Genomic DNA, 56,362 nt, shown 5'->3' on the forward strand with positions numbered 1-56,362 from the left:
CACCGGCGACGCGCTGCTCGGCGCCGCACGCTGGGCCTTCGTCAACGCCCTGCACACGACCGTTGTCGTCAGCGTCGTCCTGCTCAGCCTCACCGCCGTCGCGGTGGCCATGCTGCTCAGCCGTGATTGAGGTGTGCCGTGTCCCGCACCGGGCAGACAAATACCGTGAAACAGGCCCTGCGTGATGTCGCCGCCTTAGTCGCCCGCGTCGGCGTGGGCGGCATCTTCTTCGCCAACGGCTGGACCAAGCTGGAGGACGGCCTCACCGCCACCGGCGCGAAGTTCCTCCAGCAGGGCGCGCCCGCGCCCGGCGCGTGGGCCACGGTCACCATGCTCACCGAGCTGATCGGCGGGGCGCTGCTGATCGCCGGGCTGGGCGTCGCCGTCACCGGGCTGATCCTGTTCGCTGAGGCGCTCGGCGTCTTCCTGGTGGCCCCGCCCCTCAACCCCATCAGCATGAACGAGCTGATCCTGCTCGGAGCGGCCGCCATCCTGCTCGCCGTCGTGGGCGCCGGGCGGCTGTCGGTCGACCACATGGTGGTGATCCGCAGGCGGGAGACGGAGGCGGCCAACGAGTTCGCCGCCGACGCCGAGGCCGACCGGGTCATCGCCTCGCTGCGCGACGCCGACGCGCCCGCCCGCCAGTCGAGGCCGGCCGAGGACGCCGTCCCGCCCGCCCGCCGGTCGAAGCCCGCCGAGGACGCCGTCCCGGAGGAGACCGGTCAGCAGTCCGAGGACGCGCCCTCGCCCATGACGGACACCATGCCGCACCCCCGGCCCCGAACCCGGCCCGCAGCCCCGCCGGCGACCGAGGAGCCCGCGCCGGCCCCCGTGCCCGGCGACACGCTGGTGGCGGGCCGCAAGAAGCCCGCGCCTCGCGGACGCCGTCCCTCAGCGGAGGGCTGAGCGTGCGGGCACCCGCAGCGCGCCCTGGGTGAGCGCGATGGCCAGCAGGATGACCAGCGCGCCCACCGGCTGGTTCCAGGTGATCGTCTCGTCGAGCAGCAGCACGCCGGAGGCCACCGCGAACACCGGCAGCAGGTACGTCACCGTCGAGGTCGTCGTCACGCCCGCCAGGGCCTGGACCCGGTACAGCAGCAGGTAGGCCACGCCCGTGCCCAGGCCGCCGAGGCCCAGCAGGCTCCACCAGACCTCGGCCGGCGCCGCGGTGTGCACCAGCGGCACGCCCGCCACCAGCGTGATCACCGCGAGCTGGACCGCCCCGGTCAGGAGCTGCCCGGCGGCCAGCACCACCGGCGGCTCGGACCGCCGCCCGGTGATGAAGCGCCCCATGTACGCGCCGCCGACCCCGTAGCAGAGCGCCGCCCCGAAGCAGGCCAGGCTGCCGCCGAGCTGCCCGCCGGCCATGGGCTGCCACACCCCGAGCACCACCATGACGCCGGCGAACCCGAGCCCGAGCCCGGCCGCCCGCGCGGCGGTCGCCCGCTCGGCCCGCAGCACCAGCGTGAAGGCCAGGGTGCACAGCGGCGTGGTGGCGTTCCAGATGGCGGCGACGACGGAGGAGACGTACTGCTCGCCGTAGGCGAACAGGGTGAAGGGCAGCGTGGTGAGCACGACGGAGGCGATCTGGAAGTGCCCCCACAGCCGCGGGTCGCGGGGGAGCGGCCGCCTGGTCACCGCGAGCGCGACCAGCAGGGTGAGCGCGCCGACCGCCATGCGGCCGAACGACACCTGCAGCGGGTGCAGCGCCCCCACGGCGATCTTGATGAAGAAGAAACTGTTGCCCCAGATGGCGGCCAGCAGCAGGAACGCGGGCAGCCACCTCCCCGCGGCCTCGCTGCGCACGTACGCCTCCCGTAGATGAACCATCGAGGAGCGTAGCGGTCAGAACCGACAATTGGGAGAAGTCACATGTCGGCGGTGAGCCGGGCCACCACCCGCATCTTGTTCATCGCGTCCAGCGCCGCCACCTTGTACGACTCCGCCAGCGTCGGATAGTTGAACACCGCGTTGACCAGGTAGTCGACGGTCCCGCCGCAGCCCATCACGGTCTGGCCGATGTGCACCAGCTCGGTGGCCCCCGTGCCGAACACGTGCACGCCCAGCAGCCGCCGGTCCTCCGAGGAGACCAGCAGCTTGAGCATCCCGTACGAGTCGCCGATGATCTGCCCCCTGGCCAGCTCCCGGTAGCGCGAGATGCCCACCTCGAACGGGATCCGGTCGCGGGTCAGCTCGTCCTCCGACTTCCCGACGAAGCTGATCTCGGGGATCGTGTAGATGCCGATGGGCGGCAGCTCCCGCAGCTCCGCCACGGGTTCGCCGCACGCGTGCTGGGCGGCCACCCGGCCCTGCTCCATCGAGGTGGCGGCCAGCGCCGGGAAGCCGATCACGTCGCCGACCGCGTAGATGTGCGGCACGGCCGTGGCGTAGTGCTCGTCCACCCGGATCCGGCCGCGGTCGTCGGCGGCCAGCCCGGCGGCCTCCAGGTTCAGCTCGGCCGTCTTGCCCTGGCGTCCTGCCGAGTACATGACGCAGTCGGCGGGGATGCGCTTGCCGCTCTCCAGCAGGGTCAGCGCGCCGCGCGGGCGGCGTTCGACGGCGGCGACGTGCTCGCCGAAGCGGAAGGTCACCGCCAGGTCGCGCAGGTGGTACTTGAGCGCCTCGACGATCTCCAGGTCGCAGAACTCCAGCATGCGCTCGCGCCGTTCGACCACGGTCACCTTGGTGCCGAGGGCGGCGAACATGGAGGCGTACTCGATGCCGATGACCCCGGCGCCGACCACGACCATGGTCTCGGGCACCCGGTCCAGGTGCAGGATCGCGTCGGAGTCGATGACCGTGCGCTCGTCGAACTGCACGCTGTCCGGGCGGGCGGGGGAGGTGCCGGTGGCGATCACGATCCGGTCGGCGGTGACCTTGCGCTCCTCCTCGCCGCTGATCCCGATGGTGTGCGGGTCGAGGAAACGTCCGGTGCCGGGCAGGACCGTGACGTGGTTGCGGCCGAGCTGGCTGCGGATCACCTGGATCTCGCGGCCGATCACGTGCTGGGTGCGCATCCCGAGGTCGGCGACCGTGATCTCGTCCTTGACGCGGTAGCTGGCGCCGTACAGCTCGCGCTGGTTGAGGCCGGTGAGGTAGAGGACCGCCTCGCGCAGCGTCTTGGACGGGATCGTGCCGGTGTTGATGCAGACGCCGCCGATCATGTTCCGTTTCTCGACGACGGCGACGCGCCGGCCCAGCTTCGCCGCCGCGATGGCGGCCTTCTGCCCGCCGGGACCGGAGCCGAGCACCAGCACGTCGTAGTCCGCCACATCGCCCAGTGTGAGCGCGCGGGGTTACCGGCGGAAGACCCGTCGGCCAGACTGCGCGTATGCAACGTGCATTCCGTCAGGTCGACGTGTTCACCTCCGTCCCTTATCGCGGCAACCCGCTCGCGGTCGTGCTCGACGGCCGAGGGCTGGACACCGAGGAGATGCGGCGCTTCGCCGCCTGGACGAACCTGTCCGAGACGACGTTCGTGCTGCCCCCGACCGTGCCCGGCGCCGACTACCGGGTGCGGATCTTCACCGGGGGCGGCGAGCTGCCCTTCGCCGGGCATCCCACGCTCGGCACCTGCCACGCCTGGCTGGAGGGCGGCGGCCGGCCGCGCGACGCGGCGGAGATCGTCCAGGAGTGCGAGGCCGGGCTGATCCGGGTGCGCAGGACCGCGGACGGGCTCGCCTTCGCCGCCCCCGAGCTGCTGCGGTCGGGGCCGGTCGAGGAGGAGCTGGCCGAGCGGCTGGCCGAGACCCTGCGCATCGGCCGCGAGCGCATGCTGGCCGTCGAGTGGGCCGACAACGGGCCCGGCTGGGTGGTCGTCCTGCTCGCGGCCGCCGACGAGGTGCTGGAGCTGCGGCCGGGCGCGATCGAGCACATGGTCGGCGTGGCGGGGCCCTGCCCGGAGGGCTCGCCGTACGAGTACGAGGTGCGCGTGTTCGCCCCCGACGTCGAGGATCCGGTGACCGGCAGCCTGCACGCGTCCCTGGCGCAGTTCCTGCTGCGCACGGGGCGGGTGAAGGCGCCGTACACGGCGGGGCAGGGGACCGTGCTGGGCCGGGCCGGGCGCGTGCGGATCACCGCCGACGAGCGGGACGTGTGGGTCGGCGGGTCGGTCGTCACCTGCGTCAGAGGCCAGGTCGCGTTGTGAAGCGCACCTGGTCGCCGGGCCGCAGCTGCGCCGCGACCGGCAGGTCGGCCTGCCGCACCACCGCGATCACCGGGTAGCCGCCCGTGGGCGGGTGGTCGGCGAGGAACACGATCGGCTGCCCGCTCGGCGGCACCTGCACCGCGCCGGTGACCATGCCCTCGCTCGGCAGCTCGCCCTTCCTGGCCCGCCTCAGCTCGGGCCCGCGCAGCCGCACCCCGACGCGGTTGCTGTCCTGGCTCACCTCGTACGGCCCCCCGCACAGCGCCTCCAGCGCCCCCGGGACGAACCAGTCGTCCCGCGGCCCGGCGAGCACCCGCAGCACGGCGGGCGCGGGCCCCGGCGGCGGCGCCAGGTCCACCGAGATCTCCCCGGCGGCGGACCCGCCCACCGGCAGCAGCGTCCCGGCCCGCAACGGCTCGGGGCCGAGCCCCGACAGCGAGTCGGTGGACCGGCTGCCCAGCACCGGCTCGACCGCGATGCCGCCGCGCACCGCCACGTACGTGCGCAGCCCCCACCCCGGCGTCCCCAGCCGCAGCTCGCCCCCCGGCGGCACCCAGAACGGCGCCCCCATCCGCGCCTGCGCCGGCGCGCCGGTCAGCGCCGCCCACGCGCCCTCGTGGAACCGCAGCCGCGCCAGCCCGAACGTCACCTCGATGGCCGCCGCGTCCTCGCGGTTGCCCACCAGCCGGTTGGCCAGCCGCAGGCTCGGCGCGTCGGCCGCCCCCGAGCGCGGGACGCCCAGATGGGCCAGACCGGGCCGCCCCAGATCCTGGACGGTCGCGTAGGGCCCGGGCGCGATCACCTCGATCATGCGCGCTCGAACCGCACGCGCATCCCCGGCCGGAACAACGACGGCGGCTCGGCCGTCACGTCCCACACCCGCGTCGCCGTGCGTCCCAGCAGCCGCCACCCGCCGGGCGAGGCGGTCGGGTAGACCGCCGCGTACGGCCCCGCGACCGCCACCGAGCCGGCCGGCACCGACGTGCGCGGCGTGTCCAGCCGGGGCACCTCCAGCACCGGGTCGAGCCCGGTCAGGTAGGCGAACCCCGGCGCGAACCCCAGCCACCCGACCACCAGCTCGCGCCCGGTGTGCCGGGCGACCACCTCCTCGGCCGAGATCCCGGCCAGCGCCGCGACGGAATCGAGATCGGCCCCGTCATAGACGACGGGAATCGTCACCGCCGGCCCGGCGTCGGGAACCGGCCCGACCGCCCCGGCCGCCGATCCGGCCAAGGCCGCCAGCCTGGCCCGCAACCGCCCCGGATCGGCGCCCGGCGCCACCACGAGCACGGTCTCCGGCCCCGGCACGACCTCCACGACCCCGTCGGGCCGCTCGGCCCGCAGGGCCGCGTCGAGCCGATGGGAGGCCGCCAGTGACCCGGTCTCGACGAGCAGCGCGTGCTCTCCCACCGGACGGATCACGCGAACGCCTGCAGGACCACTCCGGCCGCCAGCAGGTCGTTGCGCACGGCACGGGCGAGCCCGACGGCGTCAGGGGTGTCTCCGTGGACGCACAGCGACCGGGCGGAGACGGACACCGTACTGCCGTCGACGGCCGTCACAGAGCCCTCCAGGGCCATCCGGCGGGCCCGTTCGGTCACCGCCGCGGCGTCGTGGATCACCGCGCCCGCCTCGCGCCGCGGCACCAGCGCCCCCGCCGCCGTGTACGCCCGGTCGGCGAACGCCTCGCTCACCGTCGGGACGCCCGCCGCCGCGGCCACCCCGTGCACCGCCGAGACCGGCAGCGTCAGCACCGGCAGCGACGGGTCGTAGTCGGCCACGGCGTCGATGACCGCCGCCGCCTGCACCTCGTCGCGGCAGACCCGGTTGTACAGGGCGCCGTGCGGCTTGACGTAGGAGACCCGGCCGCCCATCGCCCTGGCGACGCCGTCGACGGCCGCGAGCTGGTAGAGCACCTCGGCGCACAGCTCCTCGGGCTCGACCTCCATCTCCCTGCGGCCGAAGTGGGCCAGGTCGCGGTAGGACACCTGGGCGCCGATCGACACGCCGCGGTCGACGGCCGCGGCGCACGTGCGCCTGATCGTCACGGGGTCGCCGGCGTGGAAGCCGCAGGCGACGTTGGCGCTGGTGACGATGTCGAGCAGCGCGAGGTCGTCGCCGAGCCGCCAGATGCCGAAACCCTCACCGAGGTCGGCGTTGAGGTCGATCACCATCCCACCATCATGACGCAGCGCTACCTCGGCGCGACGAACAATGTCTGAGTCGCCGTGCCGACTTCGCCGCGCTCGTCGTACAGGGTGGTGCGGGTCAGGCCGCGGCCGGAGGGGCCGATCGCGGTGGCCGCGTCCATGCAGGTCCACTCGCCCACCGGCGTGCGGAACAGCGAGATCGTCAGGTCGACGTTGACGAACACGTGGGTGGCGAAGTCGAGGGCCGGGCTGACGCCGTTGCCGCTGTCGGCGAACGCGGCCAGCCGTTCGAGCGGGGTGATCTCCTCGCCCTCCACCAGCGGCACGGTCAGCCTGCCCCACACCGTGGCCGGGCCGGTCAGCATCGGGCCGCCGCGGGCGAACCGCCAGTCGAACGCCCTGCCGTAGCCGAAACCCGACACCAGGTAGGACGCCGCGTGCTCGGGCGAGGGCGGCGGCACGGGCGCGGGCGGCCCGGCGACGGGCGTGGCGGGCGTGTCGGTCTCGCGGATGCGCCACGCGGTGGCCCTGGCGTACTCGCGCCCGCCGGACAACACGGCCGCCGACAGGCACTGCACCCGCTTGCCGTCGCGCACGACGTCGGTGACGATCTCCAGCTCGGCCACGGGCACCGGGGCGAACACGTCGACCGCCAGCCTGGACAGCGCCAGGCCGGGCAGCGGCGCGGTGCGGTCGAGCTCGTGGACCATCAGGGCGGTCACCGGGCCCATGTGCTGGGAACTCGGGTCCCACGGCCCCTGGGTGTGCTCGGAGGCGAGGTAGCGGCCCATGGCCAGCCGGCGGTACATCGACATGGGACGGACTCTAGATCTCGTCGGGGATGTCGGCGATGTCGTCGAGCGCGGCGGCCAGCTCGTCGGGGTCGCCGCCGATGCGCTCGGCGATCTCGATCAGCACGTGGAGCACGTCGTGGCGGTCGTGGCCGAGGTCGAGCAGGCGCTGGGCGGCCTCCCACAGCTGGGGCGGGTCGCCGTCCCACAGCCGGGTCGCGATCTCCTCGTGCCAGGCCAGGTGCTCCTGGTCGATCACGCCGCCGTGGTCGATCTCCAGTAACGTGCGCCGGTCGGCCTCGTCGGCCGGGTTGAGCCGGTCGAGGTCGATGCCGTTGTGCACGCCCTGCAGGTAGGGGAACGCGAACACCCGCCGGGCCAGCGCCGACAGGTCGCCGTCGGGCAGCAGCCGCTCCAGCAGCGGCCGGTCCAGCCCGAACGACGTGGGGTCGCGGTAGGCCTCGGGGAACTTGCCCGTGGCCTCCCACACCGCGTCGAGCGTGGCCTTGAGCCCCTGCTCGGGCAGGCCGGTGCGGCGCGCGGCGAAGCGCACCCACGCCGACAGCACGTGCGGCATCGCCTCCTGCTCGGCCACGCTGAGCATCACCTTGCGCGGCAGCCAGTCGAGCAGGAACGTCTCGCACTTGGTCGGGCTGACCCGCAGCGGCCGGTTGAAGTCGCGCTCGCAGCCGTAGTCGATGATGTGGTCGGCGCAGCGCGAGGCCGCCGACGGGTCGGACAGGTGCTCGGCCGCGTCGGAGGCCAGGAACTCGGCGGCCAGCATGGCCCGCCGCTCGCGGCTGTAGGGGGCCTCGATGTGCAGCGGCGCCGGACGTTTGCGGCCCGGCGGCAGCGCCTTGAGCCGGGCGCGGGCGAAGGCGTGGTAGGCGCTGTAGCTCTCGCTCACCGGCGGCGGCGTCTTGGGCTCCCTGGTGGCCTTCATGGCCGACTCCAGCAGCGCCCTGGCCTGCTCGGGCTGGATCTCCTCGAACAGCAGCATCGGGTTGCCCGCCGCCTCGGCCCTGGCCTGCTCCAGCAGCTTGTCGACGTGCGAGGACACCCACGCGTCGCGGGCCATGCCGTTCATGTTGTGGTCGACGACCACGACCAGCGCGTGCCGGTCGCTCGGCGCCGATGCCTCGTTCCATCGGTAGGCGAACGTGCAGATCACCGTGTCCTGGTCGCCGTAGGCGTCGCGGGAGACGTAGCAGCCGGTGGGCTTGACCGCGCCGACCTTGTCGGCCCAGCCCGGCCTGGCCACGCCCGACTCCATCATCGCCAGCGCCGCGCCCTCGGCCTTGGCGCCCTGGCGGGCGGTGCCCAGGTAGGCCAGGCACACCAGCAGCGTCAGGGAGGCCGGGGTGCCGGCCTTGGCCGCGTAGTCGACCAGGCCCTCCCCGAGGACCTGCTCCACGTCACCGCCCCTGACCCGCCTGCCCCACCAGGCCCCGATCATGTCTGAGACCATCAGCTCCGCGTCGAGAGGGCTGCGCACCGCGAGCAGCTCGCGGGCCGCCTGCACCATCTCCTGGAACACGTCGTCGGGCGGGCTGCTCTCCCGGGGATCTCGTCGGTGTCGGCGCACGCCCTCACTCTCTCGTATTCCAGGCGCAAACGGTGAAGAGAACTCGGCCTGGTGACCCCGATGTTATCGGTGGAGCCGCGATCAGCGGGGACTTCGGGGCGGCGGGGCGGAGTTCACGATGGCGAGCAGGTGCTCGCGCGCGATGCGCTCCACGACCTCCGGTGTGGGCGGGACGCCGAGATGCTCGGCGCACGCGCACACGTCGGCCACGCACCGGTCGATCGTGTCCACGGGTACGGTCAGGAACTCTTCGGCCAGCCGGAGACTGACCGGCTCCCTGAGGAAGCGTGTGGCCAGAGCGAGCATAGATGTGAGATTCCTCTGGAGACCCGGGAGCAAACCCCCAGGAACGTATGCAGGGTGACTTGCGCTCCCATTTCATCTTTTCTCGGCCTTGTGTCAAGGCTCTGAGGCGCCTGTGTTCGCTTCTCGTGCAAAGCTGTTTCCATGCGCATCCAGCTCGCCCAGCGGGACGAGGCAGACGAGCTCCTCGGCCGCAGCCCGCTCGCCCTGCTCGTCGGCATGCTGCTCGACCAGCAGATTCCCATGGAATGGGCGTTCACGGGGCCGTACACCATCTCGGAGCGGCTGGGGCACGACCTGACCGCCGAGGAGATCGCCGCCTGCGACCCCGAGGCGTTCGCCGCGCTCCTGGCGCAGAAGCCGGCCGTGCACCGCTACCCCAAGTCGATGGCCGCCCGCGTCCAGCAGCTCGCCGCCTACCTCGTCGAACACTACGACGGGCGGCCCGAGCTCATCTGGAGCGACGCGGCCGACGGGAAAGACTTGTTGAAACGACTGCAGGCCCTTCCGGGATACGGCAAGCAGAAGGCCCAGATCTTTTTGGCATTGCTGGGCAAGCAGCTGGGGGTCCAGCCGTCAGGCTGGCGTGAGGCAGCCGGACTCTACGGCGAGGAGGGGTCATACCGTTCGGTCGCCGACGTGGTCGACACCGACAGCCTGGGCCGGGTGCGCGCCGCCAAGCAGGAGGCCAAGCGCGCGGCCAAGGGCGAGTAACCTGATCTTGCTGCGCAATGTGGAGCGACTTTGACAGGATGCGTTGACCCTTATGGCGACCGGGCGGCGGCGGGGGCTTCCGTCGGCGCATGCCCATCGCCGATGATGTACTGCAGAATCCGGTCGCCCGGAGCTGCGCTACGCCGATACACAGTTATGGAGATGTGCCGCGTGGGAGACCCTGGCACGCGACGGAGGTGCCGACCATGAGCGCCGAGACCTCCGTTCCCCGTCCCCGGGAGTCGGATGTGGACATCTCAGACTCCGCCCTGTTCAAGGGCATGCTGTCGGAGGCCGAGTTCGCCTTCGCGTTCTTCGACGGCGATGGCCGCGTCCAGCGGGTCAACGACGTGTTCAGCGACGTCGTCAGCGTGCCCGCCGAGCGCCTGGTGGGCCGCCTGCCGGTCGAGGTGCTGGCGGCCGACCTGAGCCAGATCATCACCCACGCGGTCCAGGCCGTCATCGAGAGCGACGCGCCGGTCACCGAGGGCCGCGTGCGCGTGCGGTCCGCCGAGGGCGACACCCGCCACTGGTCGCTGTCGTTCTCGCCGGTCCACGACGAGGCCGGCGAGCTGCGCGCCATCGCGCTGGTGGGCCTCGACGTGACCGAGAGCCGGCAGACCGAGGAGGCGCTGCGCCGCAGCGAGGAGCGTTACCGCTCGCTGGTCGAGGCGCAGTCCCAGCTCGTCTGGATCACCTCGCCCACGGGCGCCGTCGTCGAGGACGCTCCCCAGTGGCGCGCCATCACCGGCCAGGGGCTGGAGGAGTACCTCGCCAACGGCTGGCTGGAGGTCGTCCACCCCGAGGAGCGCCAGCAGACCGAGGAGGCCTGGCGCGAGGCGCTGCGCGGCCGCACGATGTTCGAGTGGAACTACCGGGTCCGCACCCGGGCCAGCGGCTACCGCCACTTCGAGGTGCGCGCGGTGCCGATCATCAGGCACGGCAGGGTCGTGGAGTGGGTCGGCGCCAACACCGACGTCACCCCGCAGCGCGAGGCCGAGGAGATGCGCGGCAGGCTGACCGACCAGCTCGGCGCCGCCGCCCTGCGCACCGCCCGGCTTCAGGGCGCGACGGCCCAGCTCGCCGAGGCCCTGACGGTCGAGCAGGTCGTCCAGGTCATCATCGACGTCGGCCGCACCGCCCTGGCCGCCGACCGCTCGGCCGTGGCGCTGCTCGACACCGACCGCGCCGCGCTCAAGCTGGTCAACGGCGAGGGCATCCCCGAGGTCCAGGGCTCGGGCGACGAGATCCCGCTGTCCCACTCCAACGTGATGACGATGGCCGTCAACAGCCGCCGTCCGGTCTTCGCCGAGTCGCCCGAGTCGCTGAAGGCCCAGCTGCTGGAGGCCGGCGACGACGAGGAGGCCCTCGCCGGGTTCATCAGCCAGGGCGACGAGCGCGCCTGGGTCGGCCTGCCGCTGCTGGCCGCCGGCCGGGCGCTCGGCGCGCTGCGCTTCTCGTTCACGCGCCCGCAGAAGATCTCCCAGGAGGACGGCGTCTTCCTGGAGGCGCTGGCCGGGCAGTGCGCCCTGGCCGTCGAGCGGGCCACGCTCTTCGAGCGCGAGCACCGCACGGCCGAGACGCTGCAGCGCAGCCTGCTGCCCGACCGCCTGCCCGTGGTCAAGGGCCTGGTGCTGGCCCAGCGCTTCCGTTCGGGCAGCCGCCACGTCCAGGTCGGCGGCGACTGGTACGACGCGTTCGTCCTGCAGGACGGGCGTGTCGCGGCGGTCGTCGGCGACGTCATGGGCAAGGGCGTCAAGGCCGCGGCGGGCATGGGCCGCATCCGCAACGCGATGCGGGCGCTCGCGCTCACCAACCCGCCGCCCGCGGCCGTGCTCACGGGCCTCGACCGGGTCTTCGAGGCCACGGAAGAGGAGGAGCAGGTCACCACGCTGGCCTACATGGTCGTCGAGCCGGTCACCGGCGAGGGCACGCTGGCCATGGCCGGCCACCCGCCGCCCGTCCTCGTCTCGCCCCAGGGCACGGCGATCCTGTGCGACGCCGAGCCCGGCACGCCGCTCGGCTGGCCGACCAGCCGCCGCCAGTTCCGGTTCGTGGTGCCGCCGGGACACACCGCGGTGCTCTACTCAGACGGTCTCGTGGAGAACAGGAAGCGAGGGCTTGACGCCGGTCTCGCAGAGATTTGCAGTGTTGTGACCGAAGCGCCGCCTGAGGTGGTCAGCAGTCCGCACATGTTGCTGGACTTCCTGGTTGACCGGATGTTGTCTGGATATGAACAGGATGATGACGTTACCGCGCTCGCAATTCACGTCCCACCGGCCACGAAGAGTGACTGAATGAAACAGTCATAACGGTTGCTTTCGGGTATCAGTGCCCCGCTTACGTACGCACTACTGTCTTGGTCGGCCTAGGGTGGAGGACAACCGCCGGGAGGTGGCCGTATGGAGTGCGGGGTCGTGCCACAATGCTGTGTCAGGTCCGTCGCGCTTCGCACGGCCTCACCGATCTCCGAGAGAGGCAACAGCCCCCAGCGGGCATCTGGGTCCATTGTCGCCACGCGTTCGTTCGAGAGGTGTTCGTGTCGCCTGCAAGTTCGACTCGCTCGAAGCCACAAGAGCTGAACGAGCCCGTCATTCAGCGACTGCTCGAGCGTGGGCGCTCGCAGGGTTTCCTCGAGTCTGAGGATGTCCGTCAGGCCTTCGAGGAGGCGGACATCCCCATGTCGCACGCCGCCGCGTTCTTGCGGAACCTCAGCAAAGAGGGCGTGACCGTGGTGGTGACCGCCGCGGATTCGGCTGCGCCGAAGAAGTCTCGTGGTCCAGCAAAGCGCCGCACCGCTGCCCCCGTCAAGACCAAGACGGCAGCGGCCGCCAAAGAGCAGCAGCCCGAGACCGTGACCGCGGTCGTGGGCGCCGCTGAGGCCGAGCCGGCCGCCAAGAAGCCGGCTCCGGCCAAGAAGGCCGCTCCCGCTCCGAAGAAGGCGGCTCCGGCCGCCGCCAAGAAGGCCAAGCCAGAAGTCAGCGCTGGGCCTGCCGAGACCAAGCCGAAGGCACCCGAGGGCCTCAAGGCGACCGACGCGGACGACGACGACGATCTCGAGCTCGACGGCGACGTGGAGCTGGAGGACCTCGAGGACATCGAGGTCGACGACATCGTGGCCGAGGACGACGCCGACTCCGAGGGTGACTCCGACTCCGACGACGACTCCGACGACGAGCCCAAGGCCGCCGACGTCGTCGCCGCCACCGCGGACAAGACCGAGGACGAGGTCCTCATCCTGTCCGACGACGACGACGACGCCCCGGTCGCCCAGGTGGCCGCCGCCGGCGCCACCGCCGACCCGGTGAAGGACTACCTCAAGCAGATCGGCAAGGTCCCCCTGCTCAACGCCGAGCAGGAGGTCGAGCTGGCCAAGCGCATCGAGGCGGGTCTGTTCGCCGAGGAGCAGCTCGGCGGCGGCGAGACCGAGAGCCTGCCGGTCGACGTCCGGGCCGAGCTCGAATGGATCGCCGAAGACGGCCGCCGGGCCAAGAACCACCTGCTGGAGGCCAACCTCCGGCTCGTGGTCTCGCTGGCCAAGCGCTACACCGGGCGCGGCATGCTGTTCCTCGACCTGATCCAGGAGGGCAACCTCGGCCTGATCAGGGCCGTGGAGAAGTTCGACTACACCAAGGGCTACAAGTTCTCCACCTACGCCACGTGGTGGATCCGGCAGGCGATCACGCGTGCCATGGCCGACCAGGCGCGGACCATCCGCATCCCGGTCCACATGGTCGAAGTGATCAACAAGCTGGCCCGCGTCCAGCGGCAGATGCTGCAGGACCTCGGCCGCGAGCCCACGCCGGAAGAGCTGGCCCGCGAGCTGGACATGACGCCCGAGAAGGTCGTCGAGGTCCAGAAGTACGGCCGCGAGCCCATCTCCCTCCACACCCCGCTGGGTGAGGAGGGCGACAGCGAGTTCGGTGACCTCATCGAGGACTCCGAGGCCATCGTGCCGGCCGACGCCGTCAGCTTCACGCTGCTGCAGGAGCAGCTGCACTCCGTTCTCGACACGTTGTCGGAGCGCGAGGCGGGCGTCGTGTCGATGCGGTTCGGCCTCACCGACGGGCAGCCGAAGACGCTCGACGAGATCGGCAAGGTTTACGGGGTCACCCGTGAGCGCATCCGCCAGATCGAGTCGAAGACCATGTCCAAGCTGCGTCACCCGTCCCGGTCCCAGGTTCTGCGCGACTACCTGGACTAGGAGCCACCTCGTCGATCGCCCCGTCCGGAACCCTCCGGGCGGGGCGATCGCCGTTTTCCGGGGACGTCAGGCCGGGTCGGTGACGTGCACGTCGAGGAGCCAGGGGCGGTTCGTCCGCGCGGGCTCGGCGAGGTCGACCGTCCAGCCCAGGTTGCCGAGGGTCTTGGCCAGCTCGCCCGGCGTGCCGGGGGCCTCCTCCTGCTGGAGCAGGACGCGGGCGATCTCGCCCCGGGTGGCCTTGGCCATGTGGCTGACGACCTTGCCGTCGCGGAAGACGCGTACCGACACCGACCGGTCGCCGGGCTGCCACGCCCCCGCGTACGTGGCCGAGCGCAGGTCCACCACCAGCCCCGGCATCCGGTCCAGCTCCTTGGCCAGGTGCGTGCGCCAGTAGGCGGCCAGGCCGCCCAGCGGCGGCAGGCTGACGCCCATCGACAGGCGGTACGGGGGCACCCGGTCGGAGACGCGCAACACGCCCCACAGGCCGGAGAAGATCAGCACGGACTCCTCCGCCCTGGCCCTGGCGGCCTCGTCCAGGGTGTTCAGGCCGAGGTTGTCGTACAGGACGCCGGTGTAGAGGTCGGCGGCGGGAAGGGTGGGGGCGGTCCTCACCACCGTGTTCTTGGCCGCCTCGCCCGCCAGACCGGGCGTCAGCCCGAGCACCTGCGCGGCGTCGCGGCGCTTGGAGGCCCGGATGAGCGCGGTCACGACCCGCTTGCGGGCACGGTCGAGCTTGGGGAAGGACAGCTCGCCGAGCGGCGGACCGCTCCCCTCGGCGGCCTTTCCTTCGGACGGCGGCAGCAGAATCAGCACAACCCCACACCCTAACGGGCCGGTCAGAGGGTGTTCGCGCTGGTCGGCTAGGCTGCGCGGATGAACGTCGACCTGCTGGTGCACCAGGCGTGGCCGGCCTACGAGCAGCGTGTCCACGACGGCTGGGTGCTGCGTTCCGCCGGCGGCGTGACCAAACGGGCGAATTCGGTGCTCGCCCTGAACGCCCCCGCCGACCTGGACGCCGCGATCGGCGCCGCCGAGGCGTTCTACGGCGAGCGGGGACACAGCTGCGCCTTCTCCGTCGGCCCCGGCACCTGGGCCGGTCTGGACGCCGAGCTGGCCCGCAGAGGGTACGAGCTGGTCGATCCGACGGTCATCATGGCCGGATCGCCGTCGGCCGAGCCGGGCGGCCCGGTGCGGATCGAGGACCATCCGTGGCCGGAATGGCTGGAGACCTGGTGGTCCGTGGACGGCCGGTACGGCGCCGGCCTGGAGGAGGCCGCCCGTATCTGCACCGGCGTGCCCGCCTGGTACGGGGCCGTCGAGGAGGACGGCGTGCCGGTCGCGGTCGGCCGGGTCGTGCCGCAGGGGGACACGGCGGGGATCTTCTGCATGGCGACGTTGCCGCAGGCCCGGCGGCGCGGGCTGGCCCGTACGGTGTTGCGTGCCCTGACCAGGCATACCGGGGCGAAGAGCGCGTATCTGGTCACCACCGAGCCCAATCACGGGGCTCAGGCTTTGTACCGCGGTGAGGGTTTCCAGACCGTCGGCCGCTACCACTACCGCGTGCGGACACTCTGACCCAGGGCGCACAAAGGCCCTGGACCAGGACGTTCGCGGCCAGAACCGGGGAGGGGCTCAGCCTGCATGCAGCCCTGACCACCATGCGGGGGGCCTGGTGTACGGCGGCCCCGGCCCGAACCACCACCTGCGCACGATCCGGGGCCTCTGCCTGCACAGGGCCGGGACCAATGCGTGCGGCCTGAACACCCCCTGAGTGTGCCTTGGACCACCGCACACGCGTCGCCTGAGCCACCCGCCTGTGCGCGATCCGGGGCCACTACCTGCATACGGCCGGGACCAATGCGTGTGCGGTCTGAGGACCTGCCTGCGCGTCGCTTGAGTCACCGCCTGTGCGCGGCCCGGGGCCACCGTGTGCACACGGGCGGGATCAATGCGTGCGGCCTGAGCTCCCCCTGCGCGTGCCCTGGACACCATCTGCGCGTCGCCCGAGTCACCGCCTGGGTGCGCCCTGGGTCACTACACGCGTGCGGCCTGAGCAACTGCCTGCGTGCCCCGTGGGCCACTGCAGGGGTGACTCCAACTACCGCCTGCGCGGCCTGGACGACTACGTGCGTACGACCTGAGTCGCCGCTGGCGGGCGCCTGGGCCACCGGCTGGGGGCGGCCTGGGCAGCCCACTGGACGGGGCTGAACGCAGAACGGCGACCCCGGCGTGGTGCGCCGGGATCGCCGAACTGGTCGTGCAATATGTGGTTATGTGATCACAACGAACGCGTCAGCGGTCGTCGTTGGGGTTCATTGACGGGGTTTCGCTGAGGCGAGCCGACTCGTCCAGGATGTCGGCGCCCTTTTCGCGCAGCGCTGCGACGTGCTGACGCCCATGGTGGGCGCAGAACAGCAGCTCCCCACCAACAGGCAGGGTCGCGCGAATGTAGGCCTGGGCGCCGCAGCGGTCGCAGCGGTCGAGGGCCGTCAGCGGCTTAACGGGGGCGAGAGCTCCAGTCACGTATCGCCTTTCGGGTCACCCCCGCCGAAGCGAGGATCTGGCGTCAGTCACTTGAGACAACATCTAACCGGACGTGGACGTTCCCAACCTCCGCCTCGCTACGCCCAGAGCAGAATGTGTCCGAAAGTAATGGTGATCAGCCGGTTGGTAACGGCAAACGTGTCGCCATGGCAAGCTTGTACGCGCGCCTGAGGGAAGAACGGTAGGCTACGCACACGTGTTCGATGCTTAGACCAGGGGAGCAAGAGTGACGGTAGTGGAGGCGGGTTACACAGCTCGTCACCTGTCGGTGCTTGAGGGCCTCGAGGCCGTACGCAAGCGGCCGGGCATGTACATCGGGTCCACCGACAGCCGCGGGCTCATGCACTGCCTCTGGGAGATCGTGGACAACGGGGTCGACGAGGCCCTGGCCGGCCACTGCGACCGCATCGAGGTCGAGCTCTACGCCGACGGCTCCATCGAGGTGCGGGACAACGGCCGCGGCATCCCCGTTGACATCCACCCCAAGACCGGCCTGGCCGGTGTCGAGCTCGTCTACACCAAGCTTCATGCCGGCGGCAAGTTCGGCAGCGGCTCCTACGGCGCCTCCGGCGGCCTCCACGGCGTGGGCGCCTCCGTGGTCAACGCCCTGTCCTCGCGGCTCGACGTCGAGGTCGACCTCGACGGCCGGGTCCACGAGATCAGCTTCAGGCGCGGCGTGCCCGGCGTCTTCGATGGCGACGGGCCCACGGCCAAGTTCAAGAAGAAGTCCGGGCTGCGGATCGGCGGCAACCTGCCCAAGAACGTCACGGGCACCCGCGTGCGCTTCTGGGCCGACAAGCAGATCTTCCTGCCCGACGCCGAGGTCTCGCTCGACGAGATCCACGTGCGCCTGCGGCAGACCGCGTTCCTGGTGCCCGGCCTGACCCTCGCGGTCTTCGACAGCAGGGGCGAGGAGCGCACCGGCGAGGAGTTCCGCTTCGACGGCGGCATCTCCGAGTTCACCGAGTTCCTGGCCCGCGACGAGCCCGTCTGCGAGGTGCTGCGGCTGCAGGGCGTGGGCCACTTCCACGAGACCGTGCCGGTCCTCGACGACCAGGGCCACATGACGCCCACCGAGGTGCAGCGCGAGCTCACCGTCGACGTGGCGGTCCGGTGGGGCAAGGGTTACGAGTCGACCGTGCGCTCGTTCGTCAACGTGATCGCCACGCCCAAGGGCGGCACCCACCTGACCGGTTTCGAGCGCGGCCTGGTCCGCACGATCAACGAGCTGCTGCGCGAGACCCGGCTGCTGAAGAGCGGTGACGACCCGGTCAACAAGGAGGACATCTCCGAGGGGCTGACCGGCGTGGTCACCGTCCGGGTGCCCGAGCCGCAGTTCGAGGGGCAGACCAAGGAGGTGCTCGGCACCTCCGCGGCCACCCGCATCGTCTCCCACGTGGTCTCGCGCGAGCTCAAGGAGCTGTTCGCCAACCCGCCGCGCGGGTTCAAGCAGCCGCTGCGGGCCGTGCTGGAGAAGATCGTCGCCGCCGCCAAGGCCCGCATCGCGGCCCGGGAGCACCGCGACAACCAGCGGCGCAAGAGCGCCCTGGAGAACTCCGCGCTGCCCGCCAAGCTGGTCGACTGCCGCAGCGACGCCGTCGACCGCAGCGAGCTGTTCATCGTCGAGGGCGACTCCGCGCTCGGCACGGCCAAGCTGGCCCGCGACTCCGAGTTCCAGGCGCTGCTGCCGATCCGCGGCAAGATCCTCAACGTGCAGAAGGCGTCCGTGAGCGACATGCTCAAGAACGCCGAGTGCGCCGCGATCATCCAGGTGGTGGGGGCCGGGTCGGGGCGTTCGTTCGACATCGAGGCGGCCCGCTACGGCAAGGTCATCCTCATGGCCGACGCCGACGTCGACGGCGCGCACATCCGCTGCCTGCTGCTCACCCTGTTCCACCGCTACATGCGGCCGATGGTGGAAGCCGGCCGGGTGTTCGCGGCCGTGCCGCCGCTGCACCGCATCGAGCTGACCAACCCCGGTCGCGGCAAGGAGAAGTACATCTACTGCTACTCCGACGCCGAGCTGCAGAAGGTCCTGCGCGACCTGGAGCGGCGGGGCAAGCGCTGGAAGGACCCGGTGCAGCGGTACAAGGGCCTGGGGGAGATGGACGCCGACCAGCTCGCCGAGACCACGATGGACCCGCGGCACCGTGTGCTGCGCCGGGTGCGCATCGAGGATGCCGAGGGGGCCGAGGCCATCTTCAGCCTGCTGATGGGGAGCGACGTGGCGCCGCGACGGGAGTTCATCGTCAGCAGCGCGGCCGAGGTCGACCGCGACCACATCGACGCCTGAGCCTTGAAGCGCCCACCCGGGGTCACATGCCTGGCCCCGGGTTTCGACTACGCCGGCGCACGGAAGCTCCCGGATCCTGGGGGCCTGGCGCCCATGCCTGCGGCGCTACCGGGCTTCAACCTCATCGGCAGGGCGACGAACCATTTCCGGCTGAGGAAAGGGCCCCTTGAGACAGGGCGCCGGGATCGTGTCGGGTCCCTTGCTCCTCCCCTCTGATCACTCCCCCCCTTGCAGTACGCCCTGGAGGGCTGAGCGGCCCCGGCCGGGCACTGCACGCCCTCGCCTGCCTCGACGCGCGCCCAGCCGGGCCGTCAGCCCTCATACTCCAGCGCACCGCAACACCAAGAAGCCCGCCCGCCACATCAAGCCGCGCCAGAAGGCCTCAGGGAGCCTCCAGAACGCCCATGGAGCGCCAGGGGCCCCAGTTGTAGACCTCGAACCCAGCCTGAGCCTCTGAGGGCCTTGAGGCGCAGCGCCGGTCCGGTGCAGGGCCGCCCAACGAAGCTCTTACAGGGCCCTCGGCGTCTCAAGCTGCGCACCTCCCGGCGGACGGGCGGGCGCTACACGTTCGGTACGGCAAGGGCTGGTTCGAGGCGCGAGGGGACAGGCCGTGCCTCCGGCATCGGGCAAGCTGGGCCATGGGGGGGCGTCATGTCGGCCAGAGGGCCGTGAGTGAGAACAAGCCGTCATTGGGCGCCGGGATGTAAGGGCGGCCAGGCACGGTCGGCCGCCGCCGGGGCGTCATCTGGAGCGGTTGAGGCGGAGAGCCCGGGGAGCAGGCTGGCGTGCTGAGGTGCGCCAGTGGGATGGCTGTTGGGCTTGAGTGCTCTTGGCGCATGAGTCCTTGCCGGCGGCGGGTGGCCGCTTCTAGACCTGGCGGTTCTCCGGTCTCGGGCTCGGTTCTTGCGGGGCGGTCGGGTTCGGCCCGCCGCCGCTGTGGTCAGGGCTCCGGCTGCGGCGGTGCGGGGGCGTCGCCCCTCGGGATGGTGAGCGTCAGTTACCTAGTGTCATCCACGGGCCGGCGGGGTACGGGCGGGACGCAGCCGTTTCGCGGATCACCTCCGGGAACGAGTCATGCCAGATCCCCCACGAAACGGACGGCCCGATGGGCAGGGAGTGGGGGCGGCGATGGGGGCGGTCGCGGGGGCGGCGGTGGATCTGGGGGCGGCGCGCATGCAGATGGCGTTGTCGCTCGGCTGGCACATCATCATCGCCTGTCTCGGCGTCGGCATGCCCGCCATCACCCTGCTGGCCGAGTGGCGGGGGCATCGCACCGGGGACAACAACTACCGGTTGCTGGCGCGGCGCTGGGCCAGGGCGCTCGGGGTGCTGTTCGCGGTCGGCGCGGTCTCCGGGACGATCCTGTCGTTCGAGATGGGCCTCCTGTGGCCGGGCATGATGGGCGTGTACGGCGAGGTCATCGGCCTGCCGTTCTCGCTGGAGGGCATCGCGTTCTTCGTCGAGGCCATCTTCCTCGGCATCTACCTGTACGCCTGGGACCGCCTGCGGCCCGTCGCGCACCTGCTGACCGGGATCCCGATCGTGCTGGCGGGGGTGGCCAGCGCGTTCTTCGTGGTCGCCGCCAACGCCTGGATGCAGCAGCCCACCGGGTACGAGGTCGCGGACGGCCGGATCGTGGCCGTCGATCCATGGGCGGCGATGTTCAACCGGGCCACCCCGCCCCAGACGGTGCACATGATCCTGGCGGCGTTCATGGTGGCCGGTTTCCTGATGGCCGGCGTGTACGCGGTCGCCATGCTGCGCGGCCGCCGCGACCGCTACCACCGGCTCGGCCTGCTGCTGCCGCTCACGGTCGCGGCGGCCGTCACGCCCGTGCAGATCGGCGTCGGCGACTGGGCCGCGCACTTCGTGGCCGAGTACCAGCCGGTCAAGCTGGCCGCCATGGAGGGCGTGTTCCGTACGGGCCGGGACGTGCCGCTGCACCTGGGCGGGATCGCGGTGGACGGCGAGCTGAGGTACGCCCTGGAGATCCCCTACGGCCTGTCCCTGCTGGCCCACTGGAACCCGCACGCGGAGATCGCCGGCCTGGAGGAGGTGCCGCCCGCCGACTGGCCGCCGGTCAACATGGTGCACTGGGCGTTCCAGATCATGGTGCTGGTGGGCTTCGGGCTGCTGCTGCTCGGGGCCTGCCTCGCGCTGTCCTGGAAACGGCGGCGTGACCTGCCGGAGTCCCCATGGTTCCTGCGTGCCGCCGCGCTGTCGGGCGTGGCCGCCGTGCTGGCGCTGGAGAGCGGCTGGGTGGTCACGGAGGTCGGACGTCAGCCGTGGATCGTGTTCCGGGTGATGCGCACGGCCGAGGCGGTCAACCCCGCGCCGGGCCTGGTGTACGGGTTCGCGCTGGTCACGGCGGTCTACGTGGTCCTGACCGCCGCCACCGTGTACGTGCTGCGCCGCCTGGCCCGCGACGTGCCCGTGCCGCTGGCGCCGCAGGAGCGCGACGTCACCGGCTACAAGGTCGTGTGACGATGCCGCTGCCGCAGATCATGCTGGCCGTCCTGTGGGTCGGGCTGACGGCCTACGTCCTGTTCGGGGGCGCCGACTTCGGCGGCGGCGTCTGGGACCTGCTGGCGGGCGGCGCCGAGCGCGGCCGGCGGCGGCGGGATCTGGTGGAGCACTCCATCGGGCCGGTCTGGGAGGCCAACCACGTCTGGTTGATCTTCGTGATCGTGCTGGCCTGGACCGGCGTGCCGTCGGTGTTCGCCTCGGTCGCCTCCACCCTCTACATCCCGCTCACGCTGGTGGCGCTGGGCGTGATCGGGCGCGGCGCGGCGTTCGCGTTCCGCAAGGTCTCCTCGCGGCTCTGGCAGCGGCGGCTGTTCGGCGCGACCTTCGCCTTCTCCTCGGTGGTGACCCCGTTCTTCCTCGGCGCGGCGGCGGGCGGCATCGCCTCCGGCCGGGTGCCGCCCGGCGTCGCCAAGGGCGACCTGGTCGGGAGCTGGGTCAACCCCACGTCGATGGCGGTCGGCGCGCTGGGCGTCGGCACGGCCGCGTACCTGGCCGCCGTCTACCTGACCCGCGACGCCCAGCGCGGCGGCCAGGAGGACCTGGCCGAGGAGTTCCGGCGACGGGCGCTGGGCTGCGGAGCGGTGGTCGGCGTGCTGGCGGCGGTGAGCCTGCTCGTGCTGCGCGCCGACGCGCCCGCCCTGTTCGCCGAGCTGACCACCGGCCGCGCCCTGCCGCTGCTGGCGCTGTCGGTGCTGGCCGGGCTGGCCTCGCTGGTGCTGCTGTGGCGGCGGGCCTATCTGGCGGTACGTCTCAGCGCCGCGCTGGCCGTGACCGGTCTGCTGTGGGGCTGGGGCGTGGGGCAGTACCCCGTGCTGCTCCCCGGCCTCACCCTCGACCAGGCCGCGGCCACCGACGCGGTGCTGGGGGCCAGCCTGGGCTCGCTGGCCGTCGGCGCGGTCCTGCTGGTGCCGTCGCTGTGGTGGCTGTACGCCACCTTCCAGCGCGAACGCGGCGAGATCAGTCGCCGACCGGCGTGAGCAGGCCCGTGCGCACGTCGTAGATCGCGCCCGTCACCGGCATGTCGGCGGGCAGGAACGGGGTCGTGCGGATGCGGGTGAGGTCGTGGCGCAGCGCCTCGCCCTGGTCGGGGACGGTGTGGAACTCCAGGCTGCGCGTGTCCACCCCGCGGGCGCTGGTCAGGTCGTGCACGTCGGCGTCCGTCACCTTGGTCATCCCGCAGTCGGTGTGCGGCATGACCAGGACGCGTTCGACGCCGAGCAGGTACACGGCGAGCACCAGCGTGCGCAGCACGTCGTCGGTGACCCGCGCGCCGGCGTTGCGCAGGATCTTGGCGTCGCCGGGCTGCAGGCCCAGCAGGCCCAGCGGGTCGATGCGGGAGTCCATGCAGGTCACCACGGCAAGCCCGCGGGCTGCCCGGCCGGTGAGCCCGGAGTCGCCGAAGTCCTTGGCGTACTTCGCGTTGGCGGCATACAGGTCGTCGAACGCAGTCATGCCTCAGATCTTCCCGCACGTCCCAAAGCTGATGCTTTCCGGGGTGGCGACTGGCGCGAGTTCCCTAAGGTCCCACGAAATTCACTCACCTTGGGTGATGATGTCGTCACCATCTGTACGTCGTCGAAGAAGGTCAGTCGTGAGTAGGTCCGAATCGCTCGCCGCGTATCTCCGCGCTCAGGCCCGGCGCCGCCTCGACCGTGTGGAGTCCAACGACGACGGGCGCAACGCCAGATGCGCGCTGGCCCTGCTCGACACCGCCGCGTACGCCGCCGGCCTGCCCGAGGACGACCCGATCATCCTCATGCTCGACCAGGCGGGCTGCTTCGGGCCGCTCGGCTGCGAGGAGTTCGAGCCGGGCGAGGCCGGGGCCCGGCTGATCCGGTCGTGGACCGGCGGCGAGCCGCACGAGCTCCTGCTCGCCCTGCCCGCCGCCATCGAGGCAGCCGCCTCCGCCTGAGGGCGCGCAGCCTGTGGTCAGGCCGTGGGCTCGTTCCCCGGCCGCCACTTGATGCCGCAGCCGATCGAGGCGCGCTGCTCGGCCGGGACGGGATCGCCCGCGAGCAGCGCGTCGATCGCCGCCCGCAGCGAGGACCCGGTCACCGGGACCGAGTTGCCCGGGCGCGACCCGTCGAACTCCCCCCGGTAGACGAGCCGCAGATCGCCGTCGTAGAGGAAGAAGTCGGGCGTGCAGGCCGCGCGGTAGGCCTTGGCGACGTCCTGGGTGTCGTCCAGCAGGTACGGGAACGGGAACCCCGCGCGCCGGGCCTGTTCGGCCAGGTGTGTGGGATCATCGTCGGGGTAGTTCACGCTGTCGTTGCTGCAGATGCCCACCACCGACAGCCTGGAGCCGTAGCCCGCGGCCAGTGTGCCGAGGCCCGTCTCGATGTGCCGTACGTAGGGGCAGTGGTTGGACAGGAAGACCACGAGCGTGGCGGGGGAGCCCTTGAGGTCCGCGAGCGAGACGCTGCCGCCGTCGATGGCGGTGAGGTCGAAGGCGGGCGCGGGCGTGCCCAGGGGAACCATGAACGAATTGGCAGCCATGACGTTCATTCTCGTCGGCCTGGACGCCGGCGAAACAAGTCCAGGAGGTGAATGATGGCCGGCATCGCGGAGTTCCGCACAACGGTCCTCGACTGCCCGGAGCCGCGGGCGCTCGCCGAGTTCTACGCACGCCTGCTCGGCTGGCCCGTCACGTACGAGGACGACAGCTGGGTGGTCGTCGAGGACGGCGGCTCGCCCAAGCGCCTGGCCTTCCAGCGCGTGCCCGATCACCGGCCGCCGACCTGGCCGGAGGGCGATCGGCCGCAGCAGCTCCACATCGACGTCACCGTCACCGACATGGACAAGGCCGAGCGGCAGGTGCTGGAGATCGGCGCGACCAAGCACGAGCGGCAGCCGAGCGAGGACGACAGCTTCCGGGTCTTCCTCGACCCCGCCGGCCACACGTTCTGCCTCTGCCGCGACTGACCGGACGCCCGCCCCGCGCAGGCGGGGCGGGCCTTCGTGACGCCGGTCAGCCGGGGATCACTCCTCCTCGGCCACCGGCGGCGCCGGCGCGTCGGCCTGCGGCCCGGCGGCCAGGGCGCCGCCGACGGCGCCGATGGTGTGCGTCAGCCGCACGCCTGAGCCGTCGCGGCGGCCGATCTCCTCCGGCAGCGGCACCGGCTTGCCCACCGCCGACACGGCCTTGGCGGGCGCGGGGCCGGCCCAGGCGAGCAGCAGCTCGTCCTCGCCCTTCAGGAACCGCTGGGCCCGCACGCCGCCGGTGGCCCGGCCCTTGGCCGGGAACTCGGCGTAGTCGGAGACCTTGCCGCCCCCGACCTGCGTGCCCGGCAGCGCCGTCGAGGACCCGGCCACGGTGACCACCTGCGCCGGACGCGAGGGGTCGACCACGCCGAACCAGATCACCCGGGCGCCGTCGTCGAGCCGGATGCCGGCCATGCCGCCGGCCGGCCGCCCCTGGGGGCGCACCAGCGAGGCCGGGTAGCGCAGGAGCTGGGCGTCGGAGGAGATGAAGACCAGGTCGTGGTCCTCGGAGTCGAGCTCGGCGGCGCCCACCACGGTGTCGCCGTCCTTGAGGGTGATCACTTCGAAGTCGTCGCGGTTGGCCGGGTAGTCGGGCACCACCCGCTTGACCACGCCCTGGGCGGTGCCGAGCGCCAGCCCGGGGCTGTCGGGGTCGAGCGAGCCGAGGCCCACGACCTTCTCGTCGGGCTGCAGCGCGACGAACTCGGAGACGGGATGGCCGCCCGACAGCGTCGGCGGGTTGGCCGAGGGCGGCAGCGTCGGCAGGTCGACGACCTGGACCCGGATCAACCGCCCCAGCGACGTCACCACGCCCACCTCGCCGCGTACGGACGTGCGCGCCACCGACACCAGCACGTCGTGCGCCGAGCGGTCGCCGTCGCCCGCCAGCGGAGCCGCGTCGGAGGTGCGGGCCAGCAGCCCCGTGGAGGACAGCAGCGCCCAGCACGGGTCGTCGGCCACCTGGAGCGACACCACCGGCGTGCGGGCCACGCCCGGCGCCTCCAGCAGCACGGTACGGCGCGGCGTGGCGTACTTCTTGGCCACCTCGGCCAGCTCGCCCGAGACCACCTGCCGCAGCTTCGCCTCCGAGGACAGGATCTCGGTGAGCGCCGCGATCTCCTCGCTCAGCGTCTCCTTCTCCTGGTCGAGCTCCAGCTTGTCGAACCTGGTGAGCCGGCGCAGCGGCGTGTCGAGGATGTAGGCGGCCTGGATCTCGGTCAGGTCGAAGACCTCCATCAACCGGGCGCGGGCCTGCGCCGAGTCGTCGGAGGAACGGATGACCTGGATGACCTCGTCGATGTTGAGCAGCGCGATGATCAGGCCGTCGACCAGGTGCAGGCGCTCCTCGCGCTTGCGCCGGCGGAACTCGGACCTGCGCCGCACGACCTCCAGCCGGTGGTCGACGTAGACCTGCAGCAGCTCGCGCAGGCCGAGCGTGCGCGGCTCGCCGTCGACCAGGGCGACGTTGTTGATGCCGAAGGTCTCCTCCATCGGCGTCAGCCGGTAGAGCTCCTCCAGGACGGCCTCGGGGATGAAGCCGTTCTTGATCTCGATGACCAGGCGCAGGCCCTTGTGCCGGTCGGTGAGGTCCTTCAGGTCGGCGATGCCCTGGAGCTTCTTGCTGGTCACCAGCTCCTTGATCTTGGTGACCACGCGCTCGGGGCCGACGTTGTAGGGCAGCTCGGTGACGATGATGCCCTTGCGCCGCGGCGTGATCTGCTCGACCGCGCACCTGGCCCGCATGCGGAACGTGCCGCGCCCGGTCTCGTAGGCGTCGCGCACGCCCTGGAGCCCGATGATCGAGCCGCCGGTCGGCAGGTCGGGGCCTGGCACGAACTTCATCAGCTCGTCGAGCGTGGCGTCGGGCTTCTTGATCAGGTGGCGGGCGGCGGCCACGACCTCGGCGAGGTTGTGCGGCGCCATGTTGGTCGCCATGCCGACCGCGATGCCGGTGGTGCCGTTGACCAGCAGGTTGGGGAACGCCGACGGCATGACCGTGGGCTCGGTCTCCTGGCCGTCGTAGTTGGGCTTGAAGTTGACGGTGTCCTCGTCGAGCGACTCCACCATGAGCATCGCCGCCGGGGCCAGCCTGGCCTCGGTGTACCGCATGGCGGCCGGCAGGTCGTCGGGGGAGCCGAAGTTGCCGTGACCGTCGACCAGCGGCAGGCGCATCGAGAACGGCTGCGCCAGGCGCACGAGGGCGTCGTAGATGGCGCTGTCGCCGTGGGGGTGGAGCTTGCCCATGACGTCGCCCACGACGCGCGAGGACTTGACGTGGCCGCGCTCGGGACGCAGGCCCATCTCGCTCATGGAGTAGAGGATGCGCCGCTGCACCGGTTTGAGGCCGTCGCGAGCGTCGGGCAGGGCCCGCTGGTAGATCACCGAGTACGCGTACTCGAGATAGCTCTTGCGCATCTCGGAGGAGACGTCGATGTCGACGATCCGCTCCTCGAAGTCCTCAGGCGGGGGTGCAGTCGTACGTCGGGCCATGTCGAACATTGTGCCGAAGAGGATCGGGTGCCCGCGACTCGTCGGCGCGCCGCCCCGGCCTTGACCAAGCAATTGCTTGGGTCTTACCGTCGGAGGCGAGGACCCCGTCCCCCCGCCCCCGGAGGCTTCGCCATGATCGAGTTCCATCCCGTGACCAAGCACATCGGCGCCGAGGTCACCGGGGTCGATCTGCGCAAACCCCTCTCCCCGGAAGAGGTCGCGACCCTGCGCGAGGGGTGGCTGCGGCACCTGGTGCTGTTCTTCCGCGACCAGCACATCGACGACGAGCAGCACCTGCAGTTCGCGCTCAACTTCGGCACGCTCAACCATCCGGCGTTCAAGAAGGACTCCGGCAGCCCGATCCACATCCTCGACCAGACCTCCCCGAAGGGCGAGGGCGGGGACGAATGGCACAGCGACAACACCTTCGAGCCCACGCCGCCGATGGGCTCGCTGCTGCGCTGCGTGCAACTGCCGAGCGTGGGCGGCGACACCTGCTGGGCCAACACCTACCTGGCCTACGAGACGTTGTCGCCGTCGATCCAGCGGTTGTGCGACGAGCTGACCGCCGTGCACGACATCACGATGTCGATGAAGAAGGCGATCTCCAAGGGGCACCCGTTCGACCTGGCCGAGATCCAGGCCAAATGGCCGCCGATAGAGCGCCCGGTGGTCCGCGTGCACGCCGAGACCGGGCGCAAGGCCCTGTTCGTCAACCGCGCCTCCACCACCCGCCTGGTGGGGCTCAGCGACCGGGAGAACGAGGCCCTGCTGCCGCTGCTCATCGACCACATCCGCTCGCCCGAGTACCAGTGCAGGCTGAACTGGCGTCCCGGCACGCTGGCCTTCTGGGACAACCGCCCCACCCAGCACTACGCGGTCGCCGACTACACCGAACGCCGCCGCATGCACCGCGTCACGATCAACGCCTTCCCCGAGCACGCGGACAAGGAGCGCTTCACAGCTTGAGCGAGACCCAGCCCGACAGGGCGAATTCCGGGCGGCGGGCCCCGCCCCTTCGTCCGGGCGGGGACGCGCCGGTGGGCCTGTTCCGTCGGTGGAAGCTGGTAATAAGGGGGGCATGATTGAAGCCCCCGACGCGGCGATGCTGCGCGAAGAGGCCGAGGAGCGGCTGCGGGCCCTGGCCGGCGACCACGCCCGGCTGCGAGACGACCAGTGGTCCGCCATCGAGGCGCTCGTGCTCGACCGGCGCAGGGTGCTCGTCGTGCAGCGCACCGGCTGGGGCAAGTCCGCCGTCTACTTCGTGGCCACCGCCCTGCTGCGCGAGCTCGGCGAGGGCCCCACGGTCATCGTCTCGCCGCTGCTGGCCCTCATGCGCAACCAGATCGCCGCCGCCGAGCGCGCCGGCATCAGGGCCGTCACCATCAACTCCGCCAACCCCGAGGCGTGGGAGGAGATCTACGGCCAGGTCGCCGAAGGCATGGTCGACGTGCTGCTGGTCAGCCCCGAGCGGCTCAACAACCCCGACTTCCGCGACAACGTGCTGCCCGAGCTGGCCGAGAGCGCCGGGCTCGTGGTCGTCGACGAGGCCCACTGCATCTCCGACTGGGGCCACGACTTCCGGCCCGACTACCGCCGGCTCGCCACGCTGTTCGACGAGCTGCCGCCCGGCATCCCGGTGCTGGCCACCACCGCCACGGCCAACGCCCGCGTCACCCGCGACGTCGCCGAGCAGATGGGCGAGGGCACGTTCGTGCTGCGCGGCCCGCTGGAGCGCGAGAGCCTCCACCTGAGCGTCGTCAAGCTGCCCTCGGCCGAGCAGCGCCTGGCCTGGCTGGCCCAGACCCTGCGCGAGCTGCCCGGCTCCGGCATCGTCTACACGCTCACCGTCGCCGCCGCCCACGAGATCGCCGGCTACCTGCGCGAGCAGGGCCACGAGGTGGCCGCCTACTCCGGCCAGACCGACCAGGCCGAGCGGCTGGCCGCGGAGGAGGCGCTGCTCAACAACAAGATCAAGGCGCTGGTGGCCACGAGCGCGCTCGGCATGGGGTTCGACAAGCCCGACCTGGGCTTCGTCGTGCACGTCGGCGCGCCGCAGTCGCCCGTCGCCTACTACCAGCAGGTCGGCCGGGCCGGGCGCGGCGTCGAGCGGGCCGAGGTCATCCTGCTGCCCGGCACGGAAGACCGCGAGATCTGGGCCTACTTCACCTCCCTGGCCTTCCCGCCCGAGCCCGTCGTGCGCGCCACGTTCCAGGCGCTCGAACAGGGCGGCGTGATGTCCACCCAGGCCCTGGAGACCGCGGTCGACCTGAGCCGCAGCCGCCTGGAGATGATGCTCAAGGTCCTCGACGTCGACGGCGCCGTGCGCCGGGTCAAGGGCGGCTGGGAGTCCACCGGCGAGCCCTGGGCCTACGACACCGAGCGCTATGCCCGCATCGCCGCCGAGCGCAAGGCCGAGCAGGACGCCATGCTGCGCTACCTGACCACCGACGAGTGCCGCGAGCAGTACCTGCGCAGGCACCTCGACGACGACACCGCCACGCCCTGCGGCCGCTGCGACAACTGCACCGGCCGCCACCGCTCGCCGGAGATCGCCGCCCAGGCCGTCGAGACCGCCCGCGAACGCCTGAGCAGGCCCGGCGTCGAGATCGAGGCGCGCAGGCAGTGGCCCACCGGCCTGGCCGACCTGTCCGGCAGGATCAAGCCCGAGCTCGGCGCCGAGCCGGGCCGCGCGCTCGGCCGGCTGACCGACATCGGCTGGGGCAACCGGCTGCGCGAGCTGCTCGCCGGAGCCGACGGGCCGATGGCCGACGACATGTTCAAGGCCGTCGTCCAGGTGTTGTCGGCGTGGGACTGGCAGGAGCGGCCGGTGGCCGTGGTCAACGTGCCGTCGGCGACGCGCCCGCAGCTCGTGCGCGGCTTCGCCGAACGGCTGGCGCAGGTGGGCCGGCTGACCTACCTGGGCGAGCTGGGCTATCGGGCGGGGTCGCCCGGCCGGCAGTTCAACAGCGCCAAGCGCGTCCAGGCGATCAGGGGCACGCTGGCGATGCCGAAGGACCTCGGCGCCGCGATCGCCCAGTGCGGCGGCCCGGTGCTGCTGATCGACGACCGCGTGGACACGGGCTGGACGATGACCCTGGCGGCGGCCCTGATCCGGCACGCGGGCGCGCCGGCCGTGCTGCCGCTCGCGCTGGCCACCACGTCCTGACCGGCGGAAGGAGACCCGGCCGGGGCAGGGAAGGCCCGGCCGGGGAGTGGGTCAGAACGGCGGGCGCGCGCCCAGGTGCATGATTGCCTTGGCGGCGAGCCGGCAGCCGGCGGCCAGCGACTCGGCCGGCGGCTTGCCGGCCAGCCACGGCGGCAGGAACCCGGCCGAGAACGCGTCACCCGCGCCCGTGCCGTCGACGATCTTGTCGACCGGCTCGGCGGCCACCCGGACCGGGTCGGGGCGGCCGTTGCTGAACCACAGCGCGCCCTCGGCGTTCATCTTGATGACGACCTGCGGGAACCACGCGGTGAGCACCTTGGCGGCGGCCTCGGCGTCGTCGCGGCCGGTCAGCACCTTGGCCTGGTCGATGTTGGCGAACAGCAGCTTCGCGCCGTTGGTCCATTCGAGGAACGGCTCGGCGCCCGTGCGCTCCAGCGGCGCCGAGGAGGCGCAGTCGACCGAGATCGACATGCCCGTGCGGCGCGCCATGTCGAGCGCCGCGAGACCGGCGTCGCGCGAGCCCTCGTTGACCAGCGTGTAGCCCGACAGGTGCAGGTGGGCGCCCGAGGCGAACAGGTCGCGCGGCAGGTCTTCGGGGGACAGGGCGGCGTTGGCGCCCGGGTCGGAGAGCATCGTGCGCTCGCCCTTGTGCGTGACGAGCACCACGCAGGTGCCGGTGGGCCGCTCGGGATCCATCACGAGCCGGGCGTCGACGCCGTAGCCCATCAGCTCCATGTCGCGGTTGCGGCCGGTGATGTCGGCGCCCCGGCGGCCGATGAAGGCCACCTCCGCGCCCTCGACGGCGAGCCACGAGGCGATGTTGGCGCCGGAGCCGCCGCCGTGCATCGTCACGATCGCGGGCGTGTCACTCGCCCTGGCGAGCGCGTAACGGGCGCGCGCGACCGCGTCGGTCATGAGATCGCCCACCACGACGACCCGCGTCATGATGCCACCACCTTGCTGCCTTCAGAACGACCCTGGCCACGGCAAAACTAACAGCTTCCGGGCTGTTCGTGGGGCTGACCCCGGACACCGGGCAGCAGTCGATGCACAAGCGTTGCCCAAGAGGCCCACCGGTCTTGGCATGTGGGATGCGGGTTTACGCTCGTGGCGTGGAGGCACAATATCCGGCTCACTGGGAGGCCGACGTCGTCCTGGCCGACGGGGGCACCGCTCACGTGCGCCCCATCAGGCCCGCCGACGCCGACCGTCTCCGTGCTTTCTACTCCCGTCTGTCGGCCGAGTCGATCTATTTCCGGTTCTTCGGCCCCCGGCCCCGGCTGTCCGACCGCGACGTCGAGCGCTTCACCAACGTCGACTACGTCAACCGCGTGGCCCTCATCGCCACCATCGGCGCCGAGATGGTCGCGGTGATCCGCTACGACCGCACCGAGCCGGGCGAGGCCGAGGTCGCCTTCCTGGTCGAGGACGCCCACCAGGGCAGGGGCGTGGCCTCCGTGCTGCTGGAGCACCTGGCGGCCACGGCCCGCGAGCGCGGCATCGAGCGGTTCGTCGCCGACGTGCTGCCCGCCAACATGAAGATGATGGGCGTCCTGCGGCAGGCCGGCTACACCGCGCAGAGCCAGTTCGCCGACGGCGTCGTCCGGATGACCCTCGACCTGACCCCGACCGAGACCTCGGCGGAGGTCACGACCTCGCGCGAGCACCGGGCCGAGTCGCGGTCGATCGCGCGCCTGCTGTCCCCGGGGTCGGTCGCGGTCATCGGCGCCTCGCGCGAGCCCGGCGGCGTCGGCCAGACCGTCCTGCGCAACCTGCTGGCGGCCGACTTCACCGGCCCGGTCTACCCCGTCCACCGCCAGGTGCGGGCCGTCGCGGGCGTGCGGGCCTACCCCAGCGTGACCGAGATCGACGGCGAGGTCGACCTGGCGGTCGTGGCCGTGCCCGCCGAGGGCGTCCTCGACGTGGTCAAGGAGTGCGCGGAGAAGGGCGTGCACGGGCTGGTCGTGGTCTCCTCCGGGTTCGGCGAGACCGGCGCGTCCGGGCGCGCCCGGCAGGACGAGCTGGCCCGCATCGCCCGCTCCTACGGCCTGCGCGTGGTCGGCCCCAACTGCCTGGGCATCGCCAACACCGACCCGGCCGTCAAGCTCAACGCCACGCTGGCCGCCACCGTCCCGGGCCGCGGCCGGGTGGGCTTCTTCAGCCAGTCGGGCGCGCTCGGCACCGCGCTGCTCCAGCGCGTGGCCCAGCGCGGCATGGGCATCTCGTCGTTCGTCTCGGCCGGCAACCGCGCCGACGTCTCGGGCAACGACCTCCTGCAGTACTGGGAGGAGGACTCCGCGACCGAGGTCATCCTGCTCTACCTGGAGTCGCTGGGAAACCCGCGCAAGTTCACCCGGCTGGCCAGGCGCATCGCGCGCAACAAGCCGATCGTGGTGGTCAAGAGCGGCGGCACCCCGGCCGGCCACTCGGCCGAGGAGCTCGGGCTGCCCGACTCCGCGATCAGCTCCCTGTTCGCCCAGGCCGGCCTGATCAGGGTCGACGACCTCATCCAGCTCTTCGACGTGGGCCAGCTGCTGGCCTACCAGCCGTTGCCCGCCGGGCCCAGGGTCGCGCTCGTGACCAACTCCGACGCCCTCGGCCTGCTGGCCGCCGACTCCTGCCTGGCGGCCGGCCTCGAACCGCGCCCGCCGGTCAACCTGGGCGCCGCGGCCGGGCCGGCCGAGTTCGGCGCGGCGCTGGCCGGCGAGCTGGCCGCCGACGAGGTCGACGCGGCCGTCGTGATCTACATGCCGCCGATCCCCGGCGAGTCGGACGAGGTGGCGGCCGAGCTGCTGCGCGTCTCGCAGGGGTCCGCCAAGCCGGTGCTGGCCACGTTCCGCGGGCATCTCGGCATGCACCCGTCGCTGCGCGTGCCCAGCGGCTCCGGCGGCACGCCCGCGCGGGGCTCCATCCCGTCGTACGCGGCGCCGGAGGAGGCGGTCAGGGCCCTGGCCCACGTGGTGCGGTACGCCACCTGGCGGGCGCATCCGGCCGTGCCGCCGCCCGAGCTCGACGGCCTCGACACCGCCCGCGCCCGCGAGCTGGTGCTGGCCGCGCTGGCCGGCGCGCCGGCCCCGGCGGGGGAGGAGCCGGGCGGGTTCGCCGAGCCGGGCCCGCCGGTCGAGATCGACGCCACCGAGCTGCTGTCGTCCTACGGGCTGACCGTCTGGCCCGCCGAGGTCGTCCGCTCGCCGGAGGAGGCCGTGGCCGCCGCCGAACGGCTCGGCTGGCCGGTGGTGCTCAAGGTGGCCGACCCGGGGGCCTCGCGCCGCGCGGGCACCGTACGCCTGGGGCTCACCGGTCCCGAGATGGTCCGGCACGCCTACGCCGAGTTCGCCGACCAGCTCGGCGAGGAGGTCGAGCTGGCCGTGCAGCGCATGGCGCCGCAGCCGGCCGTGCCCACCGTCGTGGGGGTCGTCGAGGACCGCGCGTTCGGGCCGGTGGTCTCGTTCGGGCTCGGTGAGGTGACCGCCCGCCTGCTGCTCGACCAGGGCTTCCGGCTGGCCCCGCTGACCGGCGAGGACGCCGCCGCCCTGGTGCGTTCCGTGCGCGCCGCCCCGCTGCTGTTCGGCCAGTACGGCTACCCGCCCGTCGCCGTCCCCGCCCTGGAGGAGCTGCTCGTCCGGGTGGGCCGCCTGGCCAACGACCTGCCGCAGGTGGCCCGGCTCGACCTCGACCAGGTGCTGGTGGGCGAGTCGGAGGTGCTGATCCTGGGCGCCCGCGCCACCCTGCGCACCCCGGCCGGACCTCGCCTGGACGGCGGCCCGAGACGGCTCTCCTGACCGCGCGCCCAATGTCGTTCATGTCTAGACAAAGACGTTCATAGAGCGTTATGTCTGGCGGGTGAGTGCACTGCGCGGCCCTGGCAGGATGGAGGCATGAGGGAAACCCGAGTCTCAGCCGCGGGCCTGCGTGAAGCGATCGAGCGCAGCGGCTACTACCCCGACCTCGTCACCGATGCGGTCGAATCCGCGCTGGGCAAGGAGGCCGTGACCGCGTTCGTGGTCCACCACGAGGCCACCTTCGATCCCGCGATGGAGGTCCGCAGGCATGTCACCGTCCTGGTGCTGTCGACGACGAGGCTGCTGGTCTGCCACACCGACGAGCACCCGGCGGTCGAGGGCGTCTCGGCCTCCCACGCGTCCACGACCACCGAGGCGGTCCGGTTGAGCCGCGTGCAGTCGGTGGCCGTCACCCGCGTGGTGCCCGACCCGGCCTCCTACGTGCCGGGCGTCCCGCCCACGGAGGTCACCCTCACCATCGGCTGGGGCGCGATCTCCCACGTCGACCTGGAGCCCGCCACCTGCGGCGACGAGAACTGCGACGCCGACCACGGCTACACCGGCGCGATCACCGCCGACGACCTGTCGCTGCGGGTCAGCGAGGCGGCCGACGGCCCCGAGGCGGTCACCCACGTGCTGGCCTTCGCCAAGGCCCTGTCCGAGGCCACCGCCCGAGCCGCCGCCTGACCACCACGACCCGCCGTCCGGCTCCTCGCCCGGCCCCACCGGGCCACCGCCAGAGCCACCGCCAGAGCCACCATCAGGGTCACCGCCAGAGCCGCCGCCCGACCACCCCCGGCCACTAGGATGTGGGGATGCTGCCGGACTACGGCGCCAGGTCGCTGGCGGACCTCCCCGGTTCGCTGCTGGCCGCCCTCGGCCTGACCGAGCCCAACCCGCTGGCCCTCGACCCCGCGGCGCGCGTCTGCCTGCTCCTGGTCGACGGCCTGGGGGCCGAGTTGCTCCGCGCCCACCCCGAGACCGCCCCCTTCCTGTCCGCCCTGCCCGCCCGCACCCTCACCGCCGGTTTCCCCGCCACCACCGTCACCAGCCTGTGCTCGCTCGGCACCGGCCTGACCCCGGGCGAGCACGGCATGGTCGGCCTGACGCTGGCCGTCCCCGGCACCGGCCACCTGTTCAACTGCCTGCGCTGGACCCTCCCCGGCGGCCGCACGATCGACCCCGAGGAGTGGCAGCCCGCCCCCACCGTCTACCAGCGAGCCGCGGCCCAGGGCGTCGACGCCGTCTACGTCGCCCCCGCCGAGTTCGAGAACTCCGGCCTGACCAGGGCCGTCTACCGCGGCGTGCGCTACGTGCCGGCCGACGGCGTCGACGACATCGTGGCCCGCGTCGGCGAGGTGCTGCGCGCCGCACCCCGCGCCCACGTCACCGCCTACTACGGCAAGCTCGACGCCGTCGGCCACATGTCCGGATGGGGTGGCGAGGAGTGGCTGGCCGAGCTGGCCGTCGTCGACGCACTGGCCCGGCGGCTGGCCGAGTCGCTGCCACCCGGTTCGGCCCTCTACGTCACCGCCGACCACGGCATGGTCAACGCCACCGAGAAGCTCGACGCCGAGCGTGTGCCCGCGCTGACCGAGGGCGTGGCGCTGCTCGGCGGCGAGGCCCGGGCCAGGCACGTCTACGCCGAGCCCGGAGCCGCCGGGCACGTCCTGGAGGCGTGGCGCGCGACGCTCGGCGACCGCGCCTGGGTAGTGTCCAGGCAGGAGGCGGTCGAATCCGGCTGGTTCGGGCCCCGGGTGCGCGAGGCGTGGCTGGGCCGCATCGGCGACGTCGTGGCCGTGCCCCGTGCCGGCCTGGCCGTCACCGCCCCCACCCGTCATCCGATCGAGGCGCTGTTCACCGGCTACCACGGCTCGCTGACCGCCGCCGAGCTCAACGTCCCGCTGCTGGAGGTATCCACCCGATGAGTGCGCTGATCACGCCCGCCGAGCTCGCCGCGCTGCCCGACGTGTCCGTGCTCGACGTGCGCTGGCGGCTCGGCGGCCCGCCCGGCGTGGAGCTCTACCGCGAGGGGCACCTCGCCGGCGCCGTCTTCTGCGACGTCGACGCCGACCTCGCCGCGCCCCCCGGCCCCGCCGGCCGCCACCCGCTGCCCGGCGCCGAGGAGTTCCAGCGGGCCATGCGCGCGCTGGGCGTCTCCGACGGGCGCCCGGTCGTGGTCTACGACGACACCGGCTCCACGACCGCCGCCCGCGCCTGGTGGGCCCTGCGCTACTTCGGCCACCCGTCCGTACGCGTGCTCGACGGCGGCCTGGCGGCCTGGGCCGAGGCCGGCCTGCCGGTCACGAAGGACGAGCCCGAGGTCGCGCCGGGCGACTTCACCGCCAGGCCCGGCGGCATGCCGACGCTGACCGCCGACGAGGCCGCCGCGGTGGCCGCCGAGGGCGTGCTGCTCGACGCCCGCGCCGCCGAGCGTTACCGGGGCGAGGTCGAGCCCGTCGATCCGGTGGCCGGGCACGTGCCCGGCGCGGTGAGCGCGCCCACGACCGGAAACCTCGACGCGGGCGGCAGGTTCCTCGCCCCCGCCGTCCTGCGCGACCGCTTCGCCGGGCTGGGCGTGCGCGAGGGCGTCCCGGTGGGCGCCTACTGCGGTTCGGGGGTCACCGCCGCCCACGAGGTGCTGGCCCTGGAGCTGGCCGGGGTGCCCGCGGCCCTCTACGTCGGCTCCTGGTCGAACTGGGTCGCCGACCCCGCCCGCCCGGTGGCCACCGGCTGACGCCCGGACGCGGTCAGCCGGCCGGACGGACCGGCCGGTCGCCGGCCCCGAAACAGACGAACCCCAGCAGGCCGGTCTTGGCCGACGCGCAGGCCAGAGCCGCGTCCGGCGCCTGCCCGGCGGCCAGCAGCTCGTGGAAGGCGCCCATCATGGCCATCGCGGCCTCGTCACCGATGGGCACCATCCCCGCCACCACGCACGAGCTCCCGCGCGCCAGGAACGTGCCCGGCAGCCCCAGCGGCGCCCCCTCCGCCGGCGTGCGGGCCATGCCCGAGTTGCACGCCGACAACACGACCAGCTCGGGCGCGCGGTGCAGGCCCAGCAGGTCGTAGGCCATGAGCTGCCCGTCGCCGAGGGTGATGCCGGACAGCAGCGGGCTGCGGGCGTGGAAGGCGCCGTGCGCGGCCAGATGGAGGACGTCGGCCTCGCCGAGCGCCGTGAGCACGGCGTCCCGGCGACCGGGGACCGCCCGCGCGCCCGGGTGGCAGGCCAGCACGCGGGCCACCTCCTCCTCGGCGTGGGCCAGCTCGGGCCCGGCCGCCGCCACCACCAGCGGCGCTCCCTCCCGCAGGCGGGCCCGCCGCCGCGCGCCCACCCACGCCGCCGCGCTCGCCGCCACGCTCACGGGACGCTCCCGCAGCCCCGGCAGCGCCCCCCAGGGCAGGGTGTGCAACGGCCCCACCGGCACCACCACCAGCGGCCGGTCTCCCAGCTCGGCCACGAGCGGCGCCAGCAGCAGCCGCTCCAGCTCCGCGCCGGCGCCGGTCAGCTCGGTGAGCGCCTGAGCGGGGGCGGCGACGTCGAGCCCGGCACCCCACTGACGCAGGGTGTGCCGCAGCCGCATGATCGCCTCACGCGCCTGCCGCACGCCGCCCAGCCGCCGCAGGATCAGCCGGTCGGCGGTGATCAGCACCGCCAGCAGCGTCTCCTCGTCGGCCACGAACTCCACCAGCGCCGCGCCGTCGAGCGCCGCCCGGACCCGGTCGATCTCCACCAGGCCGCACGCGTGTTCCGGCGCCGCGACCGCGCGCCACCGCTCGGCCCACTCGAACACCTCGCCCGCGCACCCGTCGCGCACCGCCAGGCCCAGCCCGAAGGCGGCCAGCCGCTCGCCGGACCGGGCCGCGTGCGCCCGCAGCGCCGGATCCTCGAACGTCTCCACCTGCCCGCTCACCTCGGCCAGTCCGTCGCGGACCGCCCGAAGGGCCCCCGTGACGTCCTCCCGCAGCGCCGCCTCCAGCGCCAGCGCGTGCTGGCGTACGGTCGCCGGGATCTGCGCGAGCTGCGTGGGCTGCGGCTCGGGGGCCAGCGAGGTCAGGTGGGTGCCGGCCGGCATCCAGCGTTCGGCGCGCTCGGCGTGCCGGGTGAGCCTGCGCAGCTGGGCCGAGGCCACCGGATGGTCGTCGACGGCGAGCGCCGCCTCGGCCGCGCTCAGCCGCAGCGCCGCGGCGGCGGCCACGTGCGAGGAGACGTCCTCCAGCTCGTCGGCGCACTTGATGAGTTCGCTGACCAGCTCGGACGTGACCGGCCCGAGCGCCAGCCGGGCGCGCAGGACGACCTCGCCGGCCAGCGGCAGCCACGTCAGCCGCTCCTGCTCGGCCAGCTCGCGCGCCGCCTGCTCGGCCACCTGCCGGGCCCGGTGGGGGTCGCCGGTGAGCAGCTCGACCTGGGCCAGCTTCAGCCGCGCCTCGGCCAGCGCCACCTGCGCGCCGGAGGACTCCAGGTCGGGCACGGCCAGGCTCAGCATCGCCCTGGCCTCGCCGGGCAGGTGCGCCGCCAGCAGCGCGCCGGCGAAGTCGGCCCGCATCGTGGCCAGCCGCTCGGGGAAGCCGAACAGGGTGTCCTCGGCCTCCCGGTAGTGCTCGAACGCGCCCGCGATGTCCCCCCGCCGCACGGCGAGGAACGGCAGGTTGGCGGCCGACAGCCGGGCCAGGTGGCGCAGGCCGGCGTACTGGGCGATCTGCAGGCAGGCCGCGATGTCACGCATGGCAGCGTCCCAGTCGCCGCGGTAGGCGTGGATCAGGCCGCGGTTGAGCAGGCCGCCGGCCAGGAAGCGCCGGTCGTCGACCGTGCCGGGCGCGGCCACGAGGGCCCGCAGCGACCGGTCGCAGGCGGCGATGGCCTCCTGGTGGCGGCCCAGGTGGGCCAGGGCGACCGCGCGCTGCGTGTCGAGCTTGGCGCGGTCGAGGGGCGACAGGTAGGCCCAGGCCAGGGCGGCCACGCGCAGGGCCTGGAGCGGATGCCCGCGCTCGGTGCGCACGGTGACCAGCGACAGCCGCGCCTGGGCCCGGCGGTCGGCCGGGACGCCCGGGATGGCGATGGCCTGCCGCAGACAGTGTTCGGCGCTGAGGAGATCGCCCAGCTCGCGGGCGGCCAGCGCCATGGCGCGCAGCGCGATCGCCTCGGCCTCGGGCGCCTCGGCCCGGCGGGCGGCGGCCAGGACGGTGCGGCCGGCGTAGAGGGCCTGCTCGGGATCGACGTGCGCGCGCAGCACGGCGGCCTCGGCCGCCTCGACGAGCGGACCGTGGTCGGCTGCTGATCCGGGTGGGGGAGAAGTGACGCTCATGGCGGGCTGACCGGCGGGGAGGAGGGGTGGGGACGTACGGCTCGGAGGAGTGCGCAGACGGCGGCGTCACGGCCGGATGCGCACCCACCTGGTCTGGACGGGGGCATGACCGGGACGGTGGCACACGATGCTCAGCCACCCGGGCGGCAGCCCGGTGGCGGCGAACCGGCCGTCCTGGGCAACCTGCCGGGTGAGGGTCAGGTGGGGGGTGCGCACGTCGATGGCGGCGCCCTCCCCGGGATCGGGAAAGATCTGCCCGGCGACGTCGATCAGCCCGTCGCCCACGGTCACCTCCAGGTCGAAGGTGAGACCGTCGGTGACGAACCGCACCAGGTGCGAGCCGTCGTCGCGGTCGGGCGCACCGGACCGCGCCGCCCGGCCGCCGCCGTGGTCGGCGGGGTTGGCGGTCACCGCCTGGGGGACGCGCAGCCCGTAGATGTCACGCGCGGCGGCCGACACGTGCCCGGGCATCGGGTCCATGCCGGCGGCCAGCCGGAGCGCCGCCAGGAAGTACTCGTCGTTGATCATTGCGCTGTCTCCTGTAGTGAGAGCAGAGTGCGCAGTTTCTCCAGGCAGCGGGCCCTGGTCGGCCCCACGCTGCCCACCGGCAACCCGAGCCGCATCGCCATCTGCTGGTTCCCCAGATCGGTCGCGACCAGCTGCAGCAGCGTGCGGCAGGGTTCCTGCAGGGCGGAGACCGACTTCCACAGCAGCCGCCTGCCGTCGGCCTCCAGCACGGCGGAGGCGGGGTCGGGCTCCTCGACGGCCCCGAAGGTGGGCCTGCCCTCCGGATCGGCGACCAGCAGGCCCGACGGCTCCTTCCGGAGCAGCAGGAGCGCCTCACGGCGGGTGGTGGTCATCAGCCAGCCGCCCACCCGCGAGGGGTCGCGGATGTCGTGCATGTGCTGGAGCAGCCGCAACCAGGCGCCCTGGACCGCGTCGGCGGCGTCGGCCTCGCCCAGCCCGCACGAGCGGGCCAGCGCCCACATGCGCGGGCCGAACCGGGACTCCAGCTCGTCCCAGGCGGATCGGTCGCCGTCGGCCGCGTCGCGGAGCAGCTCCGCCGGATCGCGCAAGTCGCTCATGCGGCCTCCTTTCGTCCCGCACGGGGAGGTCATCCTGCCTCACCGTGATTGGCCGAGGACTGAGCGTAAACTCTACAGACTCGTGGGTACGAGAACTCCCAGATCGGGAATTTGCCGGGACTGCCGGGGGTCGAGCAGTCGTTCCACGGCTTCCTTGGCCGGTTCGCGCCGGGCGGCGTCGGCCACGGCCCCCGACACCAGCGCGGTGGCGAACGACGTGCCGCTCCAGGCCGCGTAGCCGGCGAACTCGCCGACGTCCAGGAAGCTGCTGGTCAGCCAGTCGCCGCGGGCGCAGGCGTCGACCCAGGTGCCGTACCCGGAGAAGGGCGCGCGGCGCTCCTGGGCGGCGTCGAGGGCCGCGACGCCCACCGCGCACGGCAGGGCGGCGGGCCAGAACGGCCGGTCGGAGGCGGTGTTGCCGGCACAGGCCACCGTCACCGTGTCCTTCAGCGCGCCGATGGCGTCGGCCAGCAGGGGCGGCGGCCGGTCGTCGAAGGAGTGGCAGCCGAAAGAGAGGTTGAGCACCTGGGGCGGGTCCTCGCGCATGCGGTGGAGGGTGCGCACCACGGTCGCCTCGTCGCCCAGGCCGTCGCCGTCGAGCACCCGGCGGACCCGCAGCCTGGCGCCCGGCGCCCGGCGGGCCAGCAGGCCGGCGACGAACGTGCCGTGCCCGGCCTGCGCCCCCTGGGCCGCGTCGGCGCTCTCCGGGCCGAGCCGGGCGTACCAGTCGCTGCCCGACCACCACGGGTGCTTGGCCACGCCGGTGTCGAGCAGGGCCACGACCACCTCCGAACGCGACCTGGCCGGCCTGAAGGAGACGGGCGGCGTGGGGAACGGCCGGGACGCCGGCCCGCCGAAGAACAGCGGCTGGCCGGTGAGCACGTGGTTGGGCGAGGCCCGAAAGCCCCGGTCGCGCAGCTCGGCGGTGATCTCGCACGGGTCCACCCCCGCCGACAGGTGCAGGACGGTGACCCCGTCGGCCTCGGAGACCGCCTGCGTCCAGCGGGCGGCGGCCGACACCGCGCCCCGGTCGACCAGCACCTGACCTGGCCGGATGAACGCCTCGCCGACAGATTGCATGTCCATGAGGCGGTTGTTTCCCCGCCCGCCACAACTGTCACGTGACACGCCCGCACCAACTTGGTATGGCCCCCCTCTGGTGTCCGATGGCGACCGACGGTAGTCTCTCCCTAGTCACTTGTGATCATCCCGGGGCGAGGCCGTTGGGGAAGGCGCACCTCGTACCGAAACGGGAGGTCCGGTGTCTGCTCGTGGCGTGCTTTACGTCCACTCGGCTCAGCCCGCGCTGTGCCCTCACATCGAATGGGCAGTCGCGGGTGTCCTCGGCGTGCCCGTTGATCTGACGTGGACACCCCAACCAGCGGCGCCGAACGTCGTGCGCGCGCAGGCGGAGTGGGAGGGCCGCGCCGGCATCGCGGCGGCCATCGCCTCCTCCCTCATGGGCTGGCAGCGCCTGAGATTCGAGATCACCGAGGATCCCTCGCCCGGCGTCGACGGCTCCAGACACGCCTACACGCCGACGCTCGGCGCCTTCACGGCGGTCATCGGCGCGGCCGGGGACATCATGATCCCCGAAGACCGGCTGCGTGCCGCCATGATGATGGCCGCCCAGGGCCGGTGCGTGCTGGAGGACGAGCTCGACAAGCTGCTCGGCCGGCCGTGGGACGAAGAGCTGGAGCCCTTCAGGTACGCCGGCGACGGCGCTCCCGTCCGCTGGCTGCACGCCGCCGTCTGACCCGCTCCACCTCCCGCCCAGCGCCTGCCGGGGGCGGCCCGCGGCACGCACGTCATGCCCTGGAGCCGGCCGGCTTCCCGGACGACGGAAAGGCCCCGCACCGGGTCTCGGTGCGGGGCCTTCCTCGTGGAACCGGCCTCTACAGCGGGATGTTGCCGTGGGCGCCCCTGGCCGGGGTGGCCTGGGCGAGCACCTTGGCGATGGCGCCGCGCGTCTCGGCGGGCTTGATCACCTCGTCGATGACGCCCAGCTCCTGGGCGCGGGCCAGGCCGCCGGCGAGCTTCTCGTGCTCCTCGGCGAGCCGCTGCTCCAGCGCCGCACGCTCCTCCTCGGGCGCGGCGGCGAGCTCGCGCCGCTTGAGCACGCGCACCGCCGCCACGGCTCCCATGACCGCCACCTGGGTGGTCGGCCAGGCGAACACCTTGGTGGCGCCCAGCGCCCGCGAGTTCATCGCGATGTACGCCCCGCCGTACGCCTTGCGCGTGACCACGGTGACCCGGGGCACCGACGCCTCGGCGAAGGCGTGCAGCAGCTTGGCGCCGCGCCGGACGACGCCGTCGTGCTCCTGGCCGACGCCCGGCAGGTAACCGGGCACGTCCACGAGGACAACCAAGGGCACTCCGAAGGCGTCACACATACGTACGAAGCGAGCGGCTTTCTCGGCGGACGTGGCGTCGAGGCAGCCGCCCAGCCGCAGCGGGTTGTTGGCGACGACGCCGACCGTCCGGCCGCCGAGACGGCCCAGCGACGTGACGACGTTGGGCGCCCATTTGGCGTGCAGTTCGACGCCGGCCTCGTCGAGCAGGCCGTTGACCAGCGGCTTGACGTCGTAGGCCCGGCGCGCGGACTCGGGCAGCAGCGAGGAGAAGTCGACCTCCTCGACCGCGCCCGGCCGCACCCGGCCCTGGTGGCCGAGCAGCGTGGCGAGCCGGCGCGCCTGGAGGTAGGCATCGGCCTCGGTCTTCGTGACGACGTGCACGACGCCGCTGCGCCTGCTGTGCGGCTCTGGGCCGCCCAGCGCCTCGCTGTCGACGTTCTCGCCGGTGACGCTGCGCACGACGTCGGGGCCGGTCACGAAGATGCGGCCGGTGTCGGCCAGGATCACCAGGTCGGTGAGCGCGGGGCCGTAGGCGGCGCCGCCGGCCGCCGGGCCGACGACCACCGAGATCTGCGGCACGACGCCCGACGCCTTGGTCATGGCCGCGAACACCCGGCCGACGGCGTGCAGCGACTCGACGCCCTCGGCGAGCCGGGCGCCGCCGGAGTGCCAGACGCCGATGACCGGCACCCGCTCGCGCACGGCCACGTCGTAGGCGTGCACGATGTGCTCGCAGCCCTCGCTGCCCATCGCGCCGCCCTGGAAGCGCGCGTCGCTGCAGAAGGCGGCGACGGGCACGCCCTCGATCCTGCCCATGGCGGCCAGGACGCCGCTGTTGTCCTGCGGGGTGATGAGCCGCAGCGAGCCCTCGTCGAGCAGCGCTGCCAGGCGGACGACTGGATCGCGGGGGTCGGCGGGCTCCTGGCCGGAGCCCTCGCCCACCACCCGGCTGTCCAGTACGGTCATCAAGCCCCCTTGAAGACGACGGTCACGTTGTGCCCGCCGAACCCGAAGGAGTTGTTGACGGCGGCGATGTCGCCCTGCGGCAGCGAGCGGTTCGCGCCGTGGACGATGTCGACCTCGATGCCGTCGTCGAGGTTGTCGAGGTTGATGGTGGCCGGGACGATCCGCTCCTGCAGCGCCTTGATCGTGAAGACGGACTCGATGCCGCCGGCGCCGCCGAGCAGGTGACCGGTCATGGACTTGGTCGAGGTGACCAGCGGGTGGGTGCCGATGGCCTTGGCCACGGCCTGCACCTCGCCGACGTCGCCCGCCGGGGTGGAGGTGGCGTGCGCGTTGACGTGCTTGACGTCGAGGCCGGTGATCTCGGCGTCGGTCAGCGCCTGCGTCATCGCCATGATGATGCCGCGGCCCTCGGGCTCGGGCTGGGTGATGTGGTGGGCGTCGGCCGAGTAGCCGACGCCGGCGGCGTAGGCGTAGATGCGCGCGCCGCGCGCCTTGGCGTGCTCCTCGGACTCCAGCACCACGATGCCGGCGCCCTCGCCGAGCACGAACCCGTCACGGTCGCGGTCCCACGGCCGGGAGGCGCCCTGCGGGTCGTCGTTGCGGGTGGACATCGCCCGCGCGGCGGCGAAGGCGGCGATGTTGAGGCCGTGGATGGCGGCCTCGGTGCCGCCGGCGACCACCACGTCGGCGCGGCCGAGCCGGATCATGTCCATGGCGTAGCCGATCGCCTCGGCGCCGGAGGCGCAGGCGGAGACGGTGGCGTGCACGCCCGCCTGGGCGCCCAGGTCGATGCCGATCCAGGCGGCCGGGCCGTTGGGCATGAGCATCGGCACGGTGAAGGGCGACAGCCGGTTCCAGCCGCGCTCCTTCCACGTGTCGTAGGCGCTCAGGGTGGTGCTGATGCCGCCGATGCCGCTGGAGACCACGACGCCCAGCCGCTCGGGGGCCACCGTGGGGGCGCCGGCGTCCTGCCAGGCCTCCCGGGCGGCGACCAGGGCGAACTGCTCGCTGCGGTCGAGACGGCGGGACTCGGGGCGGGGCAGCACCTCGGTGGGGTCGACCGCCGCCGTCCCCGCGAACCGCACGGGGACGGAGTCGATCCACTCCGTGGTGAGGGTCTCCACACCCGACTGACCGGCGAGGAGCGCCGTCCAGGTCGAGGTGACGTCTCCACCGACGGGCGTCGTCGCGCCGAGCCCGGTGACGACGACACGTACCCGGTTCGCACTCACGTTTTCGCGCTCCTTACTGGTCAGAACTGCTGGGTGTCAGGCCTGGATGAAGTTGAGGACGTCCTTGACCGTCTTCAGGTTCTTCAGCTGGTCGTCGGGGATCTCGACGCCGAACTCGTCCTGAGCGGCCACGGCGATCTCGACCATGGACAGGGAGTCGATGTCGAGGTCGTCGACGAAGCTCTTCTCGGGGGTCACCTCGCCGGCCGGAATGCCGGTGATCTCGTTGATGATCTTGCCGAGGCCCGCGAGGATCTCCTGCTCGGTGGCAGCCATGTCGCTACTTCTCCTTCATTTTCTGGTTTCTGTACGGCGTCCGCCGTACGAGCTGAGGTACGGCGGGAGCCGTACCGGATCCTACGGAATCTCGATCACTTGGCCCGCATAGGTCAGACCGGCGCCGAAGCCGAGGATGAGCGCGAGGTCGCCTGAGCGGACCTCGCCGCGCTCCAGCATGCGCGAGAGCGCGAGCGGGATGGAGGCCGCCGACGTGTTGCCCGCGGTGACGATGTCGCGGCCGATGACGGCCTTGTCGGCACCGAGCTTGCGCGCGATGGCCTCGATGATGCGCAGGTTGGCCTGGTGGGGGACGAACGCCGCCAGCTCCGAGGGTTCGACCCCGGCCCGGGCGCACGCCTCCAGGGCCACCGGGTGCAGCGCGGTGGCCCAGCGGAAGACCGTCTGGCCCTCCTGGGAGAGGAACTTCGTGCGGTCGGCGATGGAGATGGCCTCGGACTTGTCGCCGGCGCTGCCCCAGACGACCGGGCCGATGCCGGGCGTGTCGGTCGGGCCGACCACCGCGGCGCCGGCGCCGTCGGCGAAGATCACGGCCGTGGACCGGTCGGTCCAGTCGACCCACTGCGACAGCTTCTCCGAGCCGATGACCAGCACGTTCCTGGCCGCGCCGCCGCGGACGGCGGCGCTGGCGGTGGCCAGCGCGTAGCAGAAGCCCGCGCAGGCGGCGTTGACGTCGAAGGCGCCCGGGGACTGGATGCCCAGCCGGTGGGCCACGACGGCCGCGGCGTTGGGGATCTGGGTCTCCAGCGTGCAGGTGGCCACGATCACCAGGTCGATCTCGTCGGGGGTCAGGCCGCTGGCGGCCAGCGCCTTGCCGCCGGCCTGGACCGCCATGTCCTCGACGGACTCGGCGGCCGAGGCGACCCGGCGCTCCTTGATCCCGACGCGGGACTGGATCCACTCGTCGTTGGTGTCCATGGTCTTGGCCAGGTCGTCGTTGGTGACGACGTTGTCCGGCTGGTAATGGCCGAGGGCCAGAATCCGGGCGCCGGGGGCGATGTCGGGGATCCTCACTTGATCAGCTCCCTGGCCGCGTCGAGGTCGTCGGGTGTCTTCAGCGCCACGGTCTCGACGCCGCGCAGGCCGCGCTTGGCGAGCCCCGTCAGCGTGCCGCCGGGCAGCAGCTCGATCATCTTGGTGACGCCCAGCTCGGCCATCGTCGCCATGCACAGGTCCCAGCGGACCGGGCTGCTGATCTGCGAGATGAGCCGCTGGACGAACTCGGCGCCGGTGGCGGCGGGCCGGCCGTCGGCGTTGGACAGGAGCGTGACCTGCGGGTCGCCGGGCACGACGTTCCAGGCCGCCTCGCGCAGGGCGTCGACGGCGGGGGCCATGTGACCGGTGTGGAACGCGCCGGCCACCTTGAGCGGGATGAGCCTGGCGCGGGCGGGCGCGTCGTCCTTGAAGGCGGCGAGCTGCTCCAGCGTGCCGCCCGCCACGATCTGGCCCGCGCCGTTGATGTTGGCCGGGGTCAGCCCGTGGCGCTCGATCGCGGCCAGCACGTCGGCCTCCACGCCGCCGAGCACGGCGGTCATGCCGGTCTCGGTGACGGCGGCGGCCTTGGCCATCGCCTGGGCGCGCTCGCGGACCAGGCCCAGGGCCTGCTCGGCGGTGAGCACCCCGGCCAGCGCGGCCGCGGCGAACTCGCCCACGCTGTGGCCGGCCAGCACGTCGGGGGAGGCCCCTAGGGCCTCGGCGGCGGCCAGCGCGGCGGCCACCAGCAGCGGCTGGGCCACGGCGGTGTCGCGGATCTCGTCGGCGTCGGCGGTGGTGCCGTAGGCGACCAGGTCGATCCCGGCGACCTCCGACCAGGCGCCGAGTCTGTCGGCCAGACCGGGCAACTCTAGCCAGGGGGTCAGGAAGCCTGGGGTTTGGGCGCCTTGGCCCGGAGCGACGAGTACAAGCACAAAAACCACCATGCCCTGTAGAACTTCGACACGCGGATGGAGATCCGTACGAACTTTGTCCCGGGTGTTTTGTAGGAACCCTACAGTGAAGATTTCGGGAATGTTACGTTAGGGCCCGCCATGCCGCGGCCCCTTCGGAAAGCCGGCCCAGGATGAGACCGACCTGCAGCGTGAAGGCCGACCTGCCCTCGGTGGGCTGGTAGCCCGTGAGCTCGGTGATCTTCTTCAGACGGTAGCGGACCGTGTTCGGGTGCACGAACAGCAGCCGGGCCGTCGCCTCCAGGGAGGTGCCCTGTTCGAGGTAGGTGGCCAGCGTATCGAGCAGGGGAGTGCCGGCCAACGGCAGGTAGACGTTCTCGATGAGCTGCTCCCTGGCGTCGGCGTCGCCGTCGAGGGCGCGTTCGGCCAGCAGGTCCTCGGCGTGCACCGGCCTGGGGGCGTCCGGCCAGCCCGCGGACGCCTTCAGCCCGGCCAGCGCGGCCCGCGCCGACCGCGCGGCGGCGTGCAGGTCGGGCACCTCGGGACCGATGACGATCGGGCCCACGCCGAAGCGCGCCACGACCTGCCGGGCCGCGTCGTGGACGCTGTCGGCGCCGCCCACGATCACGATCAGCCGGTCGGCCTGCACGCCGGCCAGCAGGTCCATGCCGATGCGGCGGCCCTTGTCGCGCAGGGCGTCGATGACCGCGCGCGGGTCGTCGTCGGGGGCGTGCCCGGCGATCACGACGACGGGGGAGGAGGTCCAGCCGAGTGCGGCGGCCCAGGAGTGGAGGCCGTCGTCGACCTCGCCGCGCACCAGCGCGTCGACGATCAGCGCCTCCAGCCTGGCGTCCCAGGAGCCGCGGGCCTCGGCCTCGCGGGCGTAGACGTGCGCAGCGGCGAAGGCGACGTCGCGGGTGTAGCGGAGCATGGCCTGCTGGAGCTGGTCCTCGCCGCCCGGCGCGGCCAGCTCGTCGGTCTGGGCCTCGACCACCTCGACCACGACCCGGACGATGTCGACCGTCTGCTGGAGCGAGATCGAGCGCTTGAGCTCGCGCGGGGCCGTGCCGAAGAACTCGATGCTGGGCGTGGGCCGGTTCTCGCCGGCGTGCTGGAACCACTCCACGAACGCGGCGATGCCGGCCTGGGCCACCAGGCCCACCCACGAGCGGTCCTCGGCGCTGAGCGCCCGGAACCAGGGGAGCTGGTCGTCCATGCGGGCCATCGCCGCCGTGCCGAGCGCGCCCATGGCGCGCTCGAGCCTTCGCGTGGTGTCCTCCCGGGTCCGGTCTGTCACGCCTCCTAGAGTGCCAGGTCGGTTCCGATGACCGGAACGGTGGTGTTTCAGATGACCGCAACCGCCGTGATCAGGCCGATCGCCACGTGGGTGACCGCCAGCAGGCGCGCGCCGGGCTGCAGCTCCGGCTCCTTCACCAGCTCGCGTACGGAGATCCCGACGACCTTGTCGAACACCAGCATCGCCACCGTCTGCACCACGATGCCGACCAGGCCGAACACGGCCGTGCCCGCGAGCCCTTCGGCCAGCCGGCCGCCGGAGGACCAGATGGACGCGGCCACGATGAGCCCGATCGCCGCCAGCGCGGACGTGGTGAGCAGCGTGGCGTTGGCGTTGCGCTGGGTGCGGATGATCTCGCTCAGCTTGCCGGGCGTGGCCCAGTCGATCACGTAGAAGCCGACGATCAACAGGATCACGCCGACGGCGGCGTACGCGGCGATCGCGCCGGCGCCGCGGGCCAGGACTTCGAGAAGGGTCACGTCATTTCCAATCACGGGGGTGCTTCAGTTCGCGATGCGATGGGGGACGAAGGAGGAGGTGTCGTCGGTGATCAGGCCGGTGGTCTCCCTGATGCCGAGCCCGGCGGCCTCGTCGGCGACCACCCAGGCGCCGAGCACCGGTCGCTGGCCCTCGAACGCGGGCAGGGCCTCGAACCCCTGGAAGACGTACCCTTCCCGGCCGTAACGGCCGGGGGTCTCCTGGGTGCCCTCGGGGGTGACGATGCGCATCGAGGCGCCCTCCCTGCCCAGCAGCGGCTTGGCGATGTAGGAGGTCAGCTCGCGCGGCCCGTCGAGGTAGGCGGGCAGCAGGTTGGGATGGCCCGGGTAGAGCTCCCACAACACGGCGAGCAGCGCCTTGTTCGACAGCAGCGTCTTCCACAGCGGCTCGATCCAGGTGGAGTGGCGCACCGCGTGCCGGCCGAAGTCGTCGGCGAGCATCCACTCCCAGGGGTAGAGCTTGAACGCCGAGCGGATCATCTCGTCGCCGGCGTCGACGAAACGGCGGTTGAGCTCGTCCCAGCCGATGTCCTCCATGGCGACGGCGACCGTCCGGCGGCCCGCCTGCTCGGCGGTCTCCTGCAGGTAGGCGACCGTCATGGCCTCCTCGCCCGTCTCGTCGGCGTTGGTGAAGGCGAAGTGCGTGGGGCCGGGCGGCAGCGGCAGCTCGCGCCAGCGCTCGATGAGCCGCTCGTGCAGGGAGTTCCACTGGTCGTCGCCGGGGTGGGCGTCCTGCAGCCAGAACCACTGGATCACCGACGACTCCACCAGCGACGTCGGCGTGTCGGCGTTGTACTCCAGCAGCCGGGCCGGGCCGGTGCCGTCGTAGCGCAGGTCGAAGCGGCCGTACAGGTGGGGGTCGCGGCGCTCCCAGGAGCGGGCCACGGCGTCCCTGGCCCACTCGGGGACGGCGAAGTCGGCGTAACGGCCGGTCGAGACGACGTGCTCGACGGCCCGCAGGCACATGCCGTGCAGCTCCTCGACCTGCTCCTCCAGCGACTCCACCTCCTCCAGGGACAGGACGTAATGGACCGACTCGTCCCAGTAGGGCCTGCTCAGGCCCTCGGGGTGGGCCGCCCGGTGGTAGGCCAGGCCCTGACTCTCGATCGTCTTCTCCCAGCCGGGACGGACGATGCCATGCTCGCGGCGCACGTCAGCTCCCGCCGCCCCAGCTGTTGCCGAAGCCGCCGCGCTGGATCGACTTGCCGTTGCGGCTGGAGATGTTCACGTCGGACGGCCGGTACGTGGTGCCGCCCTGCATGCGGTTGCCGACCCGGTGGCCGCCGTAGTACCACATGTACGCGCCGCGCGAACCGGCGTAGTAGTGGGACCCGCCGCCGCTGCCGCCGTCGTCGTCGCAGTAGTCGTCGTCGACGACCTCGTACGTGCCGTCCTCCAGCTGCACCACGCAGTCGGCGGTGACGTCGTCGTCGTCCTGGGTCGCCGCGCAGTAGCCCACCAGCATCACCGACAGGACCCCGAGAATGGTCAGTGGGACGGCCTTGGACGATTTGCGCGGGGGCGGGGGAGCCGGCTTGCGCGGCGGGTGTGCCATGTACTTCCTGCTTTCCTGGGCGAATCAGCCTATCGGTGCGCTTCGCCCCTGTTCAATGCCGGTGGTCGTCCGCTCGGGTATGAATGACTCATGGAACCGGTCCAGGCCCTGCGCGAGATCGCCTTCCTGCTCGAACGCGCAGGTGAGCCCACCTATCGGGTCCGCGCGTTCCGCCGCGCGGCCGCGGTCGTGGACGACCTGCCGGAAGGGGAGCTCGCGCGGCTGGCCGGAGCCGGCGGGCTGGGCGACCTCCCCGGCATCGGCAAGGTCACCACCCTTGTGATCAACGAGGCGCTCGACGGTCAGGTTCCGACGTATTTGCGTAGGTTGCGGGCCACCGAGGGCGTCGAGCTCGACGCCGAGACCGCGGCCCTGCGCGCGGCGCTGAAAGGCGACCTGCACAGCCACTCCGACTGGTCCGACGGCGGCTCGCCGATCGAGGAGATGGCCGAGGCCGCCCGGGGGCTCGGGCACGAGTACTGGGCGCTGACCGACCACTCGCCGCGCCTGACCGTGGCCAAGGGGCTGTCGGCCGAGCGGCTGGAGCGGCAGCTCGACGTGGTCGCCGGGCTCAACGAGCGGCTGGCGCCCTTCCGGATCCTGACCGGCATCGAGGTCGACGTCCACCTCGACGGCTCCCTCGACCAGGACCCGGCGCTGCTCGAACGGCTCGACGTGGTCGTGGCCAGCGTCCACTCCAAGTTGCGCATGGACCGCGAGGAGATGACCCGCCGCATGGTCACCGCCGTCGCCAATCCCCTGGTCGACGTCCTCGGCCACTGCACCGGGCGGGTCGTGCGGGCGGGCGGCGAGCGCGGGGTCAAGAGACCGGAGTCGGAGTTCGACGCCGAGCTGGTCTTCGAGGCGTGCCGGCGGTTCGGGGTCGCCGTGGAGATCAACTCCAGGCCCGACCGGCTCGACCCGCCCAAGCGGCTCATGCGGCTGGCCTACGAGACGGGGTGCCTGTTCTCGATCGACTCCGACGCGCACGCGCCCGGCCAGCTCGACTGGCAGCGCTTCGGCTGCGAGCGGGCGGCCCGGTGCGGGATCGAGGCCGGACGGATCGTCAACACCTGGCCCCTGGACCGGCTGCTGGAGTGGACGGCGGAGTGAGCCTTGGGTGGCGGCGGAGTCAGGTCGTTGTCGCGGGGGCCGCGCGGAGCCGGTGATTGTCGGTGGCGGCGCGTAGCGTTCCGGCTGTGAACCGTACCGACCGGCTCTATGCGCTCGTCGAGGACCTGCGCGCCATCGCGCCACGCTGCCGCTCCGCCCGCGAGCTCGCCGAGAGGTTCGAGGTCAGCGTGCGCACCATCGAGCGCGACATCACCGCGTTGCAGGGGTCCGGGGTGCCGATCTACGCCGAGCCCGGTCGCAGGGGCGGCTACGCCCTCGACAAGAAGATGTCGCTGCCCCCGCTCAACTTCACCCCGGCCGAGGCGGTGGCCATCGCCGTGGCCCTCAGCCAGGCCGGCGACCAGCCGTTCGGCCGCCAGGCCCGCAGCGCGTTACGCAAGGTGGTCTCGGCCATGCCGGGGCCCGAGGGCGAGCTGGCCAGGGAGCTGGCGCGGCGGGTGCAGCTCGTCAGCGAGCCGCCCGAGCCGGGCACTCCGCGCCGGCCGCTCGGCGCCGAGGGCATCTCCAGGGCCATCGAGGAGGCGCTGCTGCGGCGGCGCGTGCTCAGGCTCGACTACGCCGACGCCAAGGGCGCGCTCACCTCGCGCGACGTCGAGCCGGGGGTGTTCCTGGGCGGGCGCGGCGGTTTCTGGTACCTCGTGGCGTGGTGCCGGTTGCGGGAGGACGTCCGCGTCTTCCGGCTCGACCGCATCGCCGCGGCCGTCGTCACCGTCGAGCGCTGCCCCGAGCGGCCGCTCGAAGGGTTCGCCCCCGACGTGCCGGAGATGGTGGTACGCGGAACCATGCTCGATTAATCATGCGAAAACACCGACATAGGGTTGTCGCCATAGCGATACATCGTTGTCTTGTTCGAAAGACGAGGAGACGATGATGGACAACACGGTGACCTGGTTCGAGATCGCGACCGACGACCCCGAAGGCGCCGAACGTTTCTACGGCGAGCTGTTCGGCTGGTCGTTCAGCCGCGACGACGACGGCCCGCTCGACTACCGCATGATCGGCTACCCGGGTGGCGAGCGGCCCGGCGGCGGCCTGTTCAACACCAAGGGCGACTTCCCCGCCCACGCGGTCTTCCACGTGCAGGTCGCCGACGTCGAGGCAGCGTGCGCCAAGAGCGAGTCGCTCGGCGGCAAGGTCGAGATGAAGGTGATCGACGACGGCGCCGGCACCGACTTCGCCTACCTGCGCGACGCCTCGGGGAGCCTGTTCGGAGTCTTCCACCGCAGGTGAGCCCTCCGGCGGCGGACTGCCGCCGGAGCTCGCGGGACCTCGCCGCGATCGCGCCCCCGGGGAAGCACCTTCCCCGCCGAACCGGGGCCGCGCGACGCGGGCCGTCCCGCCTGGGAGCGGTTCACCCGCCCTGGACACGCCGCCGATCGCCGAGCGGCGGCGCGTCCAGGGCCCCTTCCCCCGTCAGGGGGCCCGGTTCAGAAGGCGGCGGCCGCCAGCCAGCGGGTCAGCAGGTCGTGGTCGCCGAAGACGGCCGGCGACCGCGGGGGCCGCCGACCGTAGAGCACCAGGAGCAGCTCGCTCGCCGGGCCGCGTACGGCGGCGTCGCCCTTGGTATGGCCGCGTTCGCAGCTGACCGTCCCGTCGGCGCCCTGCGTGATGGTCCACTCGCCGTCGAGGTCGGTCGTGTGGAGGTGGATCGTGGCCCCCTCCGCGCCGAGCCCGGCCAGCGACCTGGTCACCCAGGTCGCGTACGGCAGGTTGTGCAAGAACTCCTCGATGCCGTCCACGGCGGTCGCCGCCGGGATCTCCGGGTCGAGGCCGAGTGCGAGCTCGGCGTCTACCCGGTGGATCACCAGCTCGAAGAGCATCCTGGGCGCCCACCATCCGGCCCGCAGGTCGGGGCCCCACGTCCACACCGCGAGGTCCGGGTCGGTGGTGCGCAGCACGTCCAGGAGGGCGGCGGCGCCCTCCATGAGCCAGGCGGCGTCGCCGTGCGCGCCCTCGGGCAGGCCGCTGGGCACGTCGCGCGACCAGACGCGCTGCTGGACCCGGTGGCGCAGCACGTGCGCCGCCCAGCGATGGGTCCGGCCGACATGCGTGACGAGATCGCCGATCGTCCATCCCGGGCACGTCGGCACCGGGACGGACAGATCGGTCGCCAGCGCCGCCAGCCGCGCGGCCTCGCCCTCGATCCGGGCGATGAAGGTGTCGTTGTCGGTCACCCGTCACACACTAGGCCGCCGGGCAGGTCGCGCCCTTGGCGGGCAGCTTGCCCTCCACCAGGTACGCGTCCACCAGCCCCTGCACGCACTTGCTGCCCGACAGGTACGCCCCGTGCCCCTCGCCCTCGTACGTCACCAACCGCGCGGTCCTGAGCTGGGCCGTCAGCCGCGGCGCCCACTGGTACGGCGTGGCGGGGTCGCCCTTGCCGCCCACGACCAGGATCGGCGCCGACCCGGTGGCGTTGACGTGCCGCGCCTCGTTGCTGCCCTTGGCCGGCCACACCCGGCACAACCCGCCCGAGCCCTCGCTGCCGAACAGCGGCGAGATCCGCAGCGCCGCCGCCTCGGTGCGCCGCAGCTCGGCCTCGCTGGGCCGTTCGGCGGTGTCCACGCAGGTGATGGCCGGGAAGCTGGTCATCTGCGTGGAGTAGGTGCCGTCCTCCGAGCGTCCGGTGTAGGAGTCGGCCAGGTACATCAGCGCCTCGCCATGGCCCTTCAGCGCCTCGCCGAGCGCCTTCTCCAGGAACGGCCAGGTCAGCTCGGAGTACAGGGCGGCGGCCACGCCGGTGGAGGCCAGGCCCTGGGTGAGCTGCCGGCCGTCCACCTTCAGCGGCTTGGCGGCGAGCTGGTTCATCAGGTTCTCGACGTTGGCGTTGGCGGCGGTCACGTCCTTGCCGACCTCGCAGCCGCCCTTGACGCAGCTGCGCAGGAAGCTCTCGTACGCCTGCTGGAAGCCGCGGGTCTGGGTGAGCGTGCGCTGCTCGAAGGTGACCGTCGGGTCGAGCGGCGCGTCGAGCAGCATGCGGCCCACGTTCTTGGGGAACTGGGTGGCGTAGACGGCGCCGAGCTGGGTGCCGTACGACATGCCGACGTAGTTGAGCTTCGGGTCGCCGACGGCGGCGCGGATGCGGTCCATGTCACGGGCGGCGTTGACGGTGCCGACGTAGGGCAGGACCTTGCCGGAGTGCTGCTGGCAGAGCTGGGCGAACTCCTTGTTGGCGTCCAGGCTCTCCTGGCGGGTCTGCGCGTTGGTGGGCAGCGTGTTCAGCGAGACGAACCGGTCCATCTGCGCGCTGTCCCCGCAGCGTACGCCCGCGCTGCGCTCGACGCCGCGCGGGTCGAAGCTGACCAGGTCGTAGTGGGCGCGCAGGGAGGTGAGCGCCTTGGCGGCCTGGTCGAGGGTGTCCACGCCGGAGGCGCCCGGCCCGCCGAAGTTGAACACCATCGAGCCGAGCCGCTTCTTCGGATCGGTGGCCGACAGCTTGATGAGCGCCAGCTCCAGCTTGTCGCCGTCGGGGCGGGAGTAGTCGAGGGGCACCGCCAGCTTCCCGCAGCGCACCGAGGCGTCCTGCTGTGCCGGTGGCTCGCCGTCCGGGCGCTTGATGTCGGTGCACGGCCCCCACGCGATCTGGTCGGTGTCGGCGGCGGGCCCGTCGGTGGCGGGCTCTGCGGGTGCACTCGCGCAGCCCGCGGCCGTTACGAGCAGGGCGGCGGCTAGGACGCGTCGCATACGAACATTCCCCTTCGTGTCTTCGGGGGAAGCAGTGCCCACGATACGGGACCTCGCGTCGAACCTGGGTGAGGCGGCACGTACCCCTCCTGGACGTGCCGCCTCATCCGTCAAACGGAGCGGAGGCCCGGACATGACGGCGCTCCCGCGAGAAACAGTTCGCGGGAGCGCGCCTTCCGGATGACTCAGACGCCCATCGACTGGGTGTCGTTGCTCTCCGCGCCGCCGGCTTCGGTGACGCCGTTCTTCAGGTGGTAGCGGGCGATGGCCTCGCGCAGCACCTCGCCGTCGAGCTCGCCCCGCTTGACCAGCCGGGTGAGCACGGCCAGCGTGATCGAGGCGGCGTCCACGTGGAAGTGGCGACGCAGCGCCGAGCGGGTGTCGGACAGGCCGAACCCGTCGGTGCCCAGCGAGGACCAGTCACCCGGCACCCACTGCGCGATCTGGTCCTGGACCGCCTTCATGTAGTCGCTGACGCCCACGAACGGGCCGCTGGCCTGCGAGAGCGCCTGCGTCACGTACGGGACGCGCTGCTCGGCGTCGGGGTTGAGCAGGTTGTGCTCCTCGCACGCCAGCGCGTCGCGCCGCAGCTCGGACCACGACGTCGCCGACCACACGTCGGCGGACACGCCCCACTCCTCGGCCAGCAGGCGCTGGGCCTCCATGGCCCACGGACCGGCCACGCCGGAGGCCAGGATATTGGCCTTCGGCCCCTGCGTCTGCGGGCCCTCGGCGAACTTGTACAGGCCCTTGAGCAGGCCCTCGACGTCGAGGTTGGCCGGCTGCGCGGGCTGCAGGTAGGGCTCGTTGTAGACGGTCAGGTAGTAGAAGACGTCTTCCGGCTGCTCGCCGTACATGCGGCGCAGGCCGTCCTTGACGATGTGGGCGACCTCGAAGGCCCAGGACGGGTCGTAGGAGACCGCGGCCGGGTTCGTCGAGGCGATGAGCGGCGTGTGGCCGTCTTCGTGCTGCAGGCCCTCGCCGTTGAGCGTGGTGCGGCCGGCGGTGGCGCCGAGCAGGAAGCCGCGGCCCATCTGGTCGCCCATCTGCCACATCTGGTCGCCGGTGCGCTGCCACCCGAACATCGAGTAGAAGATGTAGACCGGGATCATGTGCTCGCCGTGCGTGGCGTAGGAGGTGCCGGCCGCGATGGTCGAGGCCATCGAGCCCGACTCGCTGATGCCCTCGTGCAGGATCTGCCCCTGCACGGCCTCCTTGTACGACAGCAGCAGCTCCCTGTCGACCGCCTCGTACGTCTGCCCGTGGGGCGAGTAGATCTTGGCCGTCGGGAACATGGCGTCGAGACCGAACGTGCGGGCCTCGTCGGGGATGATCGGCACGAACCGGTGGCCGATCTCCTTGTCGCGCATGAGGTCCTTCAGCAGGCGCACG

52 protein-coding genes (2 of these 52 only partly in view) are annotated in these 56,362 nt (G+C 72.5%); 22 read left to right on the forward strand and 30 right to left on the reverse strand.

Annotation, left to right across the window (positions count from 1 at the left end; translation table 11 throughout):
• Together ACFYYW_RS28105 and ACFYYW_RS28110 are read left to right on the forward strand one after the other, a co-directional pair.
• Positions 1–130, forward strand: partial view of an MFS transporter gene (locus tag ACFYYW_RS28105; RefSeq protein WP_387652792.1) — the 3' end only. It extends 1,400 nt beyond the left edge of the window; the window shows 130 of its 1,530 coding nt (coding positions 1,401–1,530); its start codon lies beyond the left edge, outside the window; its stop codon occupies positions 128–130.
• Between the two features lie 35 nt (positions 131–165).
• Positions 166–906 carry a DoxX family membrane protein gene (locus ACFYYW_RS28110; RefSeq protein WP_364415790.1) on the forward strand — a complete coding sequence of 247 codons (741 nt, stop codon included), beginning with the start codon at positions 166–168 and terminating at the stop codon, positions 904–906.
• On the opposite strand, the gene ACFYYW_RS28115 is transcribed toward ACFYYW_RS28110, so the two are convergent.
• Positions 892–1,830: a DMT family transporter gene (locus ACFYYW_RS28115; protein ID WP_387652794.1), complete on the reverse strand. Its 939-nt coding sequence runs from the start codon at positions 1,828–1,830 to the stop codon at positions 892–894. The genes ACFYYW_RS28110 and ACFYYW_RS28115 overlap by 15 nt on opposite strands.
• Positions 1,831–1,868: 38 nt before the next feature.
• The gene (gene sthA, locus ACFYYW_RS28120) at positions 1,869–3,272 is read right to left on the reverse strand and encodes a Si-specific NAD(P)(+) transhydrogenase (RefSeq protein ID WP_387652796.1); all 1,404 of its coding nucleotides are present in this window, start codon (positions 3,270–3,272) and stop codon (positions 1,869–1,871) included.
• A 59-nt stretch (positions 3,273–3,331) separates the two neighbouring features.
• Here sthA and ACFYYW_RS28125 point away from each other — a divergent pair, with 59 nt between their 5' ends.
• Entirely contained in the window at positions 3,332–4,147 is an 816-nt protein-coding gene (locus ACFYYW_RS28125) for a PhzF family phenazine biosynthesis protein (RefSeq protein WP_387652798.1), read from the forward strand.
• Here ACFYYW_RS28125 and ACFYYW_RS28130 read toward each other — a convergent pair.
• From ACFYYW_RS28130 to ACFYYW_RS28155, 6 genes are all read right to left on the reverse strand, one after another.
• Positions 4,125–4,958: a biotin-dependent carboxyltransferase family protein gene (locus tag ACFYYW_RS28130; protein WP_387652800.1), complete on the reverse strand. Its 834-nt coding sequence runs from the start codon at positions 4,956–4,958 to the stop codon at positions 4,125–4,127. The genes ACFYYW_RS28125 and ACFYYW_RS28130 overlap by 23 nt on opposite strands.
• Positions 4,955–5,569 carry an allophanate hydrolase subunit 1 gene (locus tag ACFYYW_RS28135; protein ID WP_387652802.1) on the reverse strand — a complete coding sequence of 205 codons (615 nt, stop codon included), beginning with the start codon at positions 5,567–5,569 and terminating at the stop codon, positions 4,955–4,957. Before ACFYYW_RS28135 ends, ACFYYW_RS28130 begins: the two co-directional genes overlap by 4 nt.
• Positions 5,566–6,321 carry a 5-oxoprolinase subunit PxpA gene (locus tag ACFYYW_RS28140; RefSeq protein ID WP_352326841.1) on the reverse strand — a complete coding sequence of 252 codons (756 nt, stop codon included), beginning with the start codon at positions 6,319–6,321 and terminating at the stop codon, positions 5,566–5,568. The genes ACFYYW_RS28135 and ACFYYW_RS28140 overlap by 4 nt, the downstream gene beginning before the upstream one ends.
• A gap of 20 nt (positions 6,322–6,341) precedes the next feature.
• On the reverse strand, positions 6,342–7,112 hold the full coding sequence (locus ACFYYW_RS28145; protein ID WP_387652805.1) for a thioesterase family protein: 771 nt from the start codon (positions 7,110–7,112) through the stop codon (positions 6,342–6,344).
• A gap of 10 nt (positions 7,113–7,122) precedes the next feature.
• Entirely contained in the window at positions 7,123–8,613 is a 1,491-nt protein-coding gene (locus ACFYYW_RS28150) for a hypothetical protein (RefSeq protein WP_364415810.1), read from the reverse strand.
• Positions 8,614–8,754: 141 nt separating this feature from the next.
• Positions 8,755–8,979: a hypothetical protein gene (locus ACFYYW_RS28155; protein WP_125639785.1), complete on the reverse strand. Its 225-nt coding sequence runs from the start codon at positions 8,977–8,979 to the stop codon at positions 8,755–8,757.
• Between the two features lie 141 nt (positions 8,980–9,120).
• Between ACFYYW_RS28155 and ACFYYW_RS28160 the strand changes: the two genes are divergently transcribed.
• The 3 genes from ACFYYW_RS28160 (at position 9,121) to ACFYYW_RS28170 (ending at position 13,894) form a co-directional block, all read left to right on the forward strand.
• A complete protein-coding gene (locus tag ACFYYW_RS28160) occupies positions 9,121–9,690 on the forward strand; it encodes an HhH-GPD-type base excision DNA repair protein (RefSeq protein ID WP_352329753.1) in 570 nt (189 codons plus the stop codon).
• A gap of 206 nt (positions 9,691–9,896) precedes the next feature.
• Positions 9,897–11,987: a SpoIIE family protein phosphatase gene (locus ACFYYW_RS28165; RefSeq protein ID WP_352329755.1), complete on the forward strand. Its 2,091-nt coding sequence runs from the start codon at positions 9,897–9,899 to the stop codon at positions 11,985–11,987.
• Between the two features lie 242 nt (positions 11,988–12,229).
• Positions 12,230–13,894: an RNA polymerase sigma factor gene (locus ACFYYW_RS28170; RefSeq protein WP_352329757.1), complete on the forward strand. Its 1,665-nt coding sequence runs from the start codon at positions 12,230–12,232 to the stop codon at positions 13,892–13,894.
• 66 nt (positions 13,895–13,960) lie between these two features.
• On the opposite strand, the gene ACFYYW_RS28175 is transcribed toward ACFYYW_RS28170, so the two are convergent.
• The gene (locus tag ACFYYW_RS28175; protein WP_387652809.1) at positions 13,961–14,707 is read right to left on the reverse strand and encodes a YaaA family protein; all 747 of its coding nucleotides are present in this window, start codon (positions 14,705–14,707) and stop codon (positions 13,961–13,963) included.
• Between the two features lie 60 nt (positions 14,708–14,767).
• Here ACFYYW_RS28175 and ACFYYW_RS28180 point away from each other — a divergent pair, with 60 nt between their 5' ends.
• Positions 14,768–15,469: a GNAT family N-acetyltransferase gene (locus ACFYYW_RS28180; protein ID WP_387652811.1), complete on the forward strand. Its 702-nt coding sequence runs from the start codon at positions 14,768–14,770 to the stop codon at positions 15,467–15,469.
• Positions 15,470–16,186: 717 nt separating this feature from the next.
• Here ACFYYW_RS28180 and ACFYYW_RS28185 read toward each other — a convergent pair.
• Complete coding sequence (locus ACFYYW_RS28185) at positions 16,187–16,417, reverse strand: hypothetical protein (protein WP_125639804.1); 231 nt, start codon at positions 16,415–16,417, stop codon at positions 16,187–16,189.
• A gap of 247 nt (positions 16,418–16,664) precedes the next feature.
• Here ACFYYW_RS28185 and ACFYYW_RS28190 point away from each other — a divergent pair, with 247 nt between their 5' ends.
• From ACFYYW_RS28190 to ACFYYW_RS28200, 3 genes are all read left to right on the forward strand, one after another.
• The gene (locus ACFYYW_RS28190; protein WP_352327648.1) at positions 16,665–18,731 is read left to right on the forward strand and encodes a DNA topoisomerase IV subunit B; all 2,067 of its coding nucleotides are present in this window, start codon (positions 16,665–16,667) and stop codon (positions 18,729–18,731) included.
• A gap of 1,128 nt (positions 18,732–19,859) precedes the next feature.
• Positions 19,860–21,215 carry a cytochrome ubiquinol oxidase subunit I gene (locus ACFYYW_RS28195; protein ID WP_387652814.1) on the forward strand — a complete coding sequence of 452 codons (1,356 nt, stop codon included), beginning with the start codon at positions 19,860–19,862 and terminating at the stop codon, positions 21,213–21,215.
• A gap of 2 nt (positions 21,216–21,217) precedes the next feature.
• Positions 21,218–22,234: a cytochrome d ubiquinol oxidase subunit II gene (locus ACFYYW_RS28200; RefSeq protein ID WP_352327650.1), complete on the forward strand. Its 1,017-nt coding sequence runs from the start codon at positions 21,218–21,220 to the stop codon at positions 22,232–22,234.
• On the opposite strand, the gene ACFYYW_RS28205 is transcribed toward ACFYYW_RS28200, so the two are convergent.
• Positions 22,215–22,709: a carbonic anhydrase gene (locus ACFYYW_RS28205; protein WP_358284263.1), complete on the reverse strand. Its 495-nt coding sequence runs from the start codon at positions 22,707–22,709 to the stop codon at positions 22,215–22,217. The genes ACFYYW_RS28200 and ACFYYW_RS28205 overlap by 20 nt on opposite strands.
• A gap of 139 nt (positions 22,710–22,848) precedes the next feature.
• Between ACFYYW_RS28205 and ACFYYW_RS28210 the strand changes: the two genes are divergently transcribed.
• A complete protein-coding gene (locus ACFYYW_RS28210) occupies positions 22,849–23,169 on the forward strand; it encodes a hypothetical protein (RefSeq protein WP_387652817.1) in 321 nt (106 codons plus the stop codon).
• A 17-nt stretch (positions 23,170–23,186) separates the two neighbouring features.
• Here the strand turns inward: ACFYYW_RS28210 and ACFYYW_RS28215 are convergent, their stop codons facing one another.
• Positions 23,187–23,753 carry a thioredoxin family protein gene (locus ACFYYW_RS28215; protein WP_352327653.1) on the reverse strand — a complete coding sequence of 189 codons (567 nt, stop codon included), beginning with the start codon at positions 23,751–23,753 and terminating at the stop codon, positions 23,187–23,189.
• A 51-nt stretch (positions 23,754–23,804) separates the two neighbouring features.
• Here ACFYYW_RS28215 and ACFYYW_RS28220 point away from each other — a divergent pair, with 51 nt between their 5' ends.
• Positions 23,805–24,179 carry a VOC family protein gene (locus ACFYYW_RS28220; RefSeq protein ID WP_387652819.1) on the forward strand — a complete coding sequence of 125 codons (375 nt, stop codon included), beginning with the start codon at positions 23,805–23,807 and terminating at the stop codon, positions 24,177–24,179.
• Between the two features lie 57 nt (positions 24,180–24,236).
• On the opposite strand, the gene ACFYYW_RS28225 is transcribed toward ACFYYW_RS28220, so the two are convergent.
• Positions 24,237–26,729: a DNA topoisomerase (ATP-hydrolyzing) subunit A gene (locus ACFYYW_RS28225; RefSeq protein ID WP_387652821.1), complete on the reverse strand. Its 2,493-nt coding sequence runs from the start codon at positions 26,727–26,729 to the stop codon at positions 24,237–24,239.
• 132 nt (positions 26,730–26,861) lie between these two features.
• Between ACFYYW_RS28225 and ACFYYW_RS28230 the strand changes: the two genes are divergently transcribed.
• Complete coding sequence (locus ACFYYW_RS28230) at positions 26,862–27,698, forward strand: TauD/TfdA dioxygenase family protein (RefSeq protein ID WP_387652823.1); 837 nt, start codon at positions 26,862–26,864, stop codon at positions 27,696–27,698.
• 112 nt (positions 27,699–27,810) lie between these two features.
• A complete protein-coding gene (locus ACFYYW_RS28235) occupies positions 27,811–29,898 on the forward strand; it encodes a RecQ family ATP-dependent DNA helicase (RefSeq protein ID WP_387652825.1) in 2,088 nt (695 codons plus the stop codon).
• A 51-nt stretch (positions 29,899–29,949) separates the two neighbouring features.
• Here the strand turns inward: ACFYYW_RS28235 and ACFYYW_RS28240 are convergent, their stop codons facing one another.
• Positions 29,950–30,843: a sugar kinase gene (locus ACFYYW_RS28240; RefSeq protein ID WP_352323632.1), complete on the reverse strand. Its 894-nt coding sequence runs from the start codon at positions 30,841–30,843 to the stop codon at positions 29,950–29,952.
• Positions 30,844–31,010: 167 nt separating this feature from the next.
• Between ACFYYW_RS28240 and ACFYYW_RS28245 the strand changes: the two genes are divergently transcribed.
• From ACFYYW_RS28245 to ACFYYW_RS28260, 4 genes are all read left to right on the forward strand, one after another.
• Positions 31,011–33,680, forward strand: coding sequence for a GNAT family N-acetyltransferase (locus ACFYYW_RS28245; RefSeq protein ID WP_352323633.1), 2,670 nt, complete (start codon positions 31,011–31,013; stop codon positions 33,678–33,680).
• A gap of 96 nt (positions 33,681–33,776) precedes the next feature.
• A complete protein-coding gene (locus ACFYYW_RS28250; protein WP_352323634.1) occupies positions 33,777–34,367 on the forward strand; it encodes a DUF5998 family protein in 591 nt (196 codons plus the stop codon).
• A 128-nt stretch (positions 34,368–34,495) separates the two neighbouring features.
• A complete protein-coding gene (locus ACFYYW_RS28255) occupies positions 34,496–35,608 on the forward strand; it encodes an alkaline phosphatase family protein (RefSeq protein WP_387652829.1) in 1,113 nt (370 codons plus the stop codon).
• Complete coding sequence (locus ACFYYW_RS28260; RefSeq protein ID WP_387652831.1) at positions 35,605–36,417, forward strand: sulfurtransferase; 813 nt, start codon at positions 35,605–35,607, stop codon at positions 36,415–36,417. The genes ACFYYW_RS28255 and ACFYYW_RS28260 overlap by 4 nt, the downstream gene beginning before the upstream one ends.
• Before the next feature lie 13 nt (positions 36,418–36,430).
• On the opposite strand, the gene ACFYYW_RS28265 is transcribed toward ACFYYW_RS28260, so the two are convergent.
• The 4 genes from ACFYYW_RS28265 to ACFYYW_RS28280 all read right to left on the reverse strand — a co-directional run bounded on the left by ACFYYW_RS28265 (position 36,431) and on the right by ACFYYW_RS28280 (position 41,154).
• On the reverse strand, positions 36,431–38,983 hold the full coding sequence (locus tag ACFYYW_RS28265; protein WP_387652833.1) for a CHAT domain-containing protein: 2,553 nt from the start codon (positions 38,981–38,983) through the stop codon (positions 36,431–36,433).
• Between the two features lie 66 nt (positions 38,984–39,049).
• Complete coding sequence (locus tag ACFYYW_RS28270; RefSeq protein ID WP_352323638.1) at positions 39,050–39,511, reverse strand: hypothetical protein; 462 nt, start codon at positions 39,509–39,511, stop codon at positions 39,050–39,052.
• The gene (locus tag ACFYYW_RS28275; protein WP_352323639.1) at positions 39,508–40,068 is read right to left on the reverse strand and encodes a sigma-70 family RNA polymerase sigma factor; all 561 of its coding nucleotides are present in this window, start codon (positions 40,066–40,068) and stop codon (positions 39,508–39,510) included. Before ACFYYW_RS28275 ends, ACFYYW_RS28270 begins: the two co-directional genes overlap by 4 nt.
• Positions 40,069–40,140: 72 nt before the next feature.
• On the reverse strand, positions 40,141–41,154 hold the full coding sequence (locus ACFYYW_RS28280) for a S8 family serine peptidase (RefSeq protein WP_387652836.1): 1,014 nt from the start codon (positions 41,152–41,154) through the stop codon (positions 40,141–40,143).
• A gap of 175 nt (positions 41,155–41,329) precedes the next feature.
• Here ACFYYW_RS28280 and ACFYYW_RS28285 point away from each other — a divergent pair, with 175 nt between their 5' ends.
• Entirely contained in the window at positions 41,330–41,824 is a 495-nt protein-coding gene (locus tag ACFYYW_RS28285; protein ID WP_352323642.1) for a DUF3145 domain-containing protein, read from the forward strand.
• A gap of 139 nt (positions 41,825–41,963) precedes the next feature.
• Here the strand turns inward: ACFYYW_RS28285 and ACFYYW_RS28290 are convergent, their stop codons facing one another.
• The 9 genes from ACFYYW_RS28290 to ACFYYW_RS28330 all read right to left on the reverse strand — a co-directional run bounded on the left by ACFYYW_RS28290 (position 41,964) and on the right by ACFYYW_RS28330 (position 50,152).
• Positions 41,964–43,388: a carboxyl transferase domain-containing protein gene (locus tag ACFYYW_RS28290; RefSeq protein WP_352323643.1), complete on the reverse strand. Its 1,425-nt coding sequence runs from the start codon at positions 43,386–43,388 to the stop codon at positions 41,964–41,966.
• A complete protein-coding gene (gene fabF / locus ACFYYW_RS28295) occupies positions 43,388–44,620 on the reverse strand; it encodes a beta-ketoacyl-ACP synthase II (RefSeq protein WP_352323644.1) in 1,233 nt (410 codons plus the stop codon). The genes ACFYYW_RS28290 and fabF overlap by 1 nt, the downstream gene beginning before the upstream one ends.
• Before the next feature lie 36 nt (positions 44,621–44,656).
• A complete protein-coding gene (locus ACFYYW_RS28300; protein WP_125639869.1) occupies positions 44,657–44,896 on the reverse strand; it encodes an acyl carrier protein in 240 nt (79 codons plus the stop codon).
• Between the two features lie 81 nt (positions 44,897–44,977).
• Entirely contained in the window at positions 44,978–45,931 is a 954-nt protein-coding gene (locus ACFYYW_RS28305; RefSeq protein WP_352323645.1) for a beta-ketoacyl-ACP synthase III, read from the reverse strand.
• Complete coding sequence (locus ACFYYW_RS28310; protein ID WP_352323646.1) at positions 45,928–46,824, reverse strand: ACP S-malonyltransferase; 897 nt, start codon at positions 46,822–46,824, stop codon at positions 45,928–45,930. The genes ACFYYW_RS28305 and ACFYYW_RS28310 overlap by 4 nt, the downstream gene beginning before the upstream one ends.
• Positions 46,825–46,927: 103 nt before the next feature.
• Positions 46,928–48,052, reverse strand: coding sequence for a helix-turn-helix domain-containing protein (locus ACFYYW_RS28315; RefSeq protein WP_358004299.1), 1,125 nt, complete (start codon positions 48,050–48,052; stop codon positions 46,928–46,930).
• 95 nt (positions 48,053–48,147) lie between these two features.
• Entirely contained in the window at positions 48,148–48,579 is a 432-nt protein-coding gene (locus tag ACFYYW_RS28320) for a DUF350 domain-containing protein (RefSeq protein ID WP_352323647.1), read from the reverse strand.
• 24 nt (positions 48,580–48,603) lie between these two features.
• Positions 48,604–49,749 carry a glutathionylspermidine synthase family protein gene (locus ACFYYW_RS28325; RefSeq protein WP_387652841.1) on the reverse strand — a complete coding sequence of 382 codons (1,146 nt, stop codon included), beginning with the start codon at positions 49,747–49,749 and terminating at the stop codon, positions 48,604–48,606.
• A 1-nt stretch (position 49,750) separates the two neighbouring features.
• A complete protein-coding gene (locus ACFYYW_RS28330; protein WP_357965590.1) occupies positions 49,751–50,152 on the reverse strand; it encodes a hypothetical protein in 402 nt (133 codons plus the stop codon).
• Positions 50,153–50,242: 90 nt separating this feature from the next.
• On the opposite strand from ACFYYW_RS28330, the gene ACFYYW_RS28335 reads away from it, so the two are divergent.
• The 3 genes from ACFYYW_RS28335 (at position 50,243) to ACFYYW_RS28345 (ending at position 52,516) form a co-directional block, all read left to right on the forward strand.
• Entirely contained in the window at positions 50,243–51,265 is a 1,023-nt protein-coding gene (locus tag ACFYYW_RS28335) for a PHP domain-containing protein (protein WP_387652844.1), read from the forward strand.
• Between the two features lie 86 nt (positions 51,266–51,351).
• On the forward strand, positions 51,352–52,080 hold the full coding sequence (locus ACFYYW_RS28340) for a YafY family protein (protein WP_352323651.1): 729 nt from the start codon (positions 51,352–51,354) through the stop codon (positions 52,078–52,080).
• Between the two features lie 73 nt (positions 52,081–52,153).
• Positions 52,154–52,516 (forward strand): VOC family protein, encoded by a 363-nt coding sequence (locus tag ACFYYW_RS28345; protein WP_387652846.1) that lies wholly within the window; start codon positions 52,154–52,156, stop codon positions 52,514–52,516.
• Between the two features lie 197 nt (positions 52,517–52,713).
• Here the strand turns inward: ACFYYW_RS28345 and ACFYYW_RS28350 are convergent, their stop codons facing one another.
• From ACFYYW_RS28350 to aceE, 3 genes are all read right to left on the reverse strand, one after another.
• Positions 52,714–53,460: a maleylpyruvate isomerase family mycothiol-dependent enzyme gene (locus tag ACFYYW_RS28350; RefSeq protein ID WP_387652848.1), complete on the reverse strand. Its 747-nt coding sequence runs from the start codon at positions 53,458–53,460 to the stop codon at positions 52,714–52,716.
• 10 nt (positions 53,461–53,470) lie between these two features.
• Entirely contained in the window at positions 53,471–54,970 is a 1,500-nt protein-coding gene (locus ACFYYW_RS28355; RefSeq protein ID WP_387652850.1) for an alpha/beta hydrolase, read from the reverse strand.
• Positions 54,971–55,155: 185 nt separating this feature from the next.
• Positions 55,156–56,362, reverse strand: the final stretch of a protein-coding gene (aceE, locus tag ACFYYW_RS28360) for a pyruvate dehydrogenase (acetyl-transferring), homodimeric type (protein WP_387652852.1). Its footprint extends 1,541 nt past the window's final position; only the last 1,207 of its 2,748 coding nucleotides appear in the window; its start codon lies beyond the right edge, outside the window; its stop codon occupies positions 55,156–55,158.

The organism is Nonomuraea sp. NPDC001831 (assembly GCF_042892035.1).
Classification (GTDB): Bacteria; Actinomycetota; Actinomycetes; order Streptosporangiales; family Streptosporangiaceae; genus Nonomuraea.

Coding starts and splice junctions, on each gene's coding strand:
- ACFYYW_RS28115 (WP_387652794.1), bottom strand. CDS start 1,830: ATGGTTCATCTACGGGAGGCGTACGTGCGCAGCGAGGCCGCGGGGAGG.
- ACFYYW_RS28125 (WP_387652798.1), top strand. CDS start 3,332: ATGCAACGTGCATTCCGTCAGGTCGACGTGTTCACCTCCGTCCCTTAT.
- ACFYYW_RS28130 (WP_387652800.1), bottom strand. CDS start 4,958: ATGATCGAGGTGATCGCGCCCGGGCCCTACGCGACCGTCCAGGATCTG.
- ACFYYW_RS28140 (WP_352326841.1), bottom strand. CDS start 6,321: ATGGTGATCGACCTCAACGCCGACCTCGGTGAGGGTTTCGGCATCTGG.
- ACFYYW_RS28145 (WP_387652805.1), bottom strand. CDS start 7,112: ATGTCGATGTACCGCCGGCTGGCCATGGGCCGCTACCTCGCCTCCGAG.
- ACFYYW_RS28150 (WP_364415810.1), bottom strand. CDS start 8,613: ATGGTGCAGGCGGCCCGCGAGCTGCTCGCGGTGCGCAGCCCTCTCGAC.
- ACFYYW_RS28155 (WP_125639785.1), bottom strand. CDS start 8,979: ATGCTCGCTCTGGCCACACGCTTCCTCAGGGAGCCGGTCAGTCTCCGG.
- ACFYYW_RS28160 (WP_352329753.1), top strand. CDS start 9,121: ATGCGCATCCAGCTCGCCCAGCGGGACGAGGCAGACGAGCTCCTCGGC.
- ACFYYW_RS28165 (WP_352329755.1), top strand. CDS start 9,897: ATGAGCGCCGAGACCTCCGTTCCCCGTCCCCGGGAGTCGGATGTGGAC.
- ACFYYW_RS28180 (WP_387652811.1), top strand. CDS start 14,768: ATGAACGTCGACCTGCTGGTGCACCAGGCGTGGCCGGCCTACGAGCAG.
- ACFYYW_RS28195 (WP_387652814.1), top strand. CDS start 19,860: ATGGGGGCGGTCGCGGGGGCGGCGGTGGATCTGGGGGCGGCGCGCATG.
- ACFYYW_RS28200 (WP_352327650.1), top strand. CDS start 21,218: ATGCCGCTGCCGCAGATCATGCTGGCCGTCCTGTGGGTCGGGCTGACG.
- ACFYYW_RS28205 (WP_358284263.1), bottom strand. CDS start 22,709: ATGACTGCGTTCGACGACCTGTATGCCGCCAACGCGAAGTACGCCAAG.
- ACFYYW_RS28215 (WP_352327653.1), bottom strand. CDS start 23,753: ATGGCTGCCAATTCGTTCATGGTTCCCCTGGGCACGCCCGCGCCCGCC.
- ACFYYW_RS28220 (WP_387652819.1), top strand. CDS start 23,805: ATGATGGCCGGCATCGCGGAGTTCCGCACAACGGTCCTCGACTGCCCG.
- ACFYYW_RS28225 (WP_387652821.1), bottom strand. CDS start 26,729: ATGGCCCGACGTACGACTGCACCCCCGCCTGAGGACTTCGAGGAGCGG.
- ACFYYW_RS28230 (WP_387652823.1), top strand. CDS start 26,862: ATGATCGAGTTCCATCCCGTGACCAAGCACATCGGCGCCGAGGTCACC.
- ACFYYW_RS28235 (WP_387652825.1), top strand. CDS start 27,811: ATGATTGAAGCCCCCGACGCGGCGATGCTGCGCGAAGAGGCCGAGGAG.
- ACFYYW_RS28240 (WP_352323632.1), bottom strand. CDS start 30,843: ATGACGCGGGTCGTCGTGGTGGGCGATCTCATGACCGACGCGGTCGCG.
- ACFYYW_RS28250 (WP_352323634.1), top strand. CDS start 33,777: ATGAGGGAAACCCGAGTCTCAGCCGCGGGCCTGCGTGAAGCGATCGAG.
- ACFYYW_RS28255 (WP_387652829.1), top strand. CDS start 34,496: ATGCTGCCGGACTACGGCGCCAGGTCGCTGGCGGACCTCCCCGGTTCG.
- ACFYYW_RS28260 (WP_387652831.1), top strand. CDS start 35,605: ATGAGTGCGCTGATCACGCCCGCCGAGCTCGCCGCGCTGCCCGACGTG.
- ACFYYW_RS28265 (WP_387652833.1), bottom strand. CDS start 38,983: ATGAGCGTCACTTCTCCCCCACCCGGATCAGCAGCCGACCACGGTCCG.
- ACFYYW_RS28270 (WP_352323638.1), bottom strand. CDS start 39,511: ATGATCAACGACGAGTACTTCCTGGCGGCGCTCCGGCTGGCCGCCGGC.
- ACFYYW_RS28275 (WP_352323639.1), bottom strand. CDS start 40,068: ATGAGCGACTTGCGCGATCCGGCGGAGCTGCTCCGCGACGCGGCCGAC.
- ACFYYW_RS28280 (WP_387652836.1), bottom strand. CDS start 41,154: ATGGACATGCAATCTGTCGGCGAGGCGTTCATCCGGCCAGGTCAGGTG.
- ACFYYW_RS28290 (WP_352323643.1), bottom strand. CDS start 43,388: ATGACCGTACTGGACAGCCGGGTGGTGGGCGAGGGCTCCGGCCAGGAG.
- ACFYYW_RS28300 (WP_125639869.1), bottom strand. CDS start 44,896: ATGGCTGCCACCGAGCAGGAGATCCTCGCGGGCCTCGGCAAGATCATC.
- ACFYYW_RS28315 (WP_358004299.1), bottom strand. CDS start 48,052: ATGGGCGCGCTCGGCACGGCGGCGATGGCCCGCATGGACGACCAGCTC.
- ACFYYW_RS28330 (WP_357965590.1), bottom strand. CDS start 50,152: ATGGCACACCCGCCGCGCAAGCCGGCTCCCCCGCCCCCGCGCAAATCG.
- ACFYYW_RS28335 (WP_387652844.1), top strand. CDS start 50,243: ATGGAACCGGTCCAGGCCCTGCGCGAGATCGCCTTCCTGCTCGAACGC.
- ACFYYW_RS28345 (WP_387652846.1), top strand. CDS start 52,154: ATGATGGACAACACGGTGACCTGGTTCGAGATCGCGACCGACGACCCC.
- ACFYYW_RS28355 (WP_387652850.1), bottom strand. CDS start 54,970: ATGCGACGCGTCCTAGCCGCCGCCCTGCTCGTAACGGCCGCGGGCTGC.